Annotated in this window: 36 protein-coding genes, 4 pseudogenes and 1 CRISPR repeat array; of the genes and pseudogenes, 7 read left to right on the top strand and 33 right to left on the bottom strand. The window is 38.5% G+C overall.

Annotation, left to right across the window (positions count from 1 at the left end; genetic code table 11):
• Positions 1-231 precede the first annotated feature (231 nt).
• Both HMPREF9088_RS09335 and HMPREF9088_RS09340 read left to right on the top strand, forming a co-directional pair.
• On the top strand, positions 232-1,407 hold the full coding sequence (locus HMPREF9088_RS09335; protein ID WP_007208981.1) for an ATP-grasp domain-containing protein: 1,176 nt from the start codon (positions 232-234) through the stop codon (positions 1,405-1,407).
• Positions 1,408-1,446: 39 nt separating this feature from the next.
• Positions 1,447-2,185, top strand: a pseudogene (locus HMPREF9088_RS09340) (esterase family protein).
• Positions 2,186-2,229: 44 nt separating this feature from the next.
• On the opposite strand, the gene HMPREF9088_RS09345 reads toward HMPREF9088_RS09340, so the two are convergent.
• From HMPREF9088_RS09345 to HMPREF9088_RS09390, 10 genes and pseudogenes are all read right to left on the bottom strand, one after another.
• Positions 2,230-3,057, bottom strand: coding sequence for an alpha/beta hydrolase (locus HMPREF9088_RS09345; protein WP_040366960.1), 828 nt, complete (start codon positions 3,055-3,057; stop codon positions 2,230-2,232).
• 159 nt (positions 3,058-3,216) lie between these two features.
• On the bottom strand, positions 3,217-4,509 hold the full coding sequence (gene ilvA, locus HMPREF9088_RS09350; protein WP_007208984.1) for a threonine ammonia-lyase IlvA: 1,293 nt from the start codon (positions 4,507-4,509) through the stop codon (positions 3,217-3,219).
• Between the two features lie 10 nt (positions 4,510-4,519).
• Positions 4,520-5,515 carry a ketol-acid reductoisomerase gene (ilvC, locus tag HMPREF9088_RS09355; RefSeq protein ID WP_007208985.1) on the bottom strand — a complete coding sequence of 332 codons (996 nt, stop codon included), beginning with the start codon at positions 5,513-5,515 and terminating at the stop codon, positions 4,520-4,522.
• Positions 5,516-5,567: 52 nt separating this feature from the next.
• Positions 5,568-6,047 (bottom strand): acetolactate synthase small subunit, encoded by a 480-nt coding sequence (gene ilvN, locus HMPREF9088_RS09360; RefSeq protein WP_007208986.1) that lies wholly within the window; start codon positions 6,045-6,047, stop codon positions 5,568-5,570.
• Positions 6,048-7,742, bottom strand: a complete 1,695-nt coding sequence (gene ilvB / locus HMPREF9088_RS09365; RefSeq protein ID WP_007208987.1) for a biosynthetic-type acetolactate synthase large subunit — start codon at positions 7,740-7,742, stop codon at positions 6,048-6,050. It abuts the gene before it with no gap.
• Positions 7,743-7,753: 11 nt separating this feature from the next.
• Positions 7,754-9,445, bottom strand: a complete 1,692-nt coding sequence (gene ilvD / locus HMPREF9088_RS09370; RefSeq protein WP_007208988.1) for a dihydroxy-acid dehydratase — start codon at positions 9,443-9,445, stop codon at positions 7,754-7,756.
• 444 nt (positions 9,446-9,889) lie between these two features.
• Positions 9,890-10,762 (bottom strand): D-amino-acid transaminase, encoded by an 873-nt coding sequence (gene dat, locus HMPREF9088_RS09375; RefSeq protein ID WP_007208989.1) that lies wholly within the window; start codon positions 10,760-10,762, stop codon positions 9,890-9,892.
• Positions 10,763-10,798: 36 nt separating this feature from the next.
• Positions 10,799-11,116, bottom strand: a complete 318-nt coding sequence (gene hisE / locus HMPREF9088_RS09380; protein WP_007208990.1) for a phosphoribosyl-ATP diphosphatase — start codon at positions 11,114-11,116, stop codon at positions 10,799-10,801.
• Positions 11,103-11,453 carry a phosphoribosyl-AMP cyclohydrolase gene (hisI, locus tag HMPREF9088_RS09385; protein WP_007208991.1) on the bottom strand — a complete coding sequence of 117 codons (351 nt, stop codon included), beginning with the start codon at positions 11,451-11,453 and terminating at the stop codon, positions 11,103-11,105. The genes hisE and hisI overlap by 14 nt, the downstream gene beginning before the upstream one ends.
• Positions 11,454-11,465: 12 nt before the next feature.
• A pseudogene (locus HMPREF9088_RS09390) lies at positions 11,466-11,735 on the bottom strand (HisA/HisF-related TIM barrel protein); the annotation flags it as partial.
• Here HMPREF9088_RS09390 and trpA point away from each other — a divergent pair.
• Positions 11,708-12,384 (top strand): annotated as a pseudogene (gene trpA, locus HMPREF9088_RS09395) (tryptophan synthase subunit alpha). The pseudogenes HMPREF9088_RS09390 and trpA sit on opposite strands and share 28 nt — an antisense overlap.
• Positions 12,385-12,513: 129 nt before the next feature.
• Here the strand turns inward: trpA and HMPREF9088_RS09400 are convergent.
• From HMPREF9088_RS09400 to ahpC, 9 genes are all read right to left on the bottom strand, one after another.
• Positions 12,514-12,864 (bottom strand): DUF2200 domain-containing protein, encoded by a 351-nt coding sequence (locus HMPREF9088_RS09400; RefSeq protein ID WP_007208995.1) that lies wholly within the window; start codon positions 12,862-12,864, stop codon positions 12,514-12,516.
• Between the two features lie 160 nt (positions 12,865-13,024).
• Positions 13,025-14,515: a CRISPR direct-repeat array (repeat unit 36 nt; unit sequence GTTTTGGAAGCATTCGATTCAACATAGCTCTAAAAC).
• Positions 14,516-14,633: 118 nt separating this feature from the next.
• Positions 14,634-15,293, bottom strand: coding sequence for a type II-A CRISPR-associated protein Csn2 (csn2, locus tag HMPREF9088_RS09405; RefSeq protein WP_007209000.1), 660 nt, complete (start codon positions 15,291-15,293; stop codon positions 14,634-14,636).
• Positions 15,280-15,624 (bottom strand): CRISPR-associated endonuclease Cas2, encoded by a 345-nt coding sequence (gene cas2 / locus HMPREF9088_RS09410; RefSeq protein WP_007209001.1) that lies wholly within the window; start codon positions 15,622-15,624, stop codon positions 15,280-15,282. Before cas2 ends, csn2 begins: the two co-directional genes overlap by 14 nt.
• The gene (gene cas1 / locus HMPREF9088_RS09415) at positions 15,621-16,487 is read right to left on the bottom strand and encodes a type II CRISPR-associated endonuclease Cas1 (RefSeq protein WP_007209002.1); all 867 of its coding nucleotides are present in this window, start codon (positions 16,485-16,487) and stop codon (positions 15,621-15,623) included. Before cas1 ends, cas2 begins: the two co-directional genes overlap by 4 nt.
• Before the next feature lie 2 nt (positions 16,488-16,489).
• On the bottom strand, positions 16,490-20,482 hold the full coding sequence (gene cas9, locus HMPREF9088_RS09420) for a type II CRISPR RNA-guided endonuclease Cas9 (RefSeq protein ID WP_007209003.1): 3,993 nt from the start codon (positions 20,480-20,482) through the stop codon (positions 16,490-16,492).
• A gap of 231 nt (positions 20,483-20,713) precedes the next feature.
• Positions 20,714-21,865, bottom strand: a complete 1,152-nt coding sequence (locus tag HMPREF9088_RS09425; RefSeq protein WP_007209004.1) for a glycerate kinase — start codon at positions 21,863-21,865, stop codon at positions 20,714-20,716.
• 55 nt (positions 21,866-21,920) lie between these two features.
• Positions 21,921-22,814 (bottom strand): EamA family transporter RarD, encoded by an 894-nt coding sequence (rarD, locus tag HMPREF9088_RS09430; protein ID WP_007209005.1) that lies wholly within the window; start codon positions 22,812-22,814, stop codon positions 21,921-21,923.
• A gap of 135 nt (positions 22,815-22,949) precedes the next feature.
• Positions 22,950-24,485 (bottom strand): alkyl hydroperoxide reductase subunit F, encoded by a 1,536-nt coding sequence (ahpF, locus tag HMPREF9088_RS09435; protein WP_007209006.1) that lies wholly within the window; start codon positions 24,483-24,485, stop codon positions 22,950-22,952.
• A 12-nt stretch (positions 24,486-24,497) separates the two neighbouring features.
• Complete coding sequence (ahpC, locus tag HMPREF9088_RS09440) at positions 24,498-25,061, bottom strand: alkyl hydroperoxide reductase subunit C (RefSeq protein ID WP_007209007.1); 564 nt, start codon at positions 25,059-25,061, stop codon at positions 24,498-24,500.
• Positions 25,062-25,354: 293 nt separating this feature from the next.
• On the opposite strand from ahpC, the gene HMPREF9088_RS09445 reads away from it, so the two are divergent.
• Positions 25,355-26,509 carry a cobalamin-independent methionine synthase II family protein gene (locus HMPREF9088_RS09445; protein ID WP_007209008.1) on the top strand — a complete coding sequence of 385 codons (1,155 nt, stop codon included), beginning with the start codon at positions 25,355-25,357 and terminating at the stop codon, positions 26,507-26,509.
• Between the two features lie 122 nt (positions 26,510-26,631).
• On the opposite strand, the gene HMPREF9088_RS09450 is transcribed toward HMPREF9088_RS09445, so the two are convergent.
• Together HMPREF9088_RS09450 and truA are read right to left on the bottom strand one after the other, a co-directional pair.
• On the bottom strand, positions 26,632-26,976 hold the full coding sequence (locus HMPREF9088_RS09450) for a zinc ribbon domain-containing protein YjdM (RefSeq protein WP_007209009.1): 345 nt from the start codon (positions 26,974-26,976) through the stop codon (positions 26,632-26,634).
• Between the two features lie 30 nt (positions 26,977-27,006).
• Positions 27,007-27,753 (bottom strand): tRNA pseudouridine(38-40) synthase TruA, encoded by a 747-nt coding sequence (truA, locus tag HMPREF9088_RS09455; RefSeq protein WP_007209010.1) that lies wholly within the window; start codon positions 27,751-27,753, stop codon positions 27,007-27,009.
• A 192-nt stretch (positions 27,754-27,945) separates the two neighbouring features.
• Here truA and HMPREF9088_RS11470 point away from each other — a divergent pair, with 192 nt between their 5' ends.
• Positions 27,946-28,938 (top strand): N-acetylmuramoyl-L-alanine amidase, encoded by a 993-nt coding sequence (locus HMPREF9088_RS11470; RefSeq protein ID WP_007209011.1) that lies wholly within the window; start codon positions 27,946-27,948, stop codon positions 28,936-28,938.
• Between the two features lie 79 nt (positions 28,939-29,017).
• On the opposite strand, the gene HMPREF9088_RS09465 is transcribed toward HMPREF9088_RS11470, so the two are convergent.
• From HMPREF9088_RS09465 to HMPREF9088_RS09475, 3 genes are read right to left on the bottom strand one after another with little or no spacing between them, the layout of a single operon-like run.
• Positions 29,018-30,064, bottom strand: coding sequence for a P1 family peptidase (locus HMPREF9088_RS09465; RefSeq protein WP_007209012.1), 1,047 nt, complete (start codon positions 30,062-30,064; stop codon positions 29,018-29,020).
• A 22-nt stretch (positions 30,065-30,086) separates the two neighbouring features.
• Positions 30,087-30,833 carry a tyrosine-protein phosphatase gene (locus tag HMPREF9088_RS09470; protein WP_007209013.1) on the bottom strand — a complete coding sequence of 249 codons (747 nt, stop codon included), beginning with the start codon at positions 30,831-30,833 and terminating at the stop codon, positions 30,087-30,089.
• A 15-nt stretch (positions 30,834-30,848) separates the two neighbouring features.
• Positions 30,849-31,367, bottom strand: coding sequence for a pyrophosphohydrolase domain-containing protein (locus HMPREF9088_RS09475; RefSeq protein WP_007209014.1), 519 nt, complete (start codon positions 31,365-31,367; stop codon positions 30,849-30,851).
• A 156-nt stretch (positions 31,368-31,523) separates the two neighbouring features.
• On the opposite strand from HMPREF9088_RS09475, the gene HMPREF9088_RS09480 reads away from it, so the two are divergent.
• Positions 31,524-32,081, top strand: a complete 558-nt coding sequence (locus HMPREF9088_RS09480; RefSeq protein WP_007209015.1) for a DUF1836 domain-containing protein — start codon at positions 31,524-31,526, stop codon at positions 32,079-32,081.
• Positions 32,074-32,928 carry a DegV family protein gene (locus HMPREF9088_RS09485; protein ID WP_007209016.1) on the top strand — a complete coding sequence of 285 codons (855 nt, stop codon included), beginning with the start codon at positions 32,074-32,076 and terminating at the stop codon, positions 32,926-32,928. The genes HMPREF9088_RS09480 and HMPREF9088_RS09485 overlap by 8 nt, the downstream gene beginning before the upstream one ends.
• A gap of 84 nt (positions 32,929-33,012) precedes the next feature.
• Here the strand turns inward: HMPREF9088_RS09485 and HMPREF9088_RS09490 are convergent, their stop codons facing one another.
• The 9 genes and pseudogenes from HMPREF9088_RS09490 to HMPREF9088_RS09530 all read right to left on the bottom strand — a co-directional run.
• Positions 33,013-33,399 carry a YbgA family protein gene (locus tag HMPREF9088_RS09490; protein ID WP_007209017.1) on the bottom strand — a complete coding sequence of 129 codons (387 nt, stop codon included), beginning with the start codon at positions 33,397-33,399 and terminating at the stop codon, positions 33,013-33,015.
• A gap of 99 nt (positions 33,400-33,498) precedes the next feature.
• Positions 33,499-33,837, bottom strand: coding sequence for a hypothetical protein (locus HMPREF9088_RS09495; RefSeq protein WP_143139666.1), 339 nt, complete (start codon positions 33,835-33,837; stop codon positions 33,499-33,501).
• A 44-nt stretch (positions 33,838-33,881) separates the two neighbouring features.
• Positions 33,882-34,646, bottom strand: coding sequence for a hypothetical protein (locus HMPREF9088_RS09500; RefSeq protein WP_040366962.1), 765 nt, complete (start codon positions 34,644-34,646; stop codon positions 33,882-33,884).
• A 341-nt stretch (positions 34,647-34,987) separates the two neighbouring features.
• Entirely contained in the window at positions 34,988-35,353 is a 366-nt protein-coding gene (locus HMPREF9088_RS09505) for a bacteriocin immunity protein (protein ID WP_007209021.1), read from the bottom strand.
• A gap of 78 nt (positions 35,354-35,431) precedes the next feature.
• Positions 35,432-36,406 (bottom strand): LacI family DNA-binding transcriptional regulator, encoded by a 975-nt coding sequence (locus HMPREF9088_RS09510; protein ID WP_007209022.1) that lies wholly within the window; start codon positions 36,404-36,406, stop codon positions 35,432-35,434.
• 182 nt (positions 36,407-36,588) lie between these two features.
• A pseudogene (locus tag HMPREF9088_RS09515) lies at positions 36,589-37,451 on the bottom strand (ROK family protein).
• A complete protein-coding gene (locus tag HMPREF9088_RS09520; protein ID WP_007209026.1) occupies positions 37,448-38,932 on the bottom strand; it encodes a glycoside hydrolase family 32 protein in 1,485 nt (494 codons plus the stop codon). Before HMPREF9088_RS09520 ends, HMPREF9088_RS09515 begins: the two are co-directional and overlap by 4 nt.
• Before the next feature lie 3 nt (positions 38,933-38,935).
• Complete coding sequence (locus HMPREF9088_RS09525; protein ID WP_007209027.1) at positions 38,936-40,546, bottom strand: ABC transporter substrate-binding protein; 1,611 nt, start codon at positions 40,544-40,546, stop codon at positions 38,936-38,938.
• 35 nt (positions 40,547-40,581) lie between these two features.
• Positions 40,582-41,076: carbohydrate ABC transporter permease (locus HMPREF9088_RS09530; RefSeq protein ID WP_007209028.1), on the bottom strand; the 495-nt coding region annotated here is incomplete at its 5' end.

Here is a 41,076-nt window from a genome sequence, read left to right on the forward strand (position 1 = left end):
TATGAAACTCAAAATAAGTCCTTAAAAACTAAGTATTTTTGGTTTTAGGTTGAATAATCCTAACTTTTAATTTTGTATAAAAATAATAAAAAATAACCATTTTATACAATCAATTTCCATTTACATTCAAGGGTCAAACTTGCATTTTCATTAAAATTCGATTATAAAATAAGAAATGATTGCGTAATGATGTTTCTACTTCTCATTCACGCTAGAAAGTAAGGTGACACCATGAAAAATTTTGTTTTGATTTCTCCTCATTTCCCGACGAATTTCCTGCCTTTTTCTGCTCGTTTAAAAGAAGCTGGTATGCATACATTAGGCATCGCTGACGTGGCCTATGAGAGCTTACCTGAGGAACTTCGTCAAAACTTAACAGAGTATTACCGTGTCGATAATATGGAAGACTATGAACAAGTCTATAAAGCTGTAGCCTTCTTTGCTTTTAAATACGGCAAAATCGATCGCATCGAATCCCATAATGAGCACTGGTTAGCCCTTGATGCCAAACTTCGCCAAGACTTTAATGTCCAAGGCTATCGCCCAGAAGACGTAGCTATTGTGACACATAAGTCAAAAATGAAGTCTGTCTTTCGCAACATCGGCCTTCCTGTCGCAAACGGCCGGGTGTTTAGCGACGCTGAAGATGCCCTCTCCTTAGCAAATGATCTTCACTATCCAGTCATAGTCAAACCCGATAACGGCGTGGGGGCTGGTGACACATTTAAGCTTGATGATGAAGCTGCTTTAACACACTTTTTAGCAAATCATGCACAAGAATCGACCTATATTATGGAAGAATTTATTCCAGGCGAGATGGTGACCTTTGATGGCTTAACCAACCAAGAAGGTGAGATTGTCTTTTATTCTTCCTTGACGTATAACGCGGCTGTTTTAGAAACTGTGGAACATGATGAAGAAATGTATTTCTTTTTACCTCGGGAAATTCCGGCTGATTTGATTGAGATGGGGACGAAGATTGTCGCTGGTTTTGGTATTTACGAGCGTTTCTTTCACTTTGAGTTTTTCCGCACGTATCCAGACGGTGCCCTCATCCCCTTAGAGGTGAATATGCGCCCACCTGGTGGACCCACAATCGATATGTTTAACTATGTCAATGACTTTGACATCTTTAAAGAATATGCAGCCATTGTGACCAAAGATCAATTCGAAGCACCGATTCGCCGTCTCTATAATTGTGGCTATGTCTCGCGCAAATACGACAAGCACCACTATGCCGTATCAGCTGACGAGTTGTGTCAAACACTAGGATCCGCCTTAATCTCAATCCAGACGATTCCAGGGATTTTCTCTGCTATTTTAGGGGATGAAGGCTACTTGATTCGCTACCCAGAGATTGACGACTTGTTCAATACCATTCAGCTCATCCGTAAAAAAGCCGAATAGCTCGTTTCATTTAAACTACTCAAACGAAGGAGATGCATTATGACCAATGACACATCTTTTTATAGTCAATCACTTAACAGAGAAATGAAGTTTCAAAAATATGGCTATGCGGGAAAACCCATCCTCGTCTTTCCTTCCTCTGGCGGTAGTTCGTATGAATTTGCTGATTTTGGCATGATTGATGCGTGTCAGTCTTTTATCGACCGTAGCTTGTTACAATTTTATACCGCAGATTCTTATGATAATGACTCATGGCTGAACTTAGGGTTATCCGGCCATGAAAAAGTCGAAGCACATGCTCGTTACGAAGCGTATATTTTGCATGAACTCATCCCTTACATCGCGTACGACAGCCAATGGTACGGCAAAATTGCTGCGACTGGCTGTAGTATGGGGGCGTTTCATGCGATCAACTTTGCCTTACGTCATCCAGATATCTTTGATTTGAGCATTGCGATGAGTGGTGTCTATGATGCGCGTTTTTTCACGGGTGAATTTGGTGATGATTTAGCCGTCCATTATCAATCACCACTAGACTATTTGCCGCACACGCATGATGCTTGGTATCTAGATCAATACCGGCATCGTTGCAGTCGGTCAAGGAGCTTGGGAAGGTCCTCATATCGCGGACACAAATAAGCTAGAACACGTCTTTCAAGAGAAAGGCATTTCTGGTTGGTTTGACTATTGGGGGCCGGATGTAGCCCATGATTGGCCTTGGTGGCAAAAGCAGTTACCTTATTTTCTGACAGCACTAGCCAATCAAGGAATTATCTAAAAAAAGACTAGCGCGTTGTCACACAACTTGCTAGTCTTTATTCATCATTTCTCAGCAAAAGAAAATGCTAAAAATTCGCCAAAATGATCGGCCCAATACTTTTCAAAATGTTGTTCATCCGCTAGAATTCTCAGCCAGAGATGATCCATCTCGTGCCCACCTCGTAATAGTGTCTGATAGTACCAGAGTGAGCTATCGATATACGCTTGATTGCTATTTTTGTTTAACAATGCTTGGTCGACCTCGTTGCCTTCATCGGTCCCTACTTGGATGTAAACTTTGGTGTCTTTCTGTAAGGGATGTTTGCTCACGAAGTCTAAAAAGGCTTCCTCTGAAACCCATGAGGCGAGCGAAAAAATCCCTAAAGAGCCGAATACCTCAGGATAGGCCGAGCCCATATACGCCACAATTAACCCGCCCAGTGAGCTCCCCGCACAAAGCGTATACTCGCGGTCTGGCTTGGTCCGGTAGTGCGTATCAATGTAAGGCTTGACGACTGTCGCTACCCACTCGCTATAGACTTGTCCTGCACCTCCACTAAAACCGATTAACGCCTGGTTTTCCACAGATAAAGGCCACGGGGTATACTCATCAAAGCGCGCCTCGCCGGCATTATCAATTGCGACAATCAGCATATCAGGGAACTCGGCCGTCTGTTTCAATAAAGGAATCAATTTCCACGAATGACCCGAGTATGCCTCTTTGCTATAAAAGACATTTTGACCGTCATGCATATAGACGACAGGGTAGTGTTTTTGCGCATGCTTTTCATAATCTTTCGGTAACAATATCCGCACGCGACGTTGATTACCATACGCATCAAGTAAATAATGCGTTTGAATTGGTAAATAATAATGATGATAGTTCTTCACATCCTGACCCCTCTCGTTCACCCTTTTCTTTTATTGTAACAGTTTTTTTCTGTTGTCATGGAAAGTGCAAAAAGAGGTTGTGTCAAAAGCGAATTTCTCGGCGATTACTCAAAAATTTTGAACGGATCGACCGAAGACGCTTTTGTCACAGCCTCTTTTTTAAACCAATAAGGTATATAAGGATTGATTTTCGCTTAGATCAATAAAATTTGGATCAAAGCGAGCAATATTTTGTCTGAGCGGATGAATTGCTTCTCGCTGTTTTAATTGAATACCAATGACAACCGGTCCTGTCCCTCGATTGACTTTTTTTGTGTACTCAAAACGAGTAATATCATCCTCTGGTCCCAAAATATCTGTTACAAACTCACGTAATGCGCCTGGTCGTTGAGGGAAATTTACTAAGAAGTAATGTTTTAACCCTTGATAAATTAATGAACGCTCATCGATTTCTTCCATCCGACTAATATCATTATTCCCACCACTAATGACACAAACAATGGTTTTTCCTTTGATTTCTTCTTTTAGTTGATCTAAGACTGCTACTGTCAATGCGCCTGCAGGTTCGGCGACGATCGCTTGCTTGCTATATAATTCTAGAATTGTCGTACAGACCTGTCCTTCATCTACAGCATCCATGTGATCGACATAAGCCTGAGTGTGGCTAAAAGTGAGTGTCCCAACTTCTTGTACTGCTGCACCATCGACAAACTTATCAATGGTCGGCAAGTGGACGGGGTGGCCTTCGTCTAACGCGCGTCGCATTGATTGCGCGCCAGCCGGTTCGACACCTATGATTTTCGTCGTTGGTGAGGTCGCTTTGACATAAGTGGCGATTCCACTAATTAAGCCGCCACCACCTACTGCAGCGAATACATAGTCGATTTCCAGCTGTTGCTTGGCCGCGTCTTGCATCATTTCGACAGCAAGAGTCCCTTGGCCGGCTATAATATCTGGGTGATTGAACGGATCAATAAATGGCAATTGCTGAGCCGTAGCATATTCCTTGGCAGCGGCAGCCGCCTCATCAAATGTATCACCAATTAAGCGAACCTCAATGTGATCTCCACCGAAAAATTGAACCTGAGAAATTTTTTGATTAGGCGTTGGTGTGGGCATAAAAATCACACCTGGAATTTTCATCTCTTGACATGTATACGCCACACCTTGTGCATGGTTGCCTGCACTTGCACAGACAACGCCCCGTGCCACTTCACGAAATGGCCGATTTTTAATTGCGTAATAGGCACCTCTTAATTTGAACGAGCGTACTTTTTGCAAATCTTCTCGTTTTAAATAAACTTGGCAATCATATTTTTCAGATAGGTAGCGATCAAATTGTAGTGGTGTATGGGTCACTGAATCTCGAATCGTTTCGTAGGCCTCTTCAATCGCTGTTCGCGTCACTAACGCATCTTCCCCTTTAGCCTGAGCTGTACTCACTTGTTCCACTCCCTTGTGATTAGTTTTTTTGTTTAACGAATGGCATCATTTTACGCAATTCATTGCCGACAGCTTCGATTGGATGACCCGCATTTTTCTCACGCATTGCGTAGAAGTTTTTGAAACCATTTTTATTGTCTTCCACAAATCCTTTGGCAAAGTTTCCATTTTGGATATCAGTTAAGACAGCTTTCATATTGGCTTTTGTTTGTTCTGTGATGACACGTGGTCCAGATACATAATCACCATATTCTGCAGTGTTTGAGATTGAGTGACGCATTTGGCCAAAGCCACCTTCATAAATCAAGTCAACGATTAGTTTCATTTCATGACAAACTTCAAAGTATGCTAATTCAGGTTGGTAGCCAGCTTCTACTAATGTTTCAAATCCTGCTTCAATCATACTTGTTAAGCCACCACATAGGACTGCTTGTTCACCGAATAAATCAGTTTCTGTTTCCTCTTTAAAGGTTGTTTCCAATACACCAACTCGTGTTGCGCCAATTCCTTTTGCATAGGCAAGAGCTAGTTCAGTTGCATCGCCAGTAGCATCTTGGTAAACACCAAATAATGCTGGCACAGCAAAGCCTTGAACGAATGTCCGACGTACTAAGTGTCCTGGTCCTTTAGGTGCCACTAAAAAGACATCTACATCAGCAGGAGGAGTGATAACACTAAAATGGATATTAAAGCCATGCGCAAAAGCTAGTGCGTTGCCCGCTTCTAAGTTTGGTGCGATTTCATTTTCGTAAAGGTCACCTTGAATTTCATCTGGTGCTAAAATCATCACGACATCTGCTCGTTTGGTTGCTTCGGCTACTTCATAGACGTCAAATCCGTCTTCTTTAGCTGAATCCGCAGATTTCCCTGGACGAATTCCAATAACCACTTGGTGTCCATTGTCTCGTAAGTTTTGTGCATGCGCGTGTCCTTGTGAGCCATAACCGACAATTGCGATTGTTTTCCCTTCTAGTTTGTCGCTTGCTACTGAGTCATCATAATAAACTTTTGCCATTTTGTGTTCCTCCTTATTTTTTCCCTCTTATTTATTCAAAAAGCAGCTATGCTTAGTGACCTCTTGTAAACCCAGTGGCGCCTGTGCGTGCGAGTTGTTTGATGCCATATGGCGCGACAACTTCGACAAACGCTTGAATTTTTTCGCTGGTGCCAACGACTTGTATCACGATTGTCTTTGAGCTTACGTCGATGACATTGGCCCGAAACGGCTCAATCATCGAGAATATCTCCGCTCTGACTGCTGCGGGAGCATTCACTTTGACCAGTGCAAGCTCTCTTTCAACATGACTCTCATCTGTAATATCCGAAACTTTGATAACATCAATCAGCTTGTTCAGCTGCTTGGTGACTTGCTCTGCTTCCGCTAAATGATCCACTTGTATCACGATGGTAATCCGAGAAGTATGATTCTGTTCGGTATGACCGACTGAGATGCTTTCAATGTTGACTTGTCGGCGACTAAGGACACCACTAAAGCGATTCAAAACACCACTTGTATTGTTGACTGTTGCTGTTACGATTCGTCTCATTTAGTCCACCCCCAGCATTTGATGATTGGCTTTTCCGGCAGGTACCATCGGCAAGACGTGCTCTGTCGGTGATACGAGAACCTCGATGACCATCGGACCTTGATAATGAAAGGCTTCGGTCAACTCTTCTTCAAAAGTCGCAGGGTCAGTTAGTCGTACTCCTTTGATGCGGTAGGCTTGTGCCAATTGCACAAAATCCGGTTGTTCATCAAAGGTTGACTCCGATCTTCTTCCCTCAAAAAAGCTCTCTTGCCACTGGCGAACCATTCCTAGCGATTGATTGTTTAGCAATACGACTTTAATTGGTAGGTTGTATTGATTTAAAATAGCTAGCTCTTGATTGGTCATTTGGAAGCCACCATCACCAACGAACAGTACGACTTCTTTGTCTGGCTGACCAATTTTAGCACCGACCGCAGCCGGAATCCCATACCCCATCGTGCCTAGACCACCGCTCGTAACGAGTTGATGATCATAGTGGAAAGGATAAAACTGCGCTGCCCACATTTGGTGTTGGCCTACATCGGTCACGACGATTGCTTCGCCGTTTGTTAATTCACCGATTTTTTCAATCACCCGTTGTGGCTTGATTTCTTCTGTTTGTGTCCGATCAAAGTTAAATGGATGACGCTGTTTGCGCAATGCATTTAATTTCAGCCAATCCTGACGAGGTTCGATTTCATCGTCCATCGCTAATAGCGCCTGTAAGGTCTGCTTAATATCGGCAACAATTGGAATAGTTGTCTCAATGACTTTTCCAATTTCGGCTGGATCAATATCCACATGTACAACCTTGGCATTTGGCACAAATTCTTTTGGTGAACTGGCGAGACGATCATCAAAGCGTGAACCAAAGTTTATTAGTAAATCACAATCGGTTAACGCCATATTGGCAGCAAAGGAGCCATGCATGCCTCCCATCCCTAAGAAAAGTGGGTGTTCTGTCGGCATGACACCTAAACCGAGCAAGGTCGCTAACGTCGGTAGCTGATACCGTTCAACAAAGGTTTGTAACTCTTTTGCAGCTTGGGCATGAATCACTCCAGCCCCGACAAGTACCAATGGTTTTTCTGCTACTTTTAGTGCTTCCATCACTTTTTTCAGTTGCAATTGATTTGGCTGTGTCGTAGGTTGATAATTTGGCAAGTGGACTTTTTTTGCAGCTTCAGGTACCGTCCGAGCAATACTCATATCTTTTGGCAAATCAATCACGACTGGTCCTTTACGTCCGGTTGTTGCTAAATGAAAGGCTTCTTTGACGATTCGCGGCAAGTCTTCTACCGCGCGTACTTGATAATTGTACTTTGTAATAGGCATGGTAATACCAGTAATATCCGCTTCTTGAAAGGCATCTTTGCCGATTCCTGGTGTTGCTACTTGACCGGTAATGACGACCATGGGCACTGAATCACTCATCGCATCAGCAATGCCGGTAATTGCATTCGTCGCACCCGGTCCACTGGTGACTAAGACGACACCGGGCTTGCCAGTTACTTTGGCATATCCTTCCGCCGCATGAGTCGCCCCTTGCTCGTGACGAGTCAAAATGTGTTTGACTCCTTCGTAAGAATAGAGTGCATCATACAGTGGCAAGACTGCACCACCAGGATAGCCAAAAATGTATTCTGTTCCTTCCGCTTTTAAGCTATCTAAAAGTATCTGAGCACCAGATTTCATCTGATTTTGCTGATCCATAATTGGCCTCCTTAATCAATTAAGTCCTCAGGTAGCTGCATCACACCACCTGTATGAGCAGATGTCACCAGCGCAGTATAGCGTGCGAGCCAACCTGATTTTACTTTTGCTTTGAATTTTGGTACTTGATCCATGCGTTCAGTGATTTCTTCATCAGATAACGCGACATTTAATGTACGGTTCACTAAGTCAATCGTTATTTCATCACCATCTTTGATTGCAGCAATTGGTCCACCTGCAGCTGCTTCTGGCGAAATGTGACCGATAGCAATTCCTCGTGTGGCACCTGAGAAACGACCATCTGTAATTAATGCGACATCTTTCCCTAAGCCGCGACCGACAATACTTGAAGTCGGTGCGAGCATTTCCGGCATACCTGGACCACCTTTTGGTCCTTCATAGCGAATGACCACCACATGTCCTTTTTGGACGGTATTATTATCAATTGCCGCAACGGCTTCATCATGTGAGCCAAAGCAGATGGCTTTTCCTTTGAAGACCTTGATTGAAGGATCGACACCACCGACTTTGATGACACTTCCTTTTGGTGCGATGTTGCCGTATAAGATTGATAACCCACCGACTGGACTATATGGATTTTCTTTTGGATGAATAACTTCAGGATTTTTAATGGTTGCTTCAGCGACATTTTCTCGAATCGTTTTACCTGATACGGTCATGCGATCTGGGTGGATGCAGCCGTCAATAGAGACTAGCTCATTGATAATCGCCGATACCCCACCTGCTTCATGCACATCATGCATCGAATATTGTGATGATGGTGCAATTTTTGATAAGTAAGGTACACGCTTAGCAATCTCGTTGATGTCTTCTAAGCGGTAATCAATTTGAGCTTCATTGGCAATGGCTAACGTATGTAAGACCGTATTTGTCGAACCACCCATCGCCATATCTAACGCAAACGCATCATCAATGGCTTCTTTGGTTACAATGTCCCGTGGCTTAATTTGTTTTTTCACTAGGTCCATTAAATGGAACGCTGATTGACGAACAAGATCACGACGTTCATCCGAGACAGCAAGCACCGTCCCATTACCCGGTAAGGCCATACCTAATATTTCCATTAGGCAATTCATGGAGTTCGCCGTAAACATACCAGCGCATGAGCCACATGTCGGACAAGCATTTTGTTCTAAAGCTTTAAATTCTTCTTCCGTCATTTGACCATCTTTAAAGGCACCGACTGCTTCAAACATCGTCGATAGTGTCGCTGTATGTCCCCGTGGATCAACCCCAGCTTTCATCGGACCGCCTGAACAAAAGATAGCTGGTACATTGGTCCGCATCGCTGCTAATAACATTCCTGGGGTAATTTTGTCACAGTTTGGAATATAAAAGACACCGTCAAACCAGTGAGCATTGATGACTGTCTCCGCTGAATCGGCAATCAATTCACGACTTGGTAATGAATAGCGCATGCCGATATGTCCCATCGCAATCCCATCGTCTACGCCAATGGTATTAAATTCAAAAGGAATCCCTCCTGCTTCACGAATCGCTTCTTTTGCGACATCGGCTAATTCTCGCAAATGCACATGTCCTGGCACAATATCAATATAAGAGTTACAGATGGCTATAAATGGTTTTTGCATATCTCGTGCGCTTTTTACGTGTCCGGTTGCGTATAGTAAACTTCTTGCAGGTGCTGCTTCAATTCCTTTTTTTATTTGATCACTTCGCATGTCTCTCTCTTCCTTTCCTCACTTAACAAAAAAAGCATCCCACAAAATCATGTGGGATGCTGTCAGTCAGAATCCCATCAAAAGCGAATAGGACTCGAACTGTCTCAGTAAAAAACCTGAAAAACATTCTAAGCCCTGGTGCTAATTAATAAGATAATGACTGATTCAATTTTTGGATACTTATTCATAGCCCCTGCTCCTAACTGGATTCTTTTTTAACGTTTGAATTATCTGTCAATTTGTAAGTTGTTGTCAGTTTATAGTTTCTTTCTACCAAAGTCAACTCTTTTTTTCATTTTATTTTTAAATGATTTTAATCTTTCTCTCAAAATATTTGTTTTCTTCGGCAATATATTAGAATGGCTATAAATAATTTATCCGAGTTATAGAAAGAAAAATAGTTATCCTCGTTTAATTGGGAATAACTATTTTTAATTGAAAATTTTATTTTGCTGTTGATCGCAGCGTGATTCCACAATTTTTTTCAATTTCATTTGTGAAGGCCGTTAGGATTTTTTCAGAAACTGGACCAATTTTTCCATTTCCGATTGTCACGTCATCGACTTGACCCACGGCGGTGACTTCGGCCGAGATACTCGAAATAAATACTTCATCCGCTGCTTTTAACTCTGCCAAGGTAAAGGGCCGTTCTTCAAAAGGGATACTCAGTTGCTTAGCCAATGACAATATGACTTGGCGTGTAATGCCATTTAAAATATATTCATTAGCAGGATGGGTAATCAAGACGCCTTCTTTGATGATGGACACATTTGAATGAGAGCACTCAGTCACGGTATCAGGCGAGCGGTAGAAGATAGCTTCTTTCGCTCCTGCTTTTGCAGCTTGATTGGTCGCCATTAGATTGCCGAGTAAGTTCAGACTTTTGATGTCGCAATGGAGCCAGCGTGTATCAGGGACTGTAATCGTCTTAATCCCTTTGCGGTGTTCAGATAAATCACGTGGTGCAGCCATCGTAGTTGCCATAATGGCTGGCGTCAAAGATTCTTGATAGATATGATTGCGTGGCGCTTGCACCCCACGAGACACTTGAAAGTAAATCATCCCAGTCTCCAATTGATTTTTTGCAATCAATTCCGTAAACCAAGCTTTAAACATCTCTTGCGTATACGGAATTGTTAAATCAATTTTTTCGGCGCTTCGATAAAGTCTTTGCATATGCTCTTGAAATGTAAAGAGCTGTCCTTGATAGACGCGGATTGCTTCGTAGATTCCATCACCGAATTGATAACCACGGTCTTCGATATCGACTTTCGCGTCTTTTCGATCAATTATTTTCCCGTTCAATAATACTTTCATCACAATCACCCTTTCTCTTTTAGTATGCTTGAGTCATTAATAATCTTCAACTGTTTTGCGATCATGGATACGACTTTTTTTGCCGATTCTTCCGGCCATCTCTTGCTCGATTGCCTCCAAGCTCACGTCTTTTCCCACTAATAAGACCAATAGATGATACAGTAAATCACTCGTCTCACTGATTAATTCCGCTTGCTCATTTTTAGCAGCGATGACGACTTCTATAGCCTCTTCACCTACTTTTTTTAGAATCTTATCGTCACCTTTTTCAAATAAATAAGAAGTGTATGAGCCTTCTTTCGGTGCTTGTTTACGAGCCAAAATTTCTTGGTATACTTCTTCAATTACAGTCATCTGTCTCTCCCCTTTTCGCTGTCACTGTTCGATAAAAACAACTGTGTGCCCCTGTATGACAAGCGGCACCAATTTGTTTGACACTCGCTAATAAGGTGTCTGCATCACAGTCTACTTTCATTTCTTGCAAATATTGGAAATGTCCACTCGTTGCACCTTTATGCCATAGTTCTTGGCGACTACGCGACCAATACCACCTTTGACCCGAAGCCAGTGTTCGCTCTAGGCTTTCTTCATTCATATAGGCCAATATCAATACTTCTTTCGTCTCAACATCGGTGACAATCACTGGTAGTAAGCCATGTTGCTTTGAAAATGCTAATTCACTGCTCTTCATCCATTCACTCCTTTATAAGCGCACGGGAATACCCGCTTTGGCTAATGTTTGTTTGGTCTGGGCAATGCTTAATTCTCCATAATGAAAAATACTCGCGGCGAGAGCTGCCGTGACAGGTGTTGTTTGGAATACTTCGACAATATCTGCTTCGTTCCCCGCACCACCAGAAGCGATGACTGGCACAGATACAGCCGCACAAATTGCCTGATACAATGCACAATCATAGCCCGACTTGGTACCATCTTTGTCCATCGATGTCACCAATAGCTCACCTGCTCGTAGCAAACGGTGCCACTGCCATTGAAATCGGTGTACCTTTTTCTGATCCTGTTGCAGATGGCCCAGTGATTCAGTTAGCCGGCATAGCAGCTAGATAACAAGGAACCACCTTGAAAAAAATTGTGCACGCCCTACAAGAAATTCATTCACCTGTGCCGTTGATTCTCATGGGCTACACCAATTCCTTCTTTCGTTACGAATTAGAACAATTGGTAGCCAATCTTGCAACGACCGATGTCCAAGGATTCATCATCCCTGACTTACCCTGCGAACATCGCCAAATGATCTTGCCTCTCTTAGAAACGAGTAAGATAGCGTTGATTCCACTTATTTCGTTAACCAGTCCGCTCTCACGCATCCATCAGTTAACCAAAGATGCAGAAGGATTCGTCTATGCCGTGACCGTAAACGGGACGACAGGAACTGGACAATCTTATAAAAACTCCCTAGACGAACATTTACGGCAAGTCACTAAAGAAAGCCCTATACCCTACTTGCCGGCTTTGGTATCTCCACTCCTGAACACGTCCGTCCCTTCCTCACCTGCTGTGACGGTGCAGTCGTCGGATCGACTATCGTCGCATCGCTGAAAGAAAACGGCATCGAAGCAACAGGTGAACTAGTCCATCAATTAACCAAGCCTATAAGATAAAAAAAGGCCAAAAAAATCCAGAAGCAGTTCTCAAACTTTTGGATTTTTTGGCTGTTTGTCGTAGCAACTAGTCTCGCTATTTATTCAGTCTCTTAGCAAAAAATTAAATATGTCCTACTCGAGGCATCTTTATTTCGTGCGCAAAATTTTTTCTATCTTTTTTCCCTTAGCTAATTCATCAACCAACTTATCCATGTAACGAATTTTTTTCATCAATGGATCTTGAATTTCTTCAATTTGCACACCACAAATTTTTCCTTTGATTAATCCAGCTAAAGGATGAATCTCGGCCACTTCAAAAAATTCTTTTAACGTGTGTTTTTCCGTCATCAATGTCTGAAACTGTTCATCTGAAAAACCAGTAAGCCAACTCAATACCGCATCCAATTCCTCTTTGGTACGTTCTTTCCGTTCAATTTTCTTTAGGTAAAGATCATAAACAGATGCAAATGACATATTGTATAAACGCGTATAATCCATATTATTCTCCTTTTTGAGGGTGATTATTCTCAGAGATTCTATCCTCTGTATTGATTATACAAGATATTTTACATAGCCTATGTATTCAAGTCTATAGAAAACACTATTCGAATCAACATAGCTCTAAAACGACCAACGTGTGCAACTGGAAGAAGCATTTGTTTTGGAAGCATTCGATTCAACATAGCTCTAAAACAGTAAAACTCGTCATAGTAAGCACACAATAGTTTTGGAAGCATTCGATTCAACATAGCTCTAAAACGTATCAAAGCCCATCTTGAAAATACTTCCAGTTTTGGAAGCATTCGATTCAACATAGCTCTAAAACTTGCAAGTCTTTCTGCTCTCTCTACAATCGGTTTTGGAAGCATTCGATTCAACATAGCTCTAAAACAACTCACTATGGATGGCGGCTTATCCAAATGTTTTGGAAGCATTCGATTCAACATAGCTCTAAAACTATTTTCGAGGATGATTCTTGCTTTTTCTTGTTTTGGAAGCATTCGATTCAACATAGCTCTAAAACATTTTTATGTACAAACAGGCACACAAAACGGTTTTGGAAGCATTCGATTCAACATAGCTCTAAAACCGGCGTGACAACCGGCAACAATTTTTCGCCAGTTTTGGAAGCATTCGATTCAACATAGCTCTAAAACTGGCATATTGTGCGTAAAAAGCGTAAATTTGTTTTGGAAGCATTCGATTCAACATAGCTCTAAAACCAGGTCTATATGAAGCGTTTAAAAACGTGAGTTTTGGAAGCATTCGATTCAACATAGCTCTAAAACACTATCAGTGTCGTGGATATCCTTTACAGAGTTTTGGAAGCATTCGATTCAACATAGCTCTAAAACATCTTAAAATTAGATCTCTTTGCTTTATCAGTTTTGGAAGCATTCGATTCAACATAGCTCTAAAACCCGTTTTCGGAAGGAAAAATCAACTCGTCGGTTTTGGAAGCATTCGATTCAACATAGCTCTAAAACAATACGATATGGATATTCTCACTAGCTATGGTTTTGGAAGCATTCGATTCAACATAGCTCTAAAACAATTGTACGGCGTAACTCCTGACACCGTAAGTTTTGGAAGCATTCGATTCAACATAGCTCTAAAACGATATATCACCATTTTTGAACAAGGGTATAGTGTTTTGGAAGCATTCGATTCAACATAGCTCTAAAACACGAAAGGTAAAGGATTTGTCATGCTGGGGGTTTTGGAAGCATTCGATTCAACATAGCTCTAAAACGTACTTACGACCTTCAACATAGATCAAATTGTTTTGGAAGCATTCGATTCAACATAGCTCTAAAACTGACTATTGTAAATTCTTTTTTTGCAGTTTGTTTTGGAAGCATTCGATTCAACATAGCTCTAAAACAACCCTAGCGCCATAAGCACGCTATTTAACGTTTTGGAAGCATTCGATTCAACATAGCTCTAAAACTGGGACACTGGTTGGCTATCAAACAACATCGTTTTGGAAGCATTCGATTCAACATAGCTCTAAAACAAGGTGTGCGAAACACAATACAAGAAATAAGTTTTGGAAGCATTCGATTCAACATAGCTCTAAAACAAGGTCAAAGTCATCAAAAAAAGGAGTGAGGTTTTGGAAGCATTCGATTCAACATAGCTCTAAAACCTCGCAGATATTTTTTATCTCCAAAGTTCCGTAATCGCGCTATTCACTCTAGCAAAGTTTCAGAATCGAATGCAGTAAATTTTATCAAATATTCAATTGTCAAGGAACAATTATTTATCTATAAATCTAAATCCAAATAGTAGTCGGAATCTAAAATATACTGTGGCATCCCCTCTACTCTGTGTCCCTCTATCATCAATAATTTAACATGATTCAATTTTACATATTCGTCTAGATATTTCATTTCTTTTTTCGTTAAATAAGTACCCACATTAATAAAAATTAGCAGTTTCTTTTTAGTCAAAAATTTAAAAACTTGGATAATCTCAATTACCTTATCAAAAATTGTATCACTCTTCACCTCAATTTTAATCCCCAATGATTTAAAAAGTTCCTGTATAGTAATTTCGTCATACTCTAAATCCATTTCATTTTCAATCAATTCATAACTGATGATTTCGGTTATTGTGGAAGTCAATTTGTCAATCATCGATTTAACTTCCGGTTGTTGATTCAGCTGATCTTCCAAATCTGCATAGATTAACTTCAAAATCCCCGCAGAATTTATATCATATCCAAAAATATCTGTAATAGTTACTAATTCACTTGATTTTAGTGATTCGTACCTATCATTATATATTTTAAAATCGCCATCTAATTCATATTGATATACTTGCCTAATTATCTGAGAAAATATGATGACATCTTCAATCACTAAAATTGTTAAATCCTCAATTTGAATTGGTTGATCTAAAAGAGTAAAGTTAATCTTCAGCATTTTCACTCTCTCCTAAAATAATTAGTCTGGTATCTGTATTTGAAATGGCTGTATCTCTTTCGCCACTTAAATAAATCATTCTTGCAAATTGTTTTTCAGTCACCGTTAAAATTGTTATAGAGCCCGTATTCGGATTGTGCTCTCTTAGTCTTGCTATCATTGATTTGTTTGCAGTGTCATTTAGCAACAGCTTACTATAAACAGAGTATTGATGCATAATAAAACCTTCACTGAGTAAAAAATTACGGAATTTACGATAAGCTTTTCTTTCACTTGCTGAATCAGTAGGTATATCAAACATTAATAATAATCTCATATATCGATAACTCATATCCTAAATACAGGAACTCCTTTCTGCTCGTTATTCAATACTTTTATAGCTTTTTTCGTATAATCGCTAATGATATTATTCAAAAACATTTCTTTATCATTATATATATATGTGTTTGAAAAAATAGCAAACAATTGGGTTTTGATATGTTTAAAATCCTGATCTTTATTATCAAACACAATTTCGTCAATAATTATACGGAAAGGCTCCATGATATCGCTAGGTAAATTAAAATCATTGAACTGATTTGCATGCTTTAATCCAAACTGAGTCATACAGCCCATGCAAACAATTTCTCGTGCAAACATACTCATTAGTAACGTATATCCATAATTTAATGCTGCATTGATATCATTTTCTTGGTTGCGAGTAAACTTATTTCCAAATAATGCATTAAAATATATTCTCGCTGCGTGTCCTTCTCGATTAGTTGGATCATAAGTTTGCAAATTGTTATATAGCGACAAAATAGCCTGCTCTTTTTCTAGAAGTCCTCTTTTTTTGAGATGATTGCTTTGATTCAAAATTTTCTGACCAATGATTTCTGTCCATACCCAACTTTTCATATCTTCAACCCATGTAAGTTGCTTGGTCAACTGGAGACTACTATCGTGTCGTCCATAAAAAGGCATAATCTTTGCAATAGGTAACCGTTTATCATCACAAAAAATTAATAAGATTTTTTCATCAACAATTCGTTTCATCAGCATCGTTGTAATGGTTATATCTGTTGTCTCGAGTAGAATAGTATCAATTTCTGACAAGTGAATCATTTCTGTCTGCTTAGAACTACGAAAAATAAGATAATTATTCTTGTATGATAGTTTTGAGTGTGTATTGACCACAATCGTTCTCCATCCCATTGTTAGACCTCCGTTAGACGTACCCTTGTCTCATATAGTCCAGTAATCGATTGGTGAATAAAAACCGCATCTATTATTTCACTTATGGAGACATATCGTTTTCTAGGTATCTTCTCACCAAAAAATTCAAAATCTGCAGGAGCTCCCATAGCAGTAAATGTTAATAAGTTAATAAACGATTTTGCTATTTCTTGTTCACTTGCCTTGTGAAAATTATTTTCAAATATTTTTTCTATTTTATTTAGATTTGCATCTGCTGAAATATATTTGCTTGAGAAATCTACAATATATTCAAAAATTTCTCTAAATTTCTCTTTGTTATTTTGAATGTAACTCACGCTATCGCTATTTTTACCATTAATAATTTTTTTCGAATGGTACAATAACTCCATTAAATGTCCTGGAATGATCAACTGGTTTCCTTTTTGAGTTTCAGAAGCACTTGCCACCATTCTTCTACGGCCATTTTCAAATTCAAATAAAGAATATTTAGGTAAAATAGCCTCAACTTTTGGATTATGGTAATCTTTTTTTGATAAATAGAGAATTGGATTTCCCTCAAAACTTTCTCTATCTTGAATTGTTATGCCAACTATTTTAAATGATCTAGCTTTCCTTTTCCCTTTATCAAAACTAAGTAAAATAGCATAGGCAACTACTGGGCTATCAAATCCACCATATTTTTTTGTATTCCATTGCTGCTTTCTTCTAATCAGTTTTTGAGATTCACCTTTTGGTTGTATCGATTCTTTAGAGAACCCACCTTTTTGAATTTCAACTTTCTTCACGACGTTTACTTGATGCATACCTAGTGTCTTAATCACTTGTGCTATTGTTTCTTGCTTATTCCATAAAATTTCTCCATCATCATTGATAATATAGTCTTTGCTAGCAAAATATCTTGTGATATTGCTATAAAATTGTTTTTTTATAGTCGCCTTATTTTGATCATGTATGGAATTTTTACCATACTCTCCATAAACAAATTCTGGCTTCAACTGTGGGTACACTCTCAACAAAGATAGAGCTACTACTGCATTCAAATACGCATCATGAGCGTGATGTAGATCGTTTATTTCGCGCACTTTATAAAGATTGAAAGTCTTTCTAAATTCTGAAACAAGAGCCGATTTCAATGTAATTATCTGAACATCTCGATTATTACTATCTTCGTTAAATTTCGAATCTAAAATTGTCGCTACGTGTTTCGTAATTTGTCTAGTTTCAACTAACTGTCTTTTCAAAAATCCTGCTTTATCACTTTCCGTTAGTTCTTTTTTAGTTAGATTTGTATACTTACGCTCACTTATAAGTTTTGCATTTAGCAACTTTCTCCAAAAGCGATCCATTTTTCTGACCACTTCTTCACTTGGCACATTGTCAGATTTCCCTCTGTTTGACTTAGAAGTAGTCAATACTCGATTATCAATAGAATTATCTGTTAAGAAACTTTGTGGGATAATATGGTCGATATCGTAGGTCGATAGGTGATCGATATCTAATTCATGTCCAGTGTACATATCTTTTCCATTTTGAAGATAGTACAAGTAAAGTCTGTCATTTTGAAGCTGCTTGTTATCAATCGAACTCCCCTTTAAAACACTGTCAGAGAATTCTTTCAATCCATTTTCAATACCTTTCAATCTTGGCTTGGAATTTTGTTTTCCACGACCTGTTGTTTGGTTTTCTCTGGCCATCTCTACCACGATGTTTTTAGGCTTGTAACCCATGATAGCAACAAGCTCATCTACTATTTTTAAGCTCTGTAAGATTCCTTTTTTTATTGCTGGACTTCCACTCAATTCGGAAACAATCTCTTCAGCAGATTGCTGTTCTTTATACGGTTGGCTGTCTTCAATTATTTTCTTAAAAGATAGGTGATCATCGTTAATTAATTGCATGAAATTACGATTTACTATATACGAATCAGATTCATCTTCAATTAAATAATCCAAAATCGTCTTGCCAGAATTTTTGTCGTGAATTCCATCAATTAGTCTAGCTGACAATCTGCCCCACCCAGTATATTTTCTGCGGCTCAATGCTTTTATCGTTTTTGTCGATAAATTCAGTGGTAATTGTTCAAGTTGATTTTGAATCATCGAGCGATCTTCAAAGACAGTTAATACTTTTATTACTTCTTCCAAAGTATCTTGATATTTTTCGTCATCTAAATAGGGATGCAGTTCATCAAATTTTTTCAAATCTAAATATGTCCCAAAATTGGCATTAAATTGCTCTTCAATTCCTTTTACTGATGGGCTTGATATTGATAGTTCGATACGTAAATAGTTTTCTAATTTTTTCTTTGTTACTTTCCTTTCACTTTTAAATAGTTTTTCAAAGATATCTTCTTTTTCTTCGGCTGAAAATCGTTGGAAAACACCTCTATCATCCGCATACAATACTTTTGTCAGTTCATTAAAGACTGTAAACTTTTCATAGATTAAGCTATGTCTAGGCAAAACATTTTCGTTAAGATAAATATCTTTTATCGTCATTCTTTCAATAAAGGCTACTGCTGAAGCATTCTCATCGACAACATCATTCATATTCCAAGGTCGAATTGGTTCATCCGATTTTCTTATATTCCAAGCAAACCTACTTTGCTCATTGTGTTTCGCCAATGGACCAACATAGTAAGGAATTCTTACTTTAAATATTTGTTCTATTTTTTCATGATTTTCTTTCAAAAATGAATAGTATTTTTCTTGTTTTCTCAGTATTGCACGTAATTCTTCTGCATGGACTTGATGCGGGATAACACCATTATCATATATTCTTTGCTTCCGTAAAAAGTTTTCTTGTTCTATTTTCTCAATAAAATACTGGTACCCGCTCTTCTGAACCAAAGTGGTTTTCAAGTATTTATAAAATTCTTCCTCTTTCGTCTTTCCATCAATGTATCCGGCGTATCCATTTTTTGTCGCATCATTAAAAATCTCAGCATACTTATCTGGAATATGCTCTTTTACAAACCTTTTTAATAACTTTAAATCTTTGGCATGCTCTTCATATCTTTGGATCATCGAAGCTGACAACTTTGCCCTTGTTTTCTCCGTTGAAGTTAAAATTCCAGCTAATAAGATTGCTTGATACAAATTTTGTGCTGCTACAAATATATCGCCGTATTCATCACCAATTATTGCTAATAAATTCTCAATGTTTTCTTCATAATCATCCGTTGATAGCTGCAACTTTTGATCTTCTTCAAGTTGGAAAACTTTCTTGAAGTTACCTTGATTTCCTACAATCAACTTGATAAATTGCGCGAAGATTCCTGTTCCTTTTTCATCTGGAAAAAGTTTAAGAACATTATCAGCTCGTTCAGACTTACTTAACTGCTGGGTTAATACTTCAGAAAAATCGATGGACTCATCAATGAATTGAAACCCTTCTAACTCGCTTAATGTCTGATTGTATAGCTGAACAAAAACTTTGGAAAGCTCGATAACTGAGTTGTTCTCAGTATTCAATTCACCTTCAATTAAAAAGTTCCCTCTAAACTTAATAATATGCGCAATAGCCAAGTAAACGAGTCTTAGATCAGCTTTTTCATCACCGTCAGCTAAGTATTTTCTCAAATGATAAATAGTAGGGAACTGCTCATGAAAGTGGATTTCCTCATCCAAAGTACCAAAAATCGGGTGTTTATCATATTTAGCATCGTCTGCAACAAGAAAACTTTCATTTAGCCGATAAAAGAAATTATTGTCCAAATGATTCATCTCTGGTTGAAATATTTCTTGAAGATAGCAAATTCTATTTTTTCTTCTCGCAATTCTTCGACGCGAGGTTCGTTTCATTCTGGCTTCTTGTGCTGTTTGGCCGCTTTCAAATAATCGCACACCCCAAAAATTTTTTTTGATTGATTTCTTTTCCGTATTCCCAAATACGTTCATTTTTTTTGAAATCACTTTGTAATCATCCGTCACAACAGAATAGCCAACAGAGTTCGTACCGATATCCAATCCAATCGTGTAATCATTTTTCATTCTTTTCCCTCCTACTATTTAATTTTTAAAATTAATCGCTTGCAAAAATAAAAATATTTGTTAAACTATATTTGTTGGTAGCATTCGACTCAACATAGCAAGTTAAAATAAGGTTTAACCGTAATCAACTTTTTAGTGGCGCTGTCTCGGCGCTATTTTTTTATCCAAAAAATAAAATTAAATCGCTTACAAAAATTATATCACCTCTTATTTTTTTAATATAGCTATTTTTCATCCCTTTTGCGAAATTTGTAACAAGCGTACGATGTTCTCAACTGTACGAGCCAAGTTCTCTGGTCCAGAGCTCAATGCTTGATCTAGCGAACCCGTTTGTCCGAGGATTCCGAAGATAGCATCAAACCCTTCAGCGTAAAGTGAATCGATGCCCAATCCAATTTTTCCAGCAAATGCAATGGTTGGTTTATGATATTGACGAGCTACTTGAGCGACACCATACGGAGTTTTACCAAATTTGGTTTGGAAATCAATGCCCCCCTCACCAGTAAATACCCAATCAGCCTTTTGAATAGCCGCACTTAACTTTACTTTTTCTGCTACATACTGCACACCCGATACAAAGGTGGCGTTGCCTAGTGCCAGGAGTGGTAGTGCTAGTCCGCCAGCGGCCCCGGAGCCAGGAATGGTATGGAATTCTTTTTTCTCCTTCTTTTCCAATAATGCTACGAAACGTTTCATATTCTCTTCTAAGCGAGTGTAATCGGCTGCAACTGCACCCTTTTGTTTTGCAAATACCGCGGTTGCTCCTGTTTTACCTAAAAGAGGATTGTTGACATCGCTCACTAGCAAAATGGTTTTATTTGCCAGCAGCCTTTTGACTTCAATCAAATCAAGGTGAGCCAATTCTGAAAGTCCAGCATTTCCCCAAGAGATGGGTTGTCCATCTCGACGCATTAGTTTTCCTCCTAGTGCTTGCAACATTCCTGCACCCGCGTCGTTCGTGGCACTTCCACCTAATGTCAGTACGATTGTTTTTACTCCTTTGGCGAGAGCGTCCATGAATAACTCCCCTGTTCCATAAGACGACGTATCCAACGGCTGTCGCTTCTCTTTTGGAACGAGTCCCAGACCACTTGCTTGAGCCATTTCGATAATAGCCGTCTCGCCATTATTTATGATGCCATAAGAAGCCTGAACCATTTGATTTTCTAAAGGACCGTGAACCATCATTGACTGATAGCGTCCTTGTTGTGCCTCTACCAAAACAGCCATCGTCCCTTCACCCCCATCTGCCATAGGAACCTGAAGAATCGTCGCATCTGGCTGCACACGCCGAATCCCGACTGCCATCGCCTGGCAAGCCTCTTGTGCCGTCATACTTTCTTTAAATGAATCTGGTGCCAAAACGTAGACTCGTTTTCCCATCAGCCTTCCCTCCTTTTTATTTCTACAATAGCATGCTCATAAAAAAACCGACAAACTATTTTTTATAAAAAATAGCTTGTCGGTAGCTGTGAATACTGCCAATGGTAAAAATCGCAATGCCTATCCAGATAAAAACAAAAACAATCAATTTATGAGGATCGAATGCTTCGCGAAAAAAAAACACTGCTATCAATAACTGAATTGTTGGATTAATGTATTGAATAAAACTCAAAGTCAAAAAATCCAATGATTTTGCGGCAACTGTAAATAACAGCAAAGGAACAGCTGTAATGACTCCACTCAATACGAGTAAGGAAATCGTTAACCCATCATAAGAGAAGAGAGAGGGTGTCTTTGAGAAAAAGAAATACCCCACCGCCAACGGAAAACAGACTATCGTTTCTAACGTTAGCGAAAAACTAGCTGGTAGTGCAATTTGTTTTTTTAGAACACCGTAAAAACAGAAGGCAAATGCCACAATCATCGTATTGAAAGGAATCGAACCTGTCTGAATCGTTAATAATACCACGCCAATTGTCGCAAACAAAACAGCCAGAACGCTTGTCTTTGTTAGTGGTTCCCGGAAAAAAAACACCGCCACGACCACGTTCAATAATGGCATAATATAATACCCTAAGCTTGCTTCAGTGGCTTGACCATGTCCAACCATATAAATATAGGTTCCCCAATTTAAGGCAATGAAAAGGGAACTTAAAATGACCCAAATAATTTTTCCTGATTGCCATAATGTTTTGACACTCGCAAAAAAAGATGTCCACTGTTTCTGAAAAGACAAAATAACCGCCATAAAAACTAGAGAAAAAATAAAGCGATACCCCAAAATATCAAGAGCTGGTACTTCTTTTAGCAGTGACCAATATAACCCTAACACACCCCAGAGAATATAAGAGCTGACACCTGTTACGATTCCTTTTGTTCGATTTTGCATTGCATCTACTCCTTAGTAAATGAACTTTTTTCTATCATATCAGGTAATGAAAAAGACAACAATCATTTTCTGAAATATCTACTAACACCATCAAAAAAGGAAGAGGCAAGTATGCACTCTTCCTTCCTACGTTCTTTAATGGCGAATCAAATAATCAAATGCACCTAATGCTGCGGTAGCTCCTGATCCCATCGAGATAATAATTTGTTTGTAGGCACTGTCGGTGCAATCTCCTGCTGCAAAAATCCCTGGGACACTTGTTTGACCACGCTTATCGACTTCAATTTCGCCCATTTTTGTTTTGGCAAACCGTTCATCCAAAAATTCGGTATTTGGTACGAGTCCGATTTGGACAAAAACACCTGCCAAATCCACGCCATGAATTTCTTCCGTTGCGCGATCTTTATAAGTTAAGCTCGTTACTTTTTTATCACCTAAAATTTTCATTGTTTGAGCATTTTTAATGACTGTCACATTCGTTAGTGTCGCCAATCGTTTTTGAAGCACTTCGTCAGCTTTTAATTCTGGTAAAAATTCAATGACAGTGACATGTTTCGTCAAACCTGCCAAGTCAATGGCCGCTTCTATTCCTGAATTTCCTCCACCGATAACTGCAACGTCTTTGCCTGCAAACAAAGGTCCATCGCAATGTGGACAATAGGCAACGCCTTTATTTTTGAATTCGGATTCACCAGGAACATTGACATTACGCCATCTTGCACCCGTAGCAATAATCAATGCCTTTGCTTTTAATGTCGCACCATTGTCTAACGTCACGACATGCATGTCACCTTCCACTGATAAAGAAGCAACTTTTCTTGCTTTGATGATATCAATTGGATATTCCTTGGCATGAATTTCTAACGCTTGGGCTAATTTTTCTCCTTCTGTATAAGGCGTACCAATCAAGTTTTCAATTCCTACTGTTTCCAAAACCTGACCACCAAATCGTTCGGCAATGATTCCCGTGCGGATTCCTTTACGCGCAGCATAAATCGCAGCACTCACGCCAGCTGGTCCAGCACCAACAACAAGTACATCATATGGATCTCGCGTTGACAAATCATCTTCAACTTCCGCTTCGATTGGTAATTTATCCAATATTTGTTCAATGGACATGCGGCCACTTGCGAATTCCTTACCATCTAAAAAGACTGTTGGTACGGCCATAACCTCTTTTTCTTCAACTATGTCCTTGAACATGCCACCTTCAATCATCGTATGCGAAATAGATGGGTTCAATACACTCATAATATTTAGTGCTTGGACAACATCTGGACAGTTGTGGCAAGTCAGACTAACAAATGTTTCAAAATGAAATTCTTGCTCGATATTTTTAATCCGTTTCGCAGTTGCCTCATCTATTTTCGGTGCACGTCCACCCACTTGTAACAAAGCCAAGACAAATGAAGTGAATTCATGTCCTAGTGGCACCCCAGCAAATACGATGCCAGAAGAGCCGTTTTTTGTGTCTATTTGAAAGCTCGGCGTATAGTGCAATTTTTCTGTTTGCAATGAAAGCTTGTCAGACATTGAAACAATCTCTTCCAAGAAGGCTTGAACTTCCTTTGAATGCTCACTCGTATCAAAGCTAGCCGTAAACACCACATTATTTTCTAACAATGCAAGGTATTGTTGCAATTGGCCTTTAATCTCTTGATCTAAACTCATGAGAGACCCTCCTTAAATTTTCCCAACTAAATCTAAGCTTGGTTTTAATGTTTCAGATCCTTCTTTCCATTTTGCCGGACAAACTTCTCCTGGATGTGTCCGAACGTATTCGGCAGCTTTTACCTTATCAATGTAGTGCGCTGCATTTCGACCGATACCATCAGCATTAATCTCAACTGTTTGAATCACGCCATCTGGATCAATTAAAAATGTCCCACGTTGAGCAGCACCAGCTTCTTCATCTAAAACATCAAAAATACGAGAAATATGGTGGTTTGGATCACCAATCATTGTATAGGTTATTTTTCCAATCGCATCTGAATGATCATGCCAAGCTTTATGCGTAAAATGCGTGTCGGTTGAAACAGAATACACTTCCACGCCTAATCCTTTCAATGTTTCATATTGTTCTTGTAAATCTTCTAATTCTGTCGGACATACAAAGGTAAAATCAGCAGGATAAAAACAAAAAAGACTCCATTGACCTTTTAAATCTTCCGAACTTACTTCTACAAAATCTCCATTACGATAAGCATGTGCTTGAAATTCTTCCACTGGTTTTCCAACTAATGACATTGTTCATTCCTCCTAATTTTTTATTTCTAGGTACAATACTATTGTGCCTTTCAATAATAATTATTATCTTAAAACAATTTTAAGTCAAGAAAAATAAGAAAAATCTATGAATATTATTCTTCATCTACGGATTTTTTTCATTTATATTTTTTAATTGATAATAACAGCTTTGCTACAAGTTTTTATGTAATAGTTTTAAACTATTACATAACCAAATAAATAGCTATTATCGCAAAAATAAAATTCTTGTTACAATGAGCCTATCGTAGCACGAAATAATAGGAGGTACTCAAATGACAAAAACAGACCGTTTCCAATTAGTAGGATCGTTATTACGCTCAAATGATTTATTAACTTACAAAGAACAAATTGAACAACGCGAAGATATCCGCTATCCATTTTATGATTCTTTCCCTGGATACAAAGAAACTGAGGAAGCTGCAATTAAAAATGTGATTGAAGAGCAAAAAAATCAAGGAATCACGGTCTTAACTGATGGTGAATATTCAAAATCGATGTGGCATTTGGATTTCCTATGGGGATTTGCGGGCATTGAACGCTATATTGCAGATCAAGGTTATAGCTTTAAAGATCTAGATGGTGGGCATTTTGAAACCCGTAAAGATATTGGCATTCGAATCACGGCACCACTTTCGGGAAAAGACCATCACTTCTTAACCATTTTCAAAGAACTACAAGAACAAGCTGGGGATACCGAAGTGAAACTAACTGTTTGGGGAGCAGCGCATGCCTTCACTGAACTAGCAATCTTTGATGGACTATATGGCGAAAATCAAGTCTACAAGACAAAGGAAGCCTTAAAAGAAGGTCTGCTTCAGGCATACAAAGAATTTTTAGATGATTATCAAGCAGCCGGCGGAAAGATTATTCAATTTGATGACTGTTTATGGGAGCTTTTTGCTGAAGATAACGACTCCAGTTTTTTTACTGAGGGTAATGGTGGATTAGAAGACTTAGCTGACGAATTTGTAGCAATCAATAATGAAATTGCAGATTATGGTCATAAATTAGGCTTGCATGTTTGGACACATAATTGTCGCGGAAACTACCAAAGCCGTCATGCTGCAGGTGGTTCCTATGCAGCAATTGCTGAAAAATTTTTACGTGATCAACATTACGACCGTTTCTTTTTAGAATGGGATGATGATCGAGCTGGCGACATTTCTGCATTGGAAGTCTTAAAAGATCGTCCAGATGTTTCAGTTGTTCTAGGTCTTCTTTCAAGCAAAACAAATACATTAGATGATGAAACACGCGTTGTTGCATTATTGGATAAAGCCAGCACCATTTTACCAAAAGAACGTCTGTATCTTTCTCATCAATGTGGGTTTGCCTCTTGTGATTGCGGGAATGAGTTGACCCAAGAACAACAATGGCAAAAAATTAATCAAGGACAAAAAATTGCCCAAGCTTACTGGGGAGAATAATCGATAAAAAACCTATTCATTCATACTATTGCGTTCTTTCAAATCGTTTCTTGACGAAGAACGATACGCACTGGTTATGAATGGATAGGTTTTTAGTTATCGACTTTGCAAGCTAGTCATCACTAGGCATCTGCTTTTTTAACAAATTCTGCTTTTAGTTTCATCGCGCCAAAGCCATCTACTTTGCAATCAATTTGATGGTCTCCCTCAACGAGACGAATGGATTTCACCTTTGTCCCCTGTTTGATGGAACCACTTGCGCCCTTCACTTTTAAATCTTTGATCACGATAACATTGTCTCCATCAGCTAAACGGGCACCATTGCGATCAAGGACAACTACTCCCTCTTCAACCTTTTGTTCTTCACCAGCAACCCATTCATGAGCACACTCTGGACAAATCAATAAGCCGCGATCTTCATACGCGTATTCACTGTTACACATTGGACAATTTGGTAGTTTTGACATAAAAGACTCCTTTCGTATTTATTTAAAAGTTCAGTTTTTTTCATAAAAGACGCCATCTAAAAACAACCCTTGAGCAGGTACAGTTTCCCCTGCTGCCTGGCGAATTTTGGCTTGAAAAATATCGTCAATCTGATTGACGGTCATTTCACCCTTCCCCACCGCTAAGATTGTTCCCATCATAATCCGCACCATTTTGTATAAAAAGCCATCGCCTCGGAACACAAAGCGAATCATCGCTTCTTCTTTTTCCATCTCGATGGACTCAATCGTTCGAACGGTTGATTTTTTAGACTTCTTTAAAGCGGAAAAACCAAGAAAATCATGCGCTCCAGTTAATCTTAGACAAGCTTCTGTCATAGCCTCCCAATCAAGCGGTTCTGCTACATAAAAATGATAGTTACGATCAAACGCAGAAGGAAGCTCTGCGTGTCGTACATAATAACTATATTGCTTACTCACCGCATTGTATCTTGCATGGAAACGTTCTGGTACCTCGTCAATACTGGTCACTACAATGTCTTTTGGCAAGTACGTCAAAAAGAAATGATGCATCTCTTCCAACGATTTATTGCAATTTGTTTTAAAATTGGCGACCTGACCGCGTGCGTGTGTTCCTGCATCGGTTCGACCAGATCCGATCAACTCAATGGTTTCTCCCGTTAGTTGACTGACAATCTTCTCTAATTTCCCTTGTATGGTTTTATCCGAGTCCCCTAATCGTTGCCACCCTTGGTATCTGGTTCCATCATATTCAATGATTAATTTTATATTTCTCATGTACCTACTCCTTATCGTATTTTGCACACTCTTTAATCTACCATATTTTTAACAATTGGATAAACAATGCTACGATTTTTTTTGTTTTCTTGCTATACTATTTAGATATCACTATGTTCAAAAAATGCTAAGGAAATCTTCAAATAAATTTCAAGCTTTCCTTATAGAATAAAAGAAAAAAGAGGAAACTTTGTGAAGAAAAAACGACGTAGATTAAAAAAGAAATACCGCAGACGATTGCAACTCATCCTCATTCTAGGCATTGTTGGTTTTGTAGTAGTCTATCAACTAAATAATCGTTCTACCGATACGCAGCAAACAACGATGGCGACTGTTGTCCCCAAAAAAATAATCAAAAGAACATTTACGAAAACACCATATGTTCAGGCAACAGTGGATACAAGCAATTTGGATGTAAACACAGCTACGGATGCTGACTACTCTGTGCCAATTTATGAAACGGCTTCAACTTCAAGTACAGTCATTGGTCAAACATACGATGGCGTATGGTCAGATTATCATGGAACAGAAGGGGCATTCTATAAAATAAAAACACCAGATAATCTAGTTGGATACATTGAAAAAGAGCATGGAAAAAAGGCAACTTATAAAGTACAAACTACCATCAACTCGTTAGATGAATTGACCGTTGTTTTAGATCCAGGACACGGTGGCGATGATGTCGGATCATTGGACAACACGGAAACGATTTATGAAAAGACCCTAACACTTGCAACGACGAAAACAGTTAAAAAAACACTGGAAGCGGCCGGTATCAATGTAATCATGACACGGACAAAAGATAGTGAGTACACGCGTCTGGCCAAAGTTGCTGAAATAACCAATAATGCCAATGCCAATTTATTCATTAGTTTTCATTACGATAATTATGATTATGCTAACCAAGCAGAGGGCTATACGACCTATTATTACTATGACCATTCCGAAGCGTTCGCCAATACTATTCATACTCAACTAGCTGCAAACAATTCATTGTCAGATCGAGGAGTTCAAGTCGCCAACTATATGGTCCTACGAAACACATTCGTCCCGGGTATTCTATTGGAATTGGGTTATTTAAACAACGACAATGACCTTGCAATTATGAATACAGCCAACTATCGACAAATGGTGGCAGACGCCATCCTTGCTGGCATCGAAAATTATTATAATCTTTCTAAGTAACTATCTCCACGAAAAAAGAGTCTCTCCTTTGTTTTCTGATGAAACCAACAAAGTGAGTTAGACTCTTTTTTTGTGATTCTTACAGACGTGCAAGTGCATCGCTCAGTGAATAGACTGTTTTACCATGGATATCACATGTCGATTGTGCATGCATTAAAGAACTCACCACGGCCTCTTCTACAACAGAAACCGTCATTCGAAAGCAATCGTCCATGAGGTTTTCAGCAAGAACGGTTCGCATTGACCATGCAGATTCGGCAAAATGTGCCACCCGATTTGCAGTAGAGAAGGCAAAACTAACTTCCCCACTTCCATTGCCAATAAACGAGCCAGTTCGAGTAATCCCGACGCTCGTCCGTTTGGCAAGTCGCTTTAATTGCCTTACATCTAAAGGCAAATCAGTTGCTAGAATAGTGATAATACTGCCTTTTTCTACTTTTTTTTCTGCCTGAATGACTTTTTTTAATTCTTTGCCAATAGCACGATGATTAATAACCAAATCTTCTAGCGAACCAAAATTTGAAAGCACCAATGCCCCCATCGTAAAGGTCTGACCATCGAAGGTAATTTGCCTAGATGCTGAACCAATCCCACCTTTTAAATCATAACAGCACATGCCAGTCCCAGCGCCAACAGCACCTTCCGCAAATGTTTCGGTACAAGCTGCAAATGCTTGCTGAATCGTTTCTTCCGTTACTGATAGTGTTCGAATGGCATTGATTTGCCCATCATTGCATTCCATAACAATTGGATTGACCGTTCCCGTAGAGATCCCGATTTCTGGATTTTCTGCTAACAGGCGCCGTACCAGCGCTTGATAAGCCGTTCCGACAGCCAACGTATTCGTCAATACAATCGGTGTCTCCAGTGTTCCGAGTTCTTCCACCTGCATAAAACCAGTACTTTTTCCAAAACCATTGATTACATACATAGCTGCAGGTAATTTTTCACGAAACACATTGCCTGTTGCAGGTTGAATCACTGTCACACCAGTTTGAACCTTGCCAAGCCGTACCGTTTGATGTCCGACAGTAATCCCAGGAACATCGGTCAGAAGATTCAACGGACCCTTGTGCCAACGTGTATCAGGTTGATTATAGTCATCTTGAAAGTCTTGCCATCCCATCGTTTTTCTCCTTTTGATTTTACTAATCCAAATACAAAGCTTGCAAGTCTTTTTGATCTTGAGTACTTAGTAGCAACGCTTCCTTCGCATACTCTTGCATACTGCCATATTTCGTTTTAATCAATTGATACGCGTGATCCAAATAACTGGCCGATACTTCCATCGCAATTTTGACACCTGCAATTTGCTGTTTGGTCGCTCCTTGTTTCGCCAACTCAGCAAACATGCTCTCATTTGGTTTTGCCCGCTGGATATTTGTTTGCAAATAATCTTGATAAATCGCGTCACGAGAAATTCCTAATAATTCTAACGCATAGACAGCCGCCATTCCTGTACGATCCTTACCAGCAAAGCAATGGAACAATACGCCTCCGGTTTCTGTTGCGAGCAATTGCTCAAAATATTGGCGATATCCTTTTTGAGCGCCTTCATTCATCACTAAATTGGTATAAATCTGCTTCATGTGACGATCGACAGCTTCTAATTCTCCTGCTTGCAACAATGCATCCATACTGGCATTTTCTTTGACATCTTTCATAATATCAATCCATTGGTAATCAATGGTGTGTAGCGCATCATCTGGCCGTTTTTCCAGTTCGTCTTCACTACGCAAATCAATCACTTTTGTCAGTTGATGTTGGGCTAAAACTTTTTTCCCTTCTTCGTCTAGTTGCACCAATTCTCCTGAGCGCAAAAGACGATTGGGTTTGATGACTTTTCCTTCTTTTGTTTTTACCCCACCTAAATCTCGAAAATTCACTAAATTCATGCGATACCTCCTGTATTATTCTTCCTCTTTTTGCATATGTTGGCGATTTAATTCCGCTTTTATTCGTGGTTCTGGGGCGTATTGCTCCTCCCAACCACTTGGTTTTAAAATTTTATGTGTCTTTTCATCATAATGAGGTTGACCATCAGGAAACATTTTCCCCATATTTGCATCATGAACAATTGCAAAGAGCGGTTCTGGGTTGACACCCATGAGGACAAACGATCCATAGGTAAAATACAGTAAATCAATTAAAGCATCCACCTGTCCAACCAGTACATCATCAACCGGTTGATGTTTGGTTTGAATCTTTTGAACCGCTTCATCGATTTTTTGATGAAGGCCATCAACCAATGATTCGAATACCTCAGGTTGATTATTCGCTGTTGCATAAAGCGATTCAACGATTTCCTCTACTTTAAATCCTGCGCGGTTCAACATCTGTTCGGCTTGAAAAGCCTGCGGTATTTGACTTCCTGGTGCATCAAATTTTTGATGAAATGCTTGAACTTTTTCAAATGGTGTCTGTGACATGCTCTATTTTTCCTCCCTTTCTTGTGACTAGGTTGTTATCAATCTATCATATTTTTGGCAAAAAGTAACATCTTTTCAAGCAACTTATTTCGTGCTATAATTTATCTAGTTTTAATAACTAGATGAAACTATTATTGAAATAAAGAGGATGCGTTTATGGAACAGATACATGAAAAACTATTAGCTTGGGCAGATGAATTACAGTCTTTTCATTTGCCTAAATGGGAAGAATTACCTGATTTAGAATTGTATATGGATCAAGTTTTAACCCTAATCGACAAATACCTTTCACCGGTAATTCAATCAGAAAAGCATCCATTGCTAACTGCAGCAATGGTCAATAACTACGTCAAATTGCACATTATTCCCGCACCAATTAAAAAAAAGTACAACCGTAAACACTTGGCCTTTTTATTGGCCATTACTTCGCTCAAGCAAGTGCTAACAATCAATGAAATTCGAACAGGTATCCTTTTTCAAGGGAAGCAGGTCGGCATTCGTAAGGCCTATGATCTGTTTTGTTGCGAGCAAGAAGAAGCCATTCATTTTATCAAACAGCAAATTGATGGGCCTATCCGTTTGGAAAAACAAGCAACTCCTTTGGAATTAATTGCAGTAAAAGCAGCCACTCGCTCCTTTGCAGAGAAACTGCTCGCCGAAAAAATGATTGAACTGGAACAACAGTATTTAGAGAAGGTGGAAAAAAGTGAATAAAGAAAAAATAGCTATCTTAGTTGACTCAGGTACGGATTTGCCTACTGCATATAGTCAATTACCCAATGTATATACGATACCCTTACAAGTTATCTACAAAAATCAAGTATACCGTGACAAAATAGATATTACCCCAGAGGAAGTCTACAAACGATTACCAGAAGAAATTCCTTCAACTTCGCTGCCAGCGGGATCAGAAATTGCTAAAGTACTGACCAAAATTATGACAGATGGTTATGAAAAAATCATCGCCGTCGCTATTTCAAGTGGATTAAGTGGAACGTATAACGTTTTGCGATTGCTCGCCGAAGATACAGAACTGGAGATGTTTGTCTTAGATACCAAAAACATTGGCATCGCCGCTGGACTACAAGCCATCCATGCGATTGAGCTGATTGATGAAGGAAAATCTTGGCATGAAATCAGCCAGCAATTAGAAAAAGACGTCCCTAAAACAAAGATATATTTCAATGTAGCCACGCTGGAATATTTACAAAAAGGGGGCCGGATTGGCTTGGTTTCCTCCTTGATTGGCACGGCTTTGCGTCTGTTTCCAACTATCTCCTGTAATGAAAATGGAATTTATTATACCGTTGCTAAAACACGTGGAAGAAAAAAAAGCCTCGAACACTTACTTACGCTTCTAAAAAAAGATATTGGCACACATGTCAGATACCGCATCGCGATTGCCCACGGGGATGCGTTAGAAGAAGCGCTGTGGCTCAAAGGACTAATTGAACACACTTTTCCGACAGCTGAAAAAATTTTCTTTGATACAATCTCACCTGCCTTAGTTGTCCATACAGGTCCAGGGTTGATCGGACTGGGCGTGCAAGTACTCGATTAAGCGTCTATGAATTCTTAATAAAAGAACATGTTTCAGATGAATCCGGAAAGATTAACCGGAAAATCGAAAACATGTTCTTGTTGTTTATTCGTCAAACCATCGCATCTTTGCTAGATACGCATCTGGATAGGCTAACTGGAGTGATTTTAGAAAACGTGGCATCTCCTGGATGATTCGGTTTTCATCCTCTACTAATTGTTGAAACATTTGCTTTTCTTCGGGCGTTGCACGCTTTTTAAAGTATCCCCAGATATGTTCCGCAACAACACGGGTTGTCTTTGAGGTAGGGGACACTTCTTCTAAAGAGGCCAAAATCGTTGCATAGTGCACTTGCTTTTCATCAGACCACTGATTATTCTTGGCCAATTGTCGAATAGCATTGTATGCTTGTTGCGACCTTCCCATCACCCAATATTTATTTTGTGCCCAAGATTTTTGAAATTCTTGTAACCTTCGATTGTCATCATTCATATTCTTTCACTTCCACTTTGTTCGCACGCCAGATGGTCCAGCCAATCAATCCCAATGTAACCACCCCACCGATGACACTTGAAATTTGGCGAATAGTGGCTAACTACTTGTGATTGCACGATTGCCTATAATCTGTTCTTGTACTTGAAATAATTGTTGCAATGAAAAACCTTGAATATGACCGGCCAAAAGGAACCCCAACATGAGGACAAATTGATGCGTGATGGCTCCTTTGTTTTGAGTCACTTTTTTTACAACTAATTGTTGTTCTTTATGAAGCGTCGTTGTTGCCAAGTATTGGCGATTTAACCAAAGATTCAACAAGAACAGACCATAGTTTAAAAATAGAAATCCCCCAAAAATGCGTTTCTCAAAAAAGACGGTACAAAATCCCAAGAAAAGAATGCCAAATAGAGCCCCCTCAAAATAATTGCCCAAACGTCGCACCAAAAATGAGAAACTAACGGTTGCACCCAACATGCCTACAGCATAGGTACATATAATAGCCAAGCAGTGGACGATTGACCATAACATTGACTAACATAGATTGCTCCAAAAAGAATCAAATAATTTCCCAAAACACCATTGAAAAAACAAAGGACATTTATGCTTTTAGCCACTTTCCATTTCGTTCGCTGATTTTTTATCTGAATAAAAAACAAGAAAAATAAGATACAGAAACCGATAAGAGCCAATTCAATTTCTCGTTCAGAGTTGACCAATCGTCCAATCCAAAGAAGAAAAATCAACGCCCCCATTCCCAAAAACAACAAACTTTCCTTCTTAGAAACAAGCGTGTTCCATTCTTTAACGGATAGTCGTTGCACTTTCTCCCGCTGAATTGCTTCACGAATATACTGAAACCCAATAAGATAGAATAGGAAATAAAGAGCAAAAGACAACGTAAATCGCCAAGCACCGGCGATTGATAGACCGCCTAAAAGAAGCACAATCCCGATACTAAGCAAACTATAGTGAATTGTGACTTCTTTGTTAGGTTGATAGTGATTCACTGTCAGGTTGGCGATTTCTAGCCAGGATGAACTTAACCCAATCAATATTCCTGCAACAACATAGCATCCAAAGAAAAAGGTCCCCAACATTGCAAAAAATGTACCCACCAGACCAGATAGAAGTGCTAGCCGCTCGATGTAAACACTTGAAACAACTGATTTAGCTTCATTGATAAAGAAAATCCCCACAAGCTGTACAGTATAAAAACAACCGAAAGGCAAAACTGAAAGCAACGAGTGACCATCACTCAAGCCTAAAAACAATATAAATGACACAATATTTAAGGTATTCGCTAATAAAAATACATTCGTTTTCCCATATTTGTAACAGAAAGAGTTGATTGTCTACACGTTTCCCTCCAAATAATTATTTTTTTCAAACTTATTTCCGTTTATCACTTTCCTCATTTTTTCATATCCAAGAAAAACAAGCAAGAATTTAATGATCCTTTTCCAACCATTCACCAACTACTTTCCCCTTTTATTCGTGGCTACTATTTTTTCCTTTTTACAACAAAAAAGTTGAAAACACTGTAAACGCAGTCTTTCCAACTTCATTTTTTATTATTCACGAATCAATGACGTGGGACGGATTCACCAAAGCGATAAAATTGTGATTTATCCGAAAAATTGGCCATATATTGACTATTCCAACCTGCTTGCTGGCCAATGACACCTAATGCCATCATTGATTTTTCTTCCTCCGCTGGAAAATGTAGCCGACCTTTGATTGCCATACTACGAATGTAATTCACCATGTGGTTGATTAATACCTCAGGATCTTTCGCTTTATCTAATGTTGCGTGGACTTGATGCAAAACATCGATAATATCTAGTAACTCCGGCGATGGTTGCTTTCTTTCTTGTAATTGTGTTACTAATTTTATAATCTCTTGTTTCGCTTGCTCACAAAGCAATTGCTTTTCCACATTTTTCTTCATTTTTTCACCTTCATTGTTTTTTTAATTATCTATCAATTAAAAAATTTTGGCAACTAATTCAATAAACTAGTAATCATCTCAAACTTCAATAGTTGTGCCACCCTTTTTAAAAGTTACTGGCAAAACGGTTCTTTTAGATACTTCTTTTCCATTAATAACCTTCAAAAGTACATCGACTGCTTCCTGTGCCATCAATTCAATAGGTTGTGCAATTGTCGATACTAAATAGTTTGAACCCTCACTTGTTCGCTGACCATCAAACCCAATTACTTGAATATCGTCTGGAACTCGTTTTCCCATAGTTTTTAAAATTTCTACTACATCCAAAGCTATTGAATCATTTATCGTAAAAATACCATCTATCCCCGGATAGTTTGTAAGTAGCTCGCAGACCTTTTCCGAAACATTTGTTAAAGGCTCAAGCATATCCAGAATGTGGCAAGTGATATTTTTCGATTTACAGCTTATCTCAAAATACTTTCGTCGATTTTTTGTTTCATTCGGAGTATCTTGATATCCTCCAATGTAAGCTAATTCTTTGCAGCCATGTTTTAATAATTCATCCACTGCTAATCTTCCACCAGCCGCATTATCAGCAGTCACATAGTTTACATCTTCTGTAAAATAACGATCAATACTGACAAATGGAAGATTACTTGAAACATATTCGTCAATATCAGAATAAGTGATACCTATAATTCCATCTACTTTATTTTGTTTCACCATTTGTAGATATTCTCGTTCTTTAGCTGAGTTGCCATTTGAATTACAAAGATAGAGCTTATAGTTATTTTTTTCCAGATGACTTTCAACATGAAAAGCAAGTTCTGAAAAAAATGGGTGCCAAACGCTTGGTAAGATTAATGCCACTGTGTTACTTCGATTTGTTTTTAAACCTCTAGCATAGATATCTGGTTGATAATTGAGTTCTGCGATAGCACGTTCGACCCGTTTTCGTGTGCTATCTTTTACCGATCCATTATTTAATACTCGAGAGACCGTTCCAACACCTACACCAGCTAATTGTGCCACTTCTTTCATTGTTATTTTCATGAAATCCCTCACATTCTATTGATATTATTATAAACGAGAGATTTATGGATGGCTAGCCTATATAAAATCTATCAAAAAAAAACGTTCTCTAGTCATGTTGCCAATCAGCGACATACTACAAGAGAACGATTTCTTTATTATTTATCTACTAATCAAGCCTATGAATCTTTGCACATACAGATTTACTTAGCTACATCTCTTGCAAGAGCCAAACATCCAATGATGGCTTGATTTCCATCTAAACTTGCTAATTGAATATAGTCGTTAATATTTTCTATAGTTTTATATCCATTATTTAATTTAACAAATTCATTTTGTACCATGGGTAATAGCTGTTTCTGCTTAAACACTCCTCCACCCAAAATGAACATTTCAGTATCAAGTGTGAGGCTTGTATTCAAAATAGCCTGGGCTAGGTAATTAGATACAATTTTCCATATAGGATGATCTGCTGGAATAGTTTTTCCTAACATATGGGTTCTTTTTTCCAATGCTGGACCACTGATCATCCCTTCCAAACAGTTGCCGTGAAATGGACACACTCCAAAAAAGTCATCTTGTAAATCTTTTTGAATTATAACATGCCCCATTTCTGGATGTGAAATACCACCAACAAACTCTCCTTTGTTGATTGCACCACCACCAACACCTGTTCCCACTGTATAATAAACACAACTACTTTTTTCTTTAGCTGCACCATATAGATACTCTCCGTAACAGGAAGCTTGTACATCCGTAACAATACTTATTGGAATGGATAATTTTTTTTAATGTATCCCACTAAATCCGTATTTTGCCACTCAATTTTTGGTGTATTTGTAATCCATCCATATGTTGGAGAGTCAAGTCGAACATCAACAGGTCCAAACGTTCCAATGCCAAGCCCTTCTATTTGATATGAGGAAAAAAACTCGACTATTTTGGTCAATGTCACTTTAGGATGTTGTGTCGGAATTTCTATTTGTTTGATAATCTCAAAATTTTTATTTCCAATTGCTAAAATAAATTTTGTTCCACCTGCTTCAATTGCGCCATAGTATGTCATGCTTTAACCTCACCAATTTCAAAAGACTGAATTGTTGCTTTCCCAACAGCATTAAACGATAAGTCATTTCCCTTTTCAATTTCATAGAAGTTTAATGTCATTGATTCTACCCCATTGATAAAAAATTCTAATGAAGATGTATCCCTAAAAATTTCTAAAATTAATTGATTTGAAACTAATGGTGCTTCTACAGTTCTTTTATTTAAAGATGGTTTTTCATCGCCAATAATTTCGTGCCCTACTTTTTCTCTTGAAATGGAGAACAGGTTCCCTTCCACTTCATAATGACAGATAATTGCTTCTTTGGTATTTTTAGCAAACTCCATAGTAAATGATTGTGATTCACTCAAATCTGCAACTAAGTGCATATAAGTATTATCATGGACAACCTTTTTAAAAATAACCATATAATTGCTTACCTCAATATTTTCAAAACCATATTGATATTCAATATCACCATAAATCAATGAAACCGGTTTTTGAATTAATTGGCCATCTTTGACATGTAATTCTCTTGGAAGAGTCATCGTGCCTGCCCAGCCATGTCCGAGCTCATGAGGAGGAATAGTACGTCCCCACATTTGCATCCAGGCTATCATTATTCGCTGTTTTTTACTATCTTCTAGCGTTTGTGGTGCATAAAAATCTAAACCAAAGTCAATCTCTTTTGAAGTTTCTACCCTAAAGACACCTTTTTCCCAATCAACTCTACCAATACAGGCCATGGTTGAACTGATATTGTAATATTGAAATTGCTGTTTTTCGATTTGAATAGGAGACATGATTAACACATCTTTCCCATCTAAGTGAAATAAATCTGGACATTCCCACATAATTCCTTGTCCATCTAATCCTTCTAACAATACTGAGTAGAATTGCCAATCAATCAAATTTTCTGATTGAAACATAACAATTTTCCCTCGATTGTCAATCGTTTTTGTCGCAATGATTGCAAAAAAAGTCTCACCATGTTTTATTACTTTTGGATCACGAAAGTCATGGGGGATGCCCTCGCCCTTTAAGAGTCGATCATCAATAACGGGATTGCTCTCTAACTTGACAAAATTTATTCCATCTTCCGATACCGCAATACATTGGGTCTGAAACACGAGTTCTTTTTCAATGCGATGTCCCGTGTACATAAGATAGAGTTTGCCATCTTTTTCTATAGCGCTCCCAGAAAAGCACCCTTCTTTGTCATACCATTGATCAGGTGCAAGAGCGACTGGGAGATGATCCCAGTGCAACAAATCAACTGATTTCGCATGTCCCCAATGCATGGGACCCCACTGACTATCATAGGGATAATATTGATAGAATAGATGATACTCTCCACGAAAATAAACAAATCCATTTGGATCATTAATCCAACCGAGTGGTGCCATAAAATGATACTGCTCCCGATACTGAGGCTGTACTCGATTCTTGTGCTTTTCTATAAAACGATTGGCTTTTGCTACTGTATATACTTCATCAATCATCGATTACTCCATTCCTTTAACAAAGGTATCATATCCATCTTGTTTAATTTTAATCCAATCTTCAATTCCAACTCGTTTCAACTCGGAAAGATAATCTTTCCATTCATCATCAATTTTCCCATTGGTAATCCATTCTGCTCGTTTCCGATAAATATAATCCCACATATCCGTTTCAATTTTAGCTAACTTATCTGTATTTTCTTTATCTAAGAAGACTTTTGGATAGTTATTTTCATTTTCAATGTATGGTAAGTAGGTTTTATGCATTAAATCCAAACGCCATTTTGCGTCATCTGGAATTGTGGTAACTGAACCGTAATAAGAGTTTAAGACAGCGAGTGGGCCCGCTACTTCCGTTTTTTGACGAAGCTCTCCAGGTGCTGTGCCATTTAAAGAGAGGTGTTTCAGCATGCCATTTTGCAATTCAAAAATATTCGCTTGTTCTTTATCTCCATAAGTGCCCCAATTGTTTTGTACAGATTGTAACGGTTCATACATTTTATCAATCCATTTTGCTGTTAATTCTAAATTTTTATTTGCACTTGTGATTACGAAACGATCTCTAGAGAATCCCATACCATTTGTTCTAGTAACATGTTTCGTTCCATCGGGTCCAGCTAAAACCGGCAATACGTCATAACTGTCATTATCACCAGTAATATTCATTTTATCCCAAGTGAAATATACCCCGTATTTTTGTTCTTTTCCTTTTGCAACATAGGTATTCCAATCTTGTTCGAATGCCTCGTTATCAATAAGTCCTTTTTTGTACATTTCATGAAAGTATTTAATTGCTTTTTTATAGCCTTCTTTATCCGCTGTAAATTGAGCATTTCCGTCGTTATCAACAATTAAGTGGTCGTCATTATCCCCTTCACCAAAAGCGGCAAACAATAATTTTAAATCTTCATTTCCGCCATTATTGATAAAAGAAAATGGAATTTCATCCGCTTCTCCATTACCATTTGGGTCTTGCGTTTTAAATGCTTCTAAGACTTCCATTAGCTCATCTGTCGTTTCAGGCATTTTTAATCCCAATTTATTGAGCCAATCAACGTTAATCCATGCCATATCATTCACAGTATGAATAGATTCTTTTCCTTCACCTAACTCTTCAATCCAAGGTAAAGAATAGATATGTCCATCTGGAGCCGTTGATAATTGTTTGTATTGTGGATACTCATCAAAAATTTTCTTTAGATTTGGCATATATTTTTCAATTAACTCTTCTAAAGAAATAATTACGCCACTCTCTGCCCAATTCAACAAATCATAATCACTTGCTCCTGCATTGAAAATAGCATCTGGTAAATCACCACTCGCAATGTCTAAATTTCGCTTTTCCGCGAAATCAGAATTGTAGTTTGTCCAGTCAATATGCAAATTTGTTTCTTTTTCAAGCCGCTGAAAAATTAATTTATCATTAGGATTTTTAGGAGCGAGTGCGGCACTTTGAGAAATCATTTTTAGACTAACCTTTTCTTCAAGAGGAAAGCTCACATCTTTTAATTCATAATCTTGACTTGATTTGGCTTTGTTTTTAGAACTATTGCCGCAAGCTCCTAAAATAAATGTACTCACGATTACCGTTGCAATTACCCAACTTTTTTTCATTTTTTTCCCTCATCTTTCTATATTGTATTATTTTTTTATCCTTTTACTGATCCCACTAGTACGCCCTTATCAAAATATTTTTGGAAGAATGGATACATAACAATAAGTGGTAAACTTGAAACAACAATAGTGGCATACTTGATTAATTCAGCAATCTGTTTCATTTCTGCCATAGCTGTGTTGGAACCAACCATATCCTGTGATGGTTGATTTTGGATTAGTATATTTCTTAAAACCAATTGTAACGGCTGTAAATCAGGATCCTTTATATAAATCATTGCATCAAAATAAGCATTCCATTGTCCCACAAATGCATATAAAAATAAGACAAACATAATTGGTTTTGCTAAAGGCAACATAATTTTAAATAAAATTTGCATATCATTTGCACCATCAATAGTTGCAGCTTCAGATAATTCTTTCGGTAATGCACTGAAATAAGTCTGAGCAAGGATGATATTCCAAACATTGATTGCCCCTGGAATAATCAGTGACCAGACAGTATCTAGCATCCCAAGATTTTTTATTAA

The sequence above is a fragment of the Enterococcus italicus DSM 15952 genome (genome assembly GCF_000185365.1).
Taxonomy (GTDB): Bacteria; Bacillota; Bacilli; order Lactobacillales; family Enterococcaceae; genus Enterococcus_G; species Enterococcus_G italicus.

Excerpts from the sequence above, each read along its gene's own strand:
- ahpC (WP_007209007.1), bottom strand. The coding sequence starts at position 25,061 with ATGTCATTAGTTGGAAAACCAGTGGAAGAATTTCAAGCACATGCTTAT.
- rarD (WP_007209005.1), bottom strand. The coding sequence starts at position 22,814 with ATGCAAAATCGAACAAAAGGAATCGTAACAGGTGTCAGCTCTTATATT.
- ahpF (WP_007209006.1), bottom strand. The coding sequence starts at position 24,485 with ATGAGTTTAGATCAAGAGATTAAAGGCCAATTGCAACAATACCTTGCA.
- HMPREF9088_RS09445 (WP_007209008.1), top strand. The coding sequence starts at position 25,355 with ATGACAAAAACAGACCGTTTCCAATTAGTAGGATCGTTATTACGCTCA.
- truA (WP_007209010.1), bottom strand. The coding sequence starts at position 27,753 with ATGAGAAATATAAAATTAATCATTGAATATGATGGAACCAGATACCAA.
- csn2 (WP_007209000.1), bottom strand. The coding sequence starts at position 15,293 with ATGCTGAAGATTAACTTTACTCTTTTAGATCAACCAATTCAAATTGAG.
- HMPREF9088_RS09465 (WP_007209012.1), bottom strand. The coding sequence starts at position 30,064 with ATGGGATGGCAAGACTTTCAAGATGACTATAATCAACCTGATACACGT.
- HMPREF9088_RS09510 (WP_007209022.1), bottom strand. The coding sequence starts at position 36,406 with ATGAAAATAACAATGAAAGAAGTGGCACAATTAGCTGGTGTAGGTGTT.
- HMPREF9088_RS09475 (WP_007209014.1), bottom strand. The coding sequence starts at position 31,367 with ATGTCACAGACACCATTTGAAAAAGTTCAAGCATTTCATCAAAAATTT.
- cas1 (WP_007209002.1), bottom strand. The coding sequence starts at position 16,487 with ATGGGATGGAGAACGATTGTGGTCAATACACACTCAAAACTATCATAC.
- HMPREF9088_RS09525 (WP_007209027.1), bottom strand. The coding sequence starts at position 40,546 with ATGAAAAAAAGTTGGGTAATTGCAACGGTAATCGTGAGTACATTTATT.
- ilvB (WP_007208987.1), bottom strand. The coding sequence starts at position 7,742 with ATGGATCAGCAAAATCAGATGAAATCTGGTGCTCAGATACTTTTAGAT.
- HMPREF9088_RS09480 (WP_007209015.1), top strand. The coding sequence starts at position 31,524 with ATGGAACAGATACATGAAAAACTATTAGCTTGGGCAGATGAATTACAG.
- ilvC (WP_007208985.1), bottom strand. The coding sequence starts at position 5,515 with ATGGCAAAAGTTTATTATGATGACTCAGTAGCAAGCGACAAACTAGAA.
- ilvN (WP_007208986.1), bottom strand. The coding sequence starts at position 6,047 with ATGAGACGAATCGTAACAGCAACAGTCAACAATACAAGTGGTGTTTTG.
- HMPREF9088_RS09505 (WP_007209021.1), bottom strand. The coding sequence starts at position 35,353 with ATGAAGAAAAATGTGGAAAAGCAATTGCTTTGTGAGCAAGCGAAACAA.
- hisE (WP_007208990.1), bottom strand. The coding sequence starts at position 11,116 with ATGACTGTAATTGAAGAAGTATACCAAGAAATTTTGGCTCGTAAACAA.
- hisI (WP_007208991.1), bottom strand. The coding sequence starts at position 11,453 with ATGAAGAGCAGTGAATTAGCATTTTCAAAGCAACATGGCTTACTACCA.
- cas9 (WP_007209003.1), bottom strand. The coding sequence starts at position 20,482 with ATGAAAAATGATTACACGATTGGATTGGATATCGGTACGAACTCTGTT.
- HMPREF9088_RS09450 (WP_007209009.1), bottom strand. The coding sequence starts at position 26,976 with ATGTCAAAACTACCAAATTGTCCAATGTGTAACAGTGAATACGCGTAT.
- dat (WP_007208989.1), bottom strand. The coding sequence starts at position 10,762 with ATGAAAGTATTATTGAACGGGAAAATAATTGATCGAAAAGACGCGAAA.
- HMPREF9088_RS09520 (WP_007209026.1), bottom strand. The coding sequence starts at position 38,932 with ATGATTGATGAAGTATATACAGTAGCAAAAGCCAATCGTTTTATAGAA.
- ilvD (WP_007208988.1), bottom strand. The coding sequence starts at position 9,445 with ATGCGAAGTGATCAAATAAAAAAAGGAATTGAAGCAGCACCTGCAAGA.
- HMPREF9088_RS09425 (WP_007209004.1), bottom strand. The coding sequence starts at position 21,865 with ATGGGAAAACGAGTCTACGTTTTGGCACCAGATTCATTTAAAGAAAGT.
- HMPREF9088_RS09490 (WP_007209017.1), bottom strand. The coding sequence starts at position 33,399 with ATGAATGATGACAATCGAAGGTTACAAGAATTTCAAAAATCTTGGGCA.
- HMPREF9088_RS09335 (WP_007208981.1), top strand. The coding sequence starts at position 232 with ATGAAAAATTTTGTTTTGATTTCTCCTCATTTCCCGACGAATTTCCTG.
- HMPREF9088_RS09470 (WP_007209013.1), bottom strand. The coding sequence starts at position 30,833 with ATGAATTTAGTGAATTTTCGAGATTTAGGTGGGGTAAAAACAAAAGAA.
- cas2 (WP_007209001.1), bottom strand. The coding sequence starts at position 15,624 with ATGAGTTATCGATATATGAGATTATTATTAATGTTTGATATACCTACT.
- HMPREF9088_RS09400 (WP_007208995.1), bottom strand. The coding sequence starts at position 12,864 with ATGGATTATACGCGTTTATACAATATGTCATTTGCATCTGTTTATGAT.